The 57,671-nt window shown below is 59.9% G+C and carries 46 protein-coding genes and 3 pseudogenes (1 of these 49 running past the window's edge); 22 read left to right on the top strand and 27 right to left on the bottom strand.

What is annotated here, in order from left to right; genetic code table 11:
* The 3 genes from P3T40_RS30505 to P3T40_RS30495 all read left to right on the top strand — a co-directional run.
* A protein-coding gene (locus tag P3T40_RS30505) for a FecCD family ABC transporter permease (protein ID WP_429271430.1) crosses the window boundary here: on the top strand, positions 1 to 640 show its 3' portion. Its footprint begins 431 nt before the window's first position; only the last 640 of its 1,071 coding nucleotides appear in the window; the start codon falls outside the window, past its left edge; its stop codon occupies positions 638 to 640.
* Positions 637 to 1,434 (top strand): ABC transporter ATP-binding protein, encoded by a 798-nt coding sequence (locus P3T40_RS30500; RefSeq protein WP_429271429.1) that lies wholly within the window; start codon positions 637 to 639, stop codon positions 1,432 to 1,434. The genes P3T40_RS30505 and P3T40_RS30500 overlap by 4 nt, the downstream gene beginning before the upstream one ends.
* 138 nt (positions 1,435 to 1,572) lie before the next feature.
* Positions 1,573 to 2,712: a porin gene (locus P3T40_RS30495; protein WP_429271428.1), complete on the top strand. Its 1,140-nt coding sequence runs from the start codon at positions 1,573 to 1,575 to the stop codon at positions 2,710 to 2,712.
* Positions 2,713 to 2,725: 13 nt separating this feature from the next.
* Here P3T40_RS30495 and P3T40_RS30490 read toward each other — a convergent pair whose 3' ends face one another.
* Positions 2,726 to 3,526, bottom strand: coding sequence for an alpha/beta fold hydrolase (locus P3T40_RS30490; RefSeq protein WP_429271427.1), 801 nt, complete (start codon positions 3,524 to 3,526; stop codon positions 2,726 to 2,728).
* 136 nt (positions 3,527 to 3,662) lie between these two features.
* Here P3T40_RS30490 and P3T40_RS30485 point away from each other — a divergent pair, with 136 nt between their 5' ends.
* Positions 3,663 to 4,571 carry a LysR family transcriptional regulator gene (locus P3T40_RS30485; protein WP_429271426.1) on the top strand — a complete coding sequence of 303 codons (909 nt, stop codon included), beginning with the start codon at positions 3,663 to 3,665 and terminating at the stop codon, positions 4,569 to 4,571.
* Here the strand turns inward: P3T40_RS30485 and P3T40_RS30480 are convergent.
* The 5 genes and pseudogenes from P3T40_RS30480 to P3T40_RS30460 all read right to left on the bottom strand — a co-directional run.
* Positions 4,568 to 6,025, bottom strand: a complete 1,458-nt coding sequence (locus tag P3T40_RS30480; protein ID WP_429271425.1) for a serine hydrolase — start codon at positions 6,023 to 6,025, stop codon at positions 4,568 to 4,570. The two genes, P3T40_RS30485 and P3T40_RS30480, sit on opposite strands and share 4 nt — an antisense overlap.
* Before the next feature lie 85 nt (positions 6,026 to 6,110).
* On the bottom strand, positions 6,111 to 6,629 hold the full coding sequence (locus P3T40_RS30475; protein ID WP_429271424.1) for an N-acetyltransferase family protein: 519 nt from the start codon (positions 6,627 to 6,629) through the stop codon (positions 6,111 to 6,113).
* 138 nt (positions 6,630 to 6,767) lie between these two features.
* The gene (gene accD, locus P3T40_RS30470) at positions 6,768 to 7,640 is read right to left on the bottom strand and encodes an acetyl-CoA carboxylase, carboxyltransferase subunit beta (RefSeq protein WP_429271423.1); all 873 of its coding nucleotides are present in this window, start codon (positions 7,638 to 7,640) and stop codon (positions 6,768 to 6,770) included.
* Between the two features lie 256 nt (positions 7,641 to 7,896).
* Positions 7,897 to 8,955: an ATP-grasp domain-containing protein gene (locus P3T40_RS30465; protein WP_429271505.1), complete on the bottom strand. Its 1,059-nt coding sequence runs from the start codon at positions 8,953 to 8,955 to the stop codon at positions 7,897 to 7,899.
* A gap of 9 nt (positions 8,956 to 8,964) precedes the next feature.
* Positions 8,965 to 9,276: pseudogene (locus P3T40_RS30460) on the bottom strand (tetratricopeptide repeat protein); the annotation flags it as partial.
* A 233-nt stretch (positions 9,277 to 9,509) separates the two neighbouring features.
* On the opposite strand from P3T40_RS30460, the gene P3T40_RS30455 reads away from it, so the two are divergent.
* The 3 genes from P3T40_RS30455 (at position 9,510) to P3T40_RS30445 (ending at position 12,538) form a co-directional block, all read left to right on the top strand.
* Positions 9,510 to 10,169, top strand: a complete 660-nt coding sequence (locus tag P3T40_RS30455; protein ID WP_429271497.1) for a serine hydrolase — start codon at positions 9,510 to 9,512, stop codon at positions 10,167 to 10,169.
* Between the two features lie 162 nt (positions 10,170 to 10,331).
* Positions 10,332 to 10,808 carry an OsmC family protein gene (locus P3T40_RS30450; RefSeq protein WP_429271422.1) on the top strand — a complete coding sequence of 159 codons (477 nt, stop codon included), beginning with the start codon at positions 10,332 to 10,334 and terminating at the stop codon, positions 10,806 to 10,808.
* A 170-nt stretch (positions 10,809 to 10,978) separates the two neighbouring features.
* The gene (locus P3T40_RS30445) at positions 10,979 to 12,538 is read left to right on the top strand and encodes a class I SAM-dependent methyltransferase (RefSeq protein WP_429271421.1); all 1,560 of its coding nucleotides are present in this window, start codon (positions 10,979 to 10,981) and stop codon (positions 12,536 to 12,538) included.
* Here P3T40_RS30445 and P3T40_RS30440 read toward each other — a convergent pair.
* The 3 genes and pseudogenes from P3T40_RS30440 to P3T40_RS30430 form a co-directional block, all read right to left on the bottom strand.
* Positions 12,536 to 12,906 (bottom strand): annotated as a pseudogene (locus P3T40_RS30440) (lipid II flippase family protein); the annotation flags it as partial. The gene P3T40_RS30445 and the pseudogene P3T40_RS30440 overlap by 3 nt on opposite strands.
* 97 nt (positions 12,907 to 13,003) lie before the next feature.
* A complete protein-coding gene (locus tag P3T40_RS30435) occupies positions 13,004 to 13,468 on the bottom strand; it encodes a hypothetical protein (RefSeq protein ID WP_429271420.1) in 465 nt (154 codons plus the stop codon).
* A 143-nt stretch (positions 13,469 to 13,611) separates the two neighbouring features.
* Entirely contained in the window at positions 13,612 to 14,541 is a 930-nt protein-coding gene (locus tag P3T40_RS30430) for a LysR family transcriptional regulator (protein ID WP_429271419.1), read from the bottom strand.
* 188 nt (positions 14,542 to 14,729) lie between these two features.
* Between P3T40_RS30430 and P3T40_RS30425 the strand changes: the two genes are divergently transcribed.
* The 3 genes from P3T40_RS30425 to mmsB are packed head-to-tail and all read left to right on the top strand — an operon-like array spanning position 14,730 to position 18,549.
* A complete protein-coding gene (locus P3T40_RS30425; protein ID WP_429271418.1) occupies positions 14,730 to 16,043 on the top strand; it encodes an MFS transporter in 1,314 nt (437 codons plus the stop codon).
* A gap of 43 nt (positions 16,044 to 16,086) precedes the next feature.
* Entirely contained in the window at positions 16,087 to 17,613 is a 1,527-nt protein-coding gene (locus P3T40_RS30420) for a CoA-acylating methylmalonate-semialdehyde dehydrogenase (protein ID WP_429271417.1), read from the top strand.
* A gap of 45 nt (positions 17,614 to 17,658) precedes the next feature.
* On the top strand, positions 17,659 to 18,549 hold the full coding sequence (mmsB, locus tag P3T40_RS30415) for a 3-hydroxyisobutyrate dehydrogenase (RefSeq protein ID WP_429271416.1): 891 nt from the start codon (positions 17,659 to 17,661) through the stop codon (positions 18,547 to 18,549).
* A gap of 135 nt (positions 18,550 to 18,684) precedes the next feature.
* Here the strand turns inward: mmsB and P3T40_RS30410 are convergent, their stop codons facing one another.
* The 3 genes from P3T40_RS30410 to P3T40_RS30400 form a co-directional block, all read right to left on the bottom strand.
* The gene (locus P3T40_RS30410; protein ID WP_429271415.1) at positions 18,685 to 19,326 is read right to left on the bottom strand and encodes a glutathione S-transferase family protein; all 642 of its coding nucleotides are present in this window, start codon (positions 19,324 to 19,326) and stop codon (positions 18,685 to 18,687) included.
* Between the two features lie 99 nt (positions 19,327 to 19,425).
* Positions 19,426 to 20,592: a porin gene (locus P3T40_RS30405; RefSeq protein ID WP_429271414.1), complete on the bottom strand. Its 1,167-nt coding sequence runs from the start codon at positions 20,590 to 20,592 to the stop codon at positions 19,426 to 19,428.
* A gap of 334 nt (positions 20,593 to 20,926) precedes the next feature.
* On the bottom strand, positions 20,927 to 21,418 hold the full coding sequence (locus tag P3T40_RS30400) for a GNAT family N-acetyltransferase (RefSeq protein WP_429271413.1): 492 nt from the start codon (positions 21,416 to 21,418) through the stop codon (positions 20,927 to 20,929).
* A 173-nt stretch (positions 21,419 to 21,591) separates the two neighbouring features.
* Here P3T40_RS30400 and P3T40_RS30395 point away from each other — a divergent pair, with 173 nt between their 5' ends.
* The gene (locus tag P3T40_RS30395) at positions 21,592 to 22,395 is read left to right on the top strand and encodes a phytochelatin synthase family protein (RefSeq protein WP_429271412.1); all 804 of its coding nucleotides are present in this window, start codon (positions 21,592 to 21,594) and stop codon (positions 22,393 to 22,395) included.
* Positions 22,396 to 22,409: 14 nt separating this feature from the next.
* Here the strand turns inward: P3T40_RS30395 and tet are convergent, their stop codons facing one another.
* Both tet and P3T40_RS30385 read right to left on the bottom strand, forming a co-directional pair.
* On the bottom strand, positions 22,410 to 23,621 hold the full coding sequence (tet, locus tag P3T40_RS30390) for a Tet(A)/Tet(B)/Tet(C) family tetracycline efflux MFS transporter (RefSeq protein WP_429271411.1): 1,212 nt from the start codon (positions 23,619 to 23,621) through the stop codon (positions 22,410 to 22,412).
* A gap of 55 nt (positions 23,622 to 23,676) precedes the next feature.
* Positions 23,677 to 24,645, bottom strand: coding sequence for a LysR family transcriptional regulator (locus P3T40_RS30385; protein WP_429271410.1), 969 nt, complete (start codon positions 24,643 to 24,645; stop codon positions 23,677 to 23,679).
* A gap of 133 nt (positions 24,646 to 24,778) precedes the next feature.
* Between P3T40_RS30385 and P3T40_RS30380 the strand changes: the two genes are divergently transcribed.
* Positions 24,779 to 27,067: an NADP-dependent malic enzyme gene (locus P3T40_RS30380; RefSeq protein WP_429271409.1), complete on the top strand. Its 2,289-nt coding sequence runs from the start codon at positions 24,779 to 24,781 to the stop codon at positions 27,065 to 27,067.
* A gap of 164 nt (positions 27,068 to 27,231) precedes the next feature.
* Here P3T40_RS30380 and tssJ read toward each other — a convergent pair whose 3' ends face one another.
* The 5 genes from tssJ to P3T40_RS30355 all read right to left on the bottom strand — a co-directional run bounded on the left by tssJ (position 27,232) and on the right by P3T40_RS30355 (position 34,747).
* Entirely contained in the window at positions 27,232 to 27,780 is a 549-nt protein-coding gene (tssJ, locus tag P3T40_RS30375) for a type VI secretion system lipoprotein TssJ (protein WP_429271408.1), read from the bottom strand.
* On the bottom strand, positions 27,780 to 29,537 hold the full coding sequence (gene tssF, locus P3T40_RS30370; protein ID WP_429271496.1) for a type VI secretion system baseplate subunit TssF: 1,758 nt from the start codon (positions 29,535 to 29,537) through the stop codon (positions 27,780 to 27,782). The genes tssJ and tssF overlap by 1 nt, the downstream gene beginning before the upstream one ends.
* 41 nt (positions 29,538 to 29,578) lie before the next feature.
* Complete coding sequence (locus P3T40_RS30365; protein ID WP_429271407.1) at positions 29,579 to 33,124, bottom strand: ImcF-related family protein; 3,546 nt, start codon at positions 33,122 to 33,124, stop codon at positions 29,579 to 29,581.
* A gap of 70 nt (positions 33,125 to 33,194) precedes the next feature.
* Positions 33,195 to 34,532: a hypothetical protein gene (locus P3T40_RS30360; RefSeq protein WP_429271406.1), complete on the bottom strand. Its 1,338-nt coding sequence runs from the start codon at positions 34,530 to 34,532 to the stop codon at positions 33,195 to 33,197.
* On the bottom strand, positions 34,484 to 34,747 hold the full coding sequence (locus P3T40_RS30355; protein WP_429271405.1) for a PAAR domain-containing protein: 264 nt from the start codon (positions 34,745 to 34,747) through the stop codon (positions 34,484 to 34,486). The genes P3T40_RS30360 and P3T40_RS30355 overlap by 49 nt, the downstream gene beginning before the upstream one ends.
* A gap of 73 nt (positions 34,748 to 34,820) precedes the next feature.
* Between P3T40_RS30355 and P3T40_RS30350 the strand changes: the two genes are divergently transcribed.
* A complete protein-coding gene (locus P3T40_RS30350; RefSeq protein WP_429271404.1) occupies positions 34,821 to 35,069 on the top strand; it encodes a hypothetical protein in 249 nt (82 codons plus the stop codon).
* A 528-nt stretch (positions 35,070 to 35,597) separates the two neighbouring features.
* Here P3T40_RS30350 and P3T40_RS30345 read toward each other — a convergent pair.
* The 6 genes from P3T40_RS30345 to P3T40_RS30320 all read right to left on the bottom strand — a co-directional run bounded on the left by P3T40_RS30345 (position 35,598) and on the right by P3T40_RS30320 (position 45,026).
* Positions 35,598 to 36,233 (bottom strand): hypothetical protein, encoded by a 636-nt coding sequence (locus P3T40_RS30345; RefSeq protein ID WP_429271403.1) that lies wholly within the window; start codon positions 36,231 to 36,233, stop codon positions 35,598 to 35,600.
* Positions 36,230 to 38,650, bottom strand: coding sequence for a hypothetical protein (locus tag P3T40_RS30340; RefSeq protein WP_429271402.1), 2,421 nt, complete (start codon positions 38,648 to 38,650; stop codon positions 36,230 to 36,232). The genes P3T40_RS30345 and P3T40_RS30340 overlap by 4 nt, the downstream gene beginning before the upstream one ends.
* Positions 38,651 to 38,653: 3 nt before the next feature.
* On the bottom strand, positions 38,654 to 39,112 hold the full coding sequence (locus tag P3T40_RS30335) for a DUF2345 domain-containing protein (protein ID WP_429271401.1): 459 nt from the start codon (positions 39,110 to 39,112) through the stop codon (positions 38,654 to 38,656).
* Between the two features lie 498 nt (positions 39,113 to 39,610).
* Positions 39,611 to 40,177: a hypothetical protein gene (locus P3T40_RS30330; protein WP_429271400.1), complete on the bottom strand. Its 567-nt coding sequence runs from the start codon at positions 40,175 to 40,177 to the stop codon at positions 39,611 to 39,613.
* 2 nt (positions 40,178 to 40,179) lie between these two features.
* Positions 40,180 to 42,663 carry a peptidase M23 gene (locus tag P3T40_RS30325; RefSeq protein ID WP_429271399.1) on the bottom strand — a complete coding sequence of 828 codons (2,484 nt, stop codon included), beginning with the start codon at positions 42,661 to 42,663 and terminating at the stop codon, positions 40,180 to 40,182.
* A 5-nt stretch (positions 42,664 to 42,668) separates the two neighbouring features.
* Positions 42,669 to 45,026, bottom strand: coding sequence for a type VI secretion system Vgr family protein (locus tag P3T40_RS30320; RefSeq protein WP_429271398.1), 2,358 nt, complete (start codon positions 45,024 to 45,026; stop codon positions 42,669 to 42,671).
* A 535-nt stretch (positions 45,027 to 45,561) separates the two neighbouring features.
* Between P3T40_RS30320 and P3T40_RS30315 the strand changes: the two genes are divergently transcribed.
* The 5 genes from P3T40_RS30315 (at position 45,562) to kdgD (ending at position 50,859) form a co-directional block, all read left to right on the top strand.
* Entirely contained in the window at positions 45,562 to 46,662 is a 1,101-nt protein-coding gene (locus P3T40_RS30315) for a BMP family ABC transporter substrate-binding protein (protein ID WP_429271495.1), read from the top strand.
* 43 nt (positions 46,663 to 46,705) lie between these two features.
* Positions 46,706 to 47,254, top strand: a complete 549-nt coding sequence (locus P3T40_RS30310) for a nucleoside deaminase (RefSeq protein WP_429271397.1) — start codon at positions 46,706 to 46,708, stop codon at positions 47,252 to 47,254.
* Positions 47,255 to 47,333: 79 nt separating this feature from the next.
* Entirely contained in the window at positions 47,334 to 48,092 is a 759-nt protein-coding gene (locus P3T40_RS30305; RefSeq protein WP_429271396.1) for a FadR/GntR family transcriptional regulator, read from the top strand.
* A 430-nt stretch (positions 48,093 to 48,522) separates the two neighbouring features.
* The gene (gene gudD, locus P3T40_RS30300) at positions 48,523 to 49,872 is read left to right on the top strand and encodes a glucarate dehydratase (protein WP_429271395.1); all 1,350 of its coding nucleotides are present in this window, start codon (positions 48,523 to 48,525) and stop codon (positions 49,870 to 49,872) included.
* A 69-nt stretch (positions 49,873 to 49,941) separates the two neighbouring features.
* Complete coding sequence (gene kdgD / locus P3T40_RS30295; protein WP_429271394.1) at positions 49,942 to 50,859, top strand: 5-dehydro-4-deoxyglucarate dehydratase; 918 nt, start codon at positions 49,942 to 49,944, stop codon at positions 50,857 to 50,859.
* 132 nt (positions 50,860 to 50,991) lie between these two features.
* Here kdgD and P3T40_RS30290 read toward each other — a convergent pair whose 3' ends face one another.
* Both P3T40_RS30290 and P3T40_RS30285 read right to left on the bottom strand, forming a co-directional pair.
* The gene (locus P3T40_RS30290; RefSeq protein WP_429271393.1) at positions 50,992 to 51,471 is read right to left on the bottom strand and encodes a hypothetical protein; all 480 of its coding nucleotides are present in this window, start codon (positions 51,469 to 51,471) and stop codon (positions 50,992 to 50,994) included.
* A 138-nt stretch (positions 51,472 to 51,609) separates the two neighbouring features.
* Complete coding sequence (locus tag P3T40_RS30285; RefSeq protein ID WP_429271392.1) at positions 51,610 to 52,263, bottom strand: nitroreductase family protein; 654 nt, start codon at positions 52,261 to 52,263, stop codon at positions 51,610 to 51,612.
* Positions 52,264 to 52,676: 413 nt separating this feature from the next.
* Between P3T40_RS30285 and P3T40_RS30280 the strand changes: the two genes are divergently transcribed.
* The 4 genes and pseudogenes from P3T40_RS30280 (at position 52,677) to P3T40_RS30265 (ending at position 57,547) form a co-directional block, all read left to right on the top strand.
* Positions 52,677 to 54,875, top strand: a complete 2,199-nt coding sequence (locus P3T40_RS30280) for a TonB-dependent siderophore receptor (RefSeq protein ID WP_429271391.1) — start codon at positions 52,677 to 52,679, stop codon at positions 54,873 to 54,875.
* A gap of 179 nt (positions 54,876 to 55,054) precedes the next feature.
* A pseudogene (locus P3T40_RS30275) lies at positions 55,055 to 55,465 on the top strand (FadR/GntR family transcriptional regulator); the annotation flags it as partial.
* An 83-nt stretch (positions 55,466 to 55,548) separates the two neighbouring features.
* Positions 55,549 to 56,487, top strand: a complete 939-nt coding sequence (locus P3T40_RS30270; RefSeq protein ID WP_429271390.1) for a dihydrodipicolinate synthase family protein — start codon at positions 55,549 to 55,551, stop codon at positions 56,485 to 56,487.
* Positions 56,488 to 57,163: 676 nt separating this feature from the next.
* Positions 57,164 to 57,547 carry a hypothetical protein gene (locus P3T40_RS30265; RefSeq protein ID WP_429271389.1) on the top strand — a complete coding sequence of 128 codons (384 nt, stop codon included), beginning with the start codon at positions 57,164 to 57,166 and terminating at the stop codon, positions 57,545 to 57,547.
* Positions 57,548 to 57,671 lie beyond the last annotated feature (124 nt).

Genomic DNA, 57,671 nt, shown 5'->3' with positions numbered 1-57,671 from the left:
GAACGCGTTCGTCTTCGCGCTGCTTTCCGCACTGTTGCTCGATTCGGTTGCGCGCTGGCGCGGCATGAATACCGCGGGCGTCGTGCTGCTGGGCATCGCGCTCGTGTTCGCGTTTCATGCGCTCGTCTCGCTGATGCAGTTCATGGCCTCGGCCGATGCGCTGCAGGGCCTCGTGTTCTGGACGCTTGGCTCGCTGGCGCGCTCCGACTGGCCCAAGATTGGTGTGCTGGCGGTTGCGTTGGCGCTAGCGTTGCCGCTGTCGCTGCGCAACGCGTGGACGCTGACGGCGATGCGCCTCGGCGAAGACCGGGCCGCCAGCTTCGGTATCGACGTGCGGCGTCTGCGGCTTTCCACGCTGCTGCGCGTGTCGGTACTGTCTGCGCTCGCGGTGTCGTTCGTGGGCACGATCGGCTTTGTCGGACTGATCGCGCCGCACATCGCGCGCACGCTGTTCGGCGAGGACCATCGGTTCTATCTGCCGGGCAGCATGCTGATTGGCGCGCTGACGCTCTCGCTCGCATCCATTGCGTCGAAGCTGATCATCCCGGGTGTACTGATTCCGGTTGGTATCGTCACGGCGTTGGTGGGCATTCCGCTGTTTCTCGGCATTGTCGTGCGTTCGCAGGGGCAAATGGGATGAACGGCCTGTGCATTCACGATTTGAGCGTGCGTTACGACAAGCGGCAGGTGCTGACCTCGCTCGAAGCAGGGCCGCTGCCGCGTGGTCAGATCACCGCATTGCTCGGCCCGAATGGCAGCGGTAAGTCCACGTTGCTGCGCGCTTTAGCGGGCCTCACGCGGGTTCATACCGGCTCTCTATCGCTCGACGGCGAACCGCTCGCCCTGTCGGCGGCGAGCGCCCGTTCGCATAGCGTGGTGTATCTGCCGCAAGCGTTGCCCGCAGGTGTGCGCCTGCAAGTGCTGGAATCCGTCGTGGTGGCATGCCGTGCCACGCGCGGATATGGCGCTGTGTTGCCGGGTACCGCGCATGGCGACGATCTCGCGCATGCCCATGCCGTTCTGCGCAGGCTCGGTATTGATGAGCTGGCTGCGCGTTCGCTCGACGAATTGTCGGGCGGTCAGCGGCAACTCGTCGGCATTGCTCAGGCACTCGTGCGCGACCCGCAAGTGTTGTTGCTCGACGAGCCGCTTTCAGCGCTCGATCTGAATCACCAGTTCCATGTGATGCAGGTGCTGCGCGAGGTCACGCGCGAAAGCCGTATTGTGACCGTAGTAGTCCTGCACGATATCAACGCGGCGATGCGCACATGCGAATGTGCGATGTTGCTGCACGAGGGACGCATTGTGCGCTTCGGGACGCCGCCCGAAGTCGTCACGCCTGCGACGCTCGGCCAGGTATTCGGTGTCTCCGCGCGTATCGAGCCATGCTCGCGCGGTCACCATCAAGTTCTGATCGACGGACTCGTCGCTTAGACGGGCATCGCCAGCCGTTAGCCACACGGCCCAGCCAGCCCCTCCCACGCCGCTTTTTCGCCTGCACCGGACGACGCTCTAACAGCGGCGTTGCGTCGGCGTGCGCATGGGCGGCTCACTAGAAACTTCAGGACACAAATGAAGAAGAGTTTGGTTATAGCCGTATGCGCGGCGGGGTGCGCCTGCGGGGTGCAGGCACAATCGGGCGTGACGCTCTACGGGGTGATCGATGCGGGCCTTTTTTATACGAGCAATGAGAAAGGCCGTGCCGCATGGCAAGCGGGCAGCGGTGATGTGACCGGCAGCCATTGGGGCTTCGCTGGTCACGAAGATCTCGGCGGCGGCACGAAGGCGATTTTTCAGCTTGAAAACGGCTTTAGCGTGATGAACGGCACGGCCCGCCAGGGCGGCCGGGAGTTCGGCTATCAGGCGTATGCGGGACTGTCGAACAACCGCTTCGGCACGGTGACGTTCGGACGCCAGTACGACTCGGTAGTGGACTATGTCGCGCCGCTCAGCTTCACGGGCATTCATCCGGGTGGCAACAATTTCTCCGCTCATCCGTTCGATAACGACAACCTGAATAACTCATTCCGCGTCAACAACGCGGTGAAGTTTGCCAGCACGTCGTATGAGGGGTTGCGTTTCGGCGCGCTGTACGGTTTCTCGAACGAAGCGGGCGGCTTCGACGACAATCGACTGTACAGCTTTGGCGCTGCGTACGATGCCGGTCCGTTGAACCTCAGTGCGGGCTATCTGCAGGCAAATAACGGCGGTAGCAGCAATACAAACGGCGCGCTGACGTTGACCGACCGTACCTTCATCGCCGCGCAGCAGCGCACTTATGGCGCAGGTGCGAACTACGGCCTCGGCGCGGCGAAGCTCGGATTCGTGTGGACGCGTACGCAACTCGGTGGTCTGGAGACGATCAATGGGGCAAACAGCCTCGGCCTCGCGGAGAACGGTCAGGGCGCGAGCTTCAATAACTACGAAGTGAACGCGAGTTACGCGCTGAGCCCGGCGCTCAAGCTGATCGGCGAATATACGTACACGGCCGCGGCGTTGTCCACGGCGAGTGGCCAGCATCATCCGAAGTGGCATGAGGTGTCCGTGCAGACCGACTACTTTCTCTCCAAACGCACAGACCTGTATTTGCAGGCGAGTTATCAGCACATCAACAGCGACGGTTCAGGGTTGACGGCGGATGTGAGCGGACAGGCGCTTTCGTCGACGGACGAGCAGATTGTGGTGGGGGTGGGGATGCGGCATCGGTTTTGATTCAAGCGACATTTCACGTCATTCGCGACTTGACCACGCTAAGCGACTCGACAAATTCTTGAATGAGGCCGGCAACCTCACGCGGCGCCTCAAGCGGTGACAAGTGACCGCTGCTCGGCACCACATGCATGCGCGCATGCGGAATGTGCGGGATCAGTTGTGTCCGCAACGTTTCGATGCTGTCCACCCGGTCCAGTTCACCGGCGATCACAATAGCAGGCACATTGATCGCCGCAACCTGGCGGGTGATGTCTTCGAGGCTGGTGTAGGTTGGCCACGCGGTCTTGGCTTGTGGGTCGCCACGCAGGCTATCTTCGATCACCTGCTCGCGATGTGCCGGGCTCAGCGGCCTGGCGGTGAGCATGTGATCAATGGATGCTTCGACGGAGGCGCGAGACGTGTAGGCGTTCCTCATTTCTGCGCGTACTTCGGCGGGAAGAAGCAGCGGCACCGGCGGCGACGGCGCAACCATGACGAGTCCCACCAGCCCCTTGGGACGGCGCGACGCCAGAAGTTGTGCAATTTTGCCGCCCATCGAATGCCCCACCAGGACGAACTGGCCGAGCTTCAGTGTGTCGATGACGCCCTGCGCGTCGTCGGCGAAATCGGCAAGGGCGTAGCCCCTTGCCGGGGCGTCGGAATCTCCCCAACCGCGGTGATCGGGAGCCACCATACGGTACACCGGCGGGAACGCCGCAATGACGTCGCTCCAGGTGCGCGACGAGCCGCCCCAGTAGTGCAGAAACACGATGGCGGGCGTGCCACTGCCCTGATCGGTGACGTTGATGTGAATGCCGTTCGATGCGATTTTCATTGCGGTGCTCCTTCGAAATCCCGTTGATTCAATTCCGTCTGCCGGACCCTGAAGCGATGGTAGATTGGATCGCTAAGCGCGATAATCCTGCATCCAGTATCATCAATCGATCGTTAAATTATCGAATAGGCGCGTCATGGACCGTTTCGCGAGTATTGCCGTGTTTGTCGCCGCGGTGGACGAGGGGAGTCTGGTAGCGGCCGGCAGACGTTCCGGGCTGTCGGCATCCATGGCCGGGAAGTATCTGAGCGCACTGGAGGCGGATCTGAATGTGCGTCTGCTGCAGCGGAGTACGCGCAGCCTGAGCCTAACGGATGCCGGCCGTACCTATTACCTCCGCTGCAAGCGGATTCTCGAAGAACTCGACGACGCCAACAGCGAAGCGAGCGACGCACACAGCACGGCGCGCGGAACCTTGCGCGTGGCTGCGCCGGTCACGTTCGGCGTTATGCACATGGGCGATGTCGTGGCTACCTACCTTGCGAATCATCCAAACGTGAACATCGAGGTTGCACTCGACGATCGATATGTCGATCTGCAGCACAACAGTATCGATGTGGCGATCCGCATTGGCCGGCTGCCCGATTCGCAACTTGTCGCGCGGCGTCTCGCACCATGCCGGATGACTGTCTGTGCCGCACCGTCGTTTCTCGAGCGCGAGGGTGTGCCGATCACGCCGGAGGATTTGCAGCGCGCTCCGCGTCTCGCGTTCAGCGAAGCGGTCTCGATACCTAAGTGGACGTTGAGCGATGAAGACGGACGCGAGCACGTGATTGACGGGCCATACCGGATGCAGGCCAACAATATGCAGATGCTGCTTTCGGCGACGCTCTCCGGGGTCGGCATTGCGTACGGGCCCACATTCGTTTTTGGACCGCACATCCGGACGAAGGAACTCGTGGAACTGCTGCCCGGTTACCGCGCGCCCGAACTGACCGTTCACGCTGTTTATCCGACTGCACGCTACATTCCGTCCAAGGTGCGGCAGTTTATCGAGTACCTTGGGGATGCATTCGGTGAAGAGCCACCGTGGGATGCATACTAGCCCTGGGACGTAGGAGGGCTGCGCCGCTGGAAGCTGATGTCTGCAACGGTCGGTTCTAGCGGAGAGCTTAGGCTGTCGATAGTGCCGTCCGCGTTGAGCTGGAACGTCACCTGCAAAGGAGGGCCAAAGCGAGGATCACCGTCCTCCTTGAGTTCGAACGTCTTGCCGTCACGGCTCAACAAAATGCCGTTCAAGCCTCGCCAGCGCCAGCCTAAGACGCCAATGTCTTCGAACACAGAGAACTCGCCATACGCTGGGTGCTCGTATTGGCCAACGTAGCACTTCAAGGGCTGGGTTGGTTCAGTCCAGGTTGCGCGAAGTGCCTCGCGGTTGCGCAGTTCCGTCTCTTCCTCGTCTAGCGCTTTGCGTCGCCTCGCGCGAAACGTTTCCAGCCAGTTGAGGGGTTCTCGCGAGCGCAATCGGTCGAAAACGTAATAGATCAACAAGTCGCGCACCGGGCAGGGATCACGATTGGTGAGGACAACTACGCCGATGCGATGCTCGGGCATCATGCTCATCATCGAACCCCATCCCGGCAGGGAGCCCGTATGCGAAACCGTACGATCACCGCGATAGTGTTCACAGCGAAGCCCCAAACCATAGTGGAGCGCGCCAATTTCGCTGAAGCCAGAATCTTCGAAGTAAATCTGTGGCGTCATCATCTGCTGTACGACGCTTTGCGACAGTAACTGGGATCCGTTAACAGCGCCTTGAGAAAGCAGGAAACCTAACCACTTTGCTATGTCGGAAACGGAAGTATTGATGCCACCCGCTGGTGCCGCATGCATCGGCCACAATCTGCCTCGATAGACGCGCTCAGAGCCTCGGGGGTGGGGCAGCGCATGGTCAATTGACTCCTCCAACGCGTCTGTCGAAAAGCTGAAATTCCTGAAACCTAATGGACGCAGCAGGCGCTCGGTGGTAAAGGCTTCCCAGCTTTGTCCGCTGATTCGCTCGGCCACCGCTCCGGCAACAACGTAGCCGAGATTGCAATATTGGTTGACCTCGCGAAACCCTCGGCTCGGTTGCAGGTAACGCATCGCCGCCAGTATCTCGGGACGGGAACGCTCACCAGGTGGCGACCAGATCCTGTCGTGACGTGGGAGGCCGCTTTGATGCGTAAGCAGGTCGTGTACGGTGAGGTTCTTTGAGGCTATTGCGTCGTAGAGCTGGAAGCCCGGCAATATCTCCTGAATTCGCGTGTTCCAGTCCAGCTTCCCCTCGTCTACGAGCAAGCCGAGTCCTGCTGCCGTGAATGATTTGGTCAGAGAGCAAATCATGAACTGCGTGTCGATTGTCACGGGCAAGCGGCTTTCTATATCGCGCGTGCCGTAAGCTTGCAGCTTGATGACTTCGTCGCCCTGTACCACTGCGATCGCAAGTCCGGGAATCTGCCATTGCGTCATGGCTTCTTCGACCAGGCTGTCTAGGTGGCTCAGATCGGGCTCGCTCATCGTATCGATACCTCCTCAATAGCTTTATACCGTGGCATGCGAAGGCGGTGCGCAGGATGCATGGCCGACTCGCGTACGCGCGAGGTTAGTCATCTAAACGCAACACCATTCGCTGTTCGTCATAGAATCGATTGCCGATGCGTATGGCACGAGGTTCCAAACCGTATACCTCGAATCCAAGCAATTGATACAAGCCTTGGGCCCGTGGATTCTCAGTGTGTACGCAGAGATGGATTTGCAACACCTTTGTCTCGCGAGCATGTGCGACGACGGTTTCAAGCAACTTGCGAGCAACGCCGCTTCCGCGCCATTCGGCTTCAACGAATACTCCCCAAAGCATTGCTTTATGAGCGACCTGAGCAAGCGGCTCGCGCCTTAGACCCGCAATTCCGATCAACGCGTGGTTGTTAAACACGCCGAATACGATCTGATGTTTGTTGTGGCGAATCCGGTCAACGACGGCTTCCGGAGCGAGCCCGGCTTCTTCCTCATACGTTGGCCAAAGTGCCGCCGGCGAGTCCAAAATAGCCTTCAGACGGAGAGCCTTGAATGCCCCTGCGTCATTGCTCGTCAACGGTTTTATGATTATTTGAGCGTGGTCCATTGATGGTTTCTCGTGTGAATTCTTATCTACCTGGAATAGTGCTGCGAAGCAAGCGCGCAATAATGCACTTGCTCTCAGTTAACGGGAACCAGGAGCCAGCGTGCCACGCAAGGGTCCCATACAGGCTATCCGGGAGGGTCAACCAATCGAATCGGAGGGCTGTCGCGTCAGTATTGCCATCAAGCGCGCGACTTCCTCACGCATGTTGCGACGATCCACGATCATATCAATGGCGCCCCGCTGCAGCAGGAACTCGGGGCGCTGATAGCCTTCAGGCAACGTCTCGCGCACCGTCTGCTCGATTACCCGCTCGCCGGTGAACGCAATCAGTGCCTTCGGTTCGGCCATCACTACGTCACCGAGAAACGCGAAGCTTGCTGATACGCCGCCCGTCGTTGGATGGGTCAGTACGGAAATAAAGGGAAGCCCGGCCTCCGCCAGCCTCGTCAGAATCGCGGTGGTTTTGGCCATTTGCATGAGCGAATACACGCTTTCCTGCATGCGTGCGCCGCCTGATGCGGCGATGCAGATAAACGGCGTGCGTTGTTCGATCGCGTTCCTTACCCCGCGCACGAAACGCTCGCCGACGACGGAGCCCATCGAACCGGCCATGAACGAGAAATCGAAACACGCCACCACCGCGGGAATCGAATGGATAGCGCCGCCCATCACCACTACCGCGTCCGTTTCGCCTGTCTCTTCCATCGCCTCGCTCAAGCGCTCTGGATATGCCCTGCTGTCCCTGAACGTCAACGGGTCGACGGGCAGAACCTGGTGGCCGATCTCATAGCGGCCTTCAGCGTCGAGCAGGTGATCCAGCCGCTCGCGAGCACCTATGGGCATGTGATGACCGCATTTTGGACACACGAAAAGATTGGCTTCGACGTCAGTGCGGTACAGGACTGCTTCGCACTCCGGACACTTAAGCCATAAACCTTCCGGAATGCTTTTGCGGCGTTTCGGATCGGTTTGCTTGATCTGCGGTGGCAACAGGTTGTCGAGCCAGTTCATGGTCTCTCCAGTAATCGCTTGATCGTCGCACACAGTGCCGGGAAATCCGCGGCGTTCGACGCCGCCTTCGGGCAATCACACAACAGATCCACTATGCCATCAAACTGCTGTCTCGGGTTTTGACTTGTTCGCAGGTCGAGGCCACGCACGGTGCGAATCACCCAAAATTACCGGCGCAAGCAATTGCAGCAAATCTTTCCGCTCTCGCTCCGATCCGGCGAATCAAAAGTGGTGCGCGAAGCGGCCGAGATATTGATCAATCGGTTGAAGTGGTTGCGAGTCGCGCGAGCAAACCATGAAACGCCCGCTTGATGCGCTCTACCGCCTCTGTCTTGTACGGAAACTGTTGGTTCCTGCCGTGTACGAGCATGCTTGCATTGACTTCGAACACGACGACGGCGCCGTCACGGTCGAGCGCACAGTCGATGCCGAAAAAGTCTAAGCCGATCGCGTCACGAATCCGCTGCAATGCCGCCTGCTGCGCAAGGCCGAAGACACGCCACGGGTCCTCGAGGAACGTCCGTTCTTCGTCCTGCATCCAGGTATGGGTCGCCATACTGGTGGTGACGTGGTGGACTTTCCATTTGTCGTCGATAGCGAGGTGGTACGGCAGAATTTCGTCGCCAACGCAAAAGAAGCGGTACTTGCGGAAATAACCATCGTCGGACCGATAGTCGATAAACGGGATGAGGTAGTAGTTGCCTGGTTCGTGTCCGCTGAGGAATGCCCGCAGTTGCGCGGGATTCTCTATCTTCTCGAAGTCGTCGCCGCCGTGTGTGCCGGCAGGTCTCACCAACAGCGGATACGTCGGCAGGTCTGGCGAATTTGCGTGTAGCAGATCACGCAGTTCGGCTGACTGATAGAGCCGCGTTTGCGGCACACGACAGCCCGGCAACCCCGCAAGGAGTCGCGCAACCGCGTCCCTGCTCGTACCTGCAATCGTCTTCGGATGATTGACGACGGTACCGCCCAGGCGCTCTACCAGCGCTTGTGCCGGCGCGAGGAAGGCGTGCCCCCGATCGACATCCGAAATCAGATTGACGACAACGTTTGCGTAGGCGCGCAGCCGATCGACGTCGTAATCCATATCTTGCAACAGGGTGACGATATTGCTTTCGAAGCTTGCCTGCTCGATCAGATATTCAATGGGCGTGTTGCCTGCGGTAGGCCCGAACACAAACAGCACGCGGAAGTCGGGCGGTGCGACGACCGCTGGGACTGTGATCAGCGGCTTCAATTTCACAGCGAGCCGATAGGTCGCGTCGGCCTCAGCATTAAGGCCTAACGATTGCTGAAAGTTGGCGATGATGTGCAAGGTCGCGGGATCGTCGGGCTCGTGCGCAAGGGCATGTTTGAAATGATCAAGCGCACGTTGTCGCCGCCCGGTACGGGCTTCGGCGAGCCCAAGCTGACGATGCACCGCGGCGCGATCACCGGAGCGGTTTACCATCTGACTGAGCCTGCCGATGGCTTCGTCGAATCGAGCCTGCTGAATCAACACCTGCCCCAGTCCAAAGCATGCGTCCCAATGATCGGGTTCGATCCCAATCGCTTCGCGGTAATGGCTTTCGGCCAGGTCGAGACGGCCTTCCTGTTGATACGAGGACGCGAGGGAAAGAAGACGATCGATGGGCATGATTGGAGCGCGCCGCAAGCTACACGTAATGCGATGCCTGCGGGCGGTAAGGCGAAGGTTCAGTCGGTACTCATGTCTGGTCGCGCAGGTTGAAGCTTCACCAGACGGGACGAATGACTTGAGCATAGCAGCGCGACGTGTCGTGCCAAACGTATTATGGCTCAGAAAATTTACGGGAGGTTACAAGGCGCCCATTCCGTAAGACCGCGTAATGCGATTTTGAAAGCGCGCGTATTGAATCCGAACGGACCCACGCGTCTTGCCCGCCCAAGGCAGGCAAGACGCGTGAGTCCGGCTATACCGAGAAGGATCTCATCTTTACCTCTCCGGTGACGAAAGCCAACGTCGCGCAGGGCGCCATGTCGATTGGTGCGCTTTGCCAGGCTATCGTGGAAGTGAGTGACAATACAGCCGCAATCCTGTTGATGAGAAGCGCTGGCGGCCCCACCGCTTTGACTCAATTTGTTCGCAGTCTTGGCGATACGGTCACGCGCTCGGACCGGTATGAGCCCGAGTCAAACAAATACAGCGGCGTGCTCGATACAACGAGTCCTAGAGCAATCACTAGTGTGGTGAGCCGAATCCTCTTGGGCGATGTTCTAAGTCCGCGGTCGCGTGCGCAACTGGAAAACTGGATGATCGCCTGCAAGCCTGGCCTCAACAGGCTTCGCGCAAGTCTGTCTACGGATTGGCAAGCGGCCGACCGTCCCGGAACGAGCGTCGAAGAAGAAACGAACGACTACGCAATTGTCCGGCCGCCGGCACGTTCGCCGCTTCTGGTTGCCGCTTATTTCGACGCGCCTGGCGTTAGCATGGCCTCCCGCGAGACCGTCTTGCGAGAGGTTGGATCTATATTTGTGAAGTGGGCGACGGCCGCGGAGAACAACGCGTGACAACTTGTTGGATGCCGTGGCGACATTGCGGACCGACACTCTCCGGGTTTGCCTGAGTTCGACGAAACTTGGTGCGTTGAACGTCGCGCCGGCTCTTGCTTTGCGCAGGGCTCTGCAGCAGACTGCGCGGTGATCGGCTTTGCGTACCTAAAGGAGATTGGCATGGCATATGGCGAGCACAAATACCGGGTCTCAGTGCTGTGGACAGGCAATCGTGGCACGGGCACGTCAGGATATCGTGACTATGGACGGGACCATACGATTCGTTCCGGCAGCAAGCCCGACATTCCGGGTTCGTCGGACGCCGCGTTTCTCGGCGACGCGGCACGCTGGAACCCGGAAGATCTGCTCGTCGCTTCCGCATCGGCATGTCACAAGCTGTGGTACTTGCACCTATGCGCCGACGCTGGAATTGCGGTGCTGGATTATCGTGACGATGCGGAAGGGACGATGCTCGATAGTCCGCAGCAGGGCAAATTCACGCAAATCGTGCTGCGCCCTCATGTGACGATCCGCGCGGGGGATGACGCCAGCTTGGCCGCGCGTCTGCATCACGCGGCTCACGAAAAATGTTACATCGCGAACTCTGTCAATTTCCCGATCGTCTGCGAGCCGAAGATCGAACTCGCCGCAAGGTGACATCGTGCAGCATTCGCCACCACGTCTGGTTAAATCTTTTATCCAACCCGCGTTCGCGACCTTTTGCATTCCACGCCGCGCACCGGTATCGTGTCGGGCCGCGCCGGACAACCGGTGCGGAAATCCGCGGACCCTACAAGGGCACCCGCGCAACGAGCGAGAGCGAAGACGTGGGTGAATGGGATACGGGTTATGTCGATGAGATTGCATACACGTTCGGCTATTGCGACGAGCTGAATCCCATACGCCTGAAGCTTCCGTTGCTGCATGCCGGACTCGCTTCTTCACCCGTTCATACTGCATGCGAACTCGGTTTCGGCCACGGCGTCAGCGTCAACATACACGCCGCCGGGTCGAACACGCGGTGGTATGGCACCGACTTCCACCGATCTCACGCGCACTTCGCCCAGCAACTCGCCGAGAGCGCAGGCTCGCAGGCGCACTTGTCCGGTGAGCCCTTCTCCGAGTTCTGCCGGCGCGACGATCTGCCTGATTTCGATTTCATCGGCATGCATGGTATCTGGAGCTGGATCTCCGACGAGAATCGCGCACTGCTTGCCGAGTTCATCCAACGCAAGCTGAAGTCCGGTGGTGTGCTGTACCTGAGCTACAACACGCAGCCCGGTTGGACACCGATGCTGCCCGTGCGCGAATTGATGCACCGGCATTTCCAGATCGACACGCTATCCGGCCAGCATTACGGCATGCTTGCTGAAGCACGCACGGAGGCGCGCGTCAAAGCCGCAGTAGGTTTTGCGCAGACCGTGTTTGCGACACAACCGGGCTATGCATTGGTCAACCCACTGGTGGCAGAGCGCATCAAGGCGCTGTCCGCGGAGAGTCCGAAGTATCTCGCGCATGAGTACTTCAATCGCGACTGGCATCCCATGTCGTTCTTGCAAGCAGCGTCGTCGCTGACTGCGTGCGGTCTGATTTATGGCGGATCTGCGGACTATCGCGATCACATTGATGAGATCAATCTCAGTCCAGCGCAATGCGCCTTGTTAGCGGACATTGCCGATATTGGCTTGCGCGAATCGGTGCGCGATTTCTGCACGAACCGCTCGTTGCGGCGCGATTACTGGGTCAAGGACCCTCGCGTGTTGACGGACGACGAGCGTGATAGGGCGCTGCGCGCGCATCGGGTGATCCTCGCGTTACCTAGAGAGGCTGTGGTGCTGAAGGTGCGTGGCGCACTCGGCGAGACGATCTTGCCGGAAGCGCTATACGGCCCGATTCTCGACGCACTGTCGAGCTATCGTCCCCTATCCCTTGCCGATATCGAGCGCAGCGTTCACGCACAGGGCATCACACTGGTGCGGATCGCCGATGCCGTGATGCTACTGGTGAGCATGGGCGTGTTGCTGAACGTTCAGGACGACGCGCAAATCAGCACCGCCCGACCGTCGGCAGAGAAGTTGAACGCCGCGATCTGTGAACAGGCGCGCTATTGTGACGACGTGCAGTTTCTGGTGAGCCCGGTTTCGGGTTCGGGCGTTTTTATGCCGCGTCTGCCGCGACTCTTTCTATTGGCGAGACGGCATCACGCGCAGCAACCGGCGCAATGGGCCGAATTCGCAGAGGCAGTGCTGCGCGCGGATTCGGAGTCCATGCCGAAAACCATAGCATTGCCATCAGCAGTAGAAGCTTCTCTGGCCGAGCTGACCGCGAAAGCGCATCGCTTCGCGCAGGTTCATCTTCCGATCTTGCAGGGATTGGGCACCGCATAGGGCGAGACGCGGAAGCGAGCGGTGCGCCTGGAAGTGCACGACGGCGCGGCTAAAGTAACGCTGAAAACTCGGAATGAGGAGGGCGCCCACGACGGTTGCGATCGTCGCTGCCAGCAGGAGCAAGCGAAAATCGCTAAGCATGCCTTGAGCAATGTGATGGGCTAGATCCTCTTCGACGCGCTTCGCCAGAAACGGACCTTGAAAAGAATTCGCGGTGCGCGACACGAGGGCGATGATGCCGAACAGCGCGAACGATACGGCAATCCAGCGAGTGCGAATGCCCGCAATTCGAACCGCATACGCCAGGGTCGCGATCACGTGAATGACAAACGTGAGTGCGCAAAAATCATCAGTAACTGAGCGTCCATGATCGAGGCGGTAGTCGCGGCCTCGTCAGGCTACATGACGGCAGGATGACCTTCGAAACGCTGCCGTTTTGTACAGATCAACTTCACCCAGACCCACTTACGCCCGCTTTCTGTTAACTGCCTGATAAGGTTCGCCGGCGCTGAACCGATCCAGCCGGTCGCTTGCCTCGGTAATTGCCCAGAGCGGGGCTTTCTGCAATTGATGATCGTAAGCCGTCGCAATCGCCGCGAAAATATCGTAGCCGGCGCGATCAAGCATCCATTCGCCCGAGGTGCGACCGCGCTCGAAACACGCCGCGCTCACGGCGTCCGCGGTGCGCAGCGCCTCAGGTGTCAGCGTGCCATACCCTGCTTCGACGATGAAGGCGACAAGGAGCATCGCCTGCGTCACGGTCTGGGCGGCGCTGACGCTTCCTTTCCCTCGCCGCAGGCTGTCGAGCGCAAGGTGGACCTGGAGAGCGAGTTCTTCCGCGGTCGCCCTTGGAAGCGGTAGCAACATAGCCTTGGCTGCCCGTGCGCGGGCGGCTTGGGTGTTGCCGGAAAACGGAATGGTCTTGGCCATGAGCGGGCACGTGAAAGGTTGGCAGATGCAATAACGGCCTCTCCGGCCAAAGCTTAAGCCCCGTTTTGCGGAGTTGGCCGCCGAGCGCCGAGTGTCGACCGTCTGCACGCTCCGCGCTCAGCGGGCGCCCGCCCCGTTACCGCTCACTCCTCCACATACCGCATTTCCGCGGATTCCCCCATCAACAGTCCCCGGTTCTCATCCGCTGCCGCGCGAAGGTAGTCCCACAGCGAGGTGATGCGGCGCAGCTTGCGCAGATCTTCGCGGCAGCAGATCCAGAAATGCCGCGTCACCACAACCTCGTCCGGCAAGACGGCCTCGAGCAGCGGATTAGGCTCAGCCATGAAGCAGGGAAGGATGGCGAGCGCGTTGCCTTGCAGCGCAGCATGGTATTGAGCGATCACGCTGGTGCTGCACAGGTTGGCTGTGGCGTTGGGGACGGTGCGGTCCAGATAAAGCAGTTCACGACTAAAGGCGAGATCGGCGACATAGCTGATAAACGCGTGATCGCGTAAGTCCGCCACAGTATTGACGGGCGGATGGCGATCCAGATAACTGCGGGTTCCATATAGTTTGAGCCGGTAGTCACACAGCTTGGTGTAGACGTACTGTCCGCGCTCGGGCCGCTCGAGCATGATGGCGAGGTCCGCTTCCCGCTTGGAGAGGCTGACGAAATGCGGAACAGGCAGCAGGTCGATTGAGATGTCAGGGTGCTTGCCAGCGAAACGCGCGAGCTGTGGCGACAGGAAAAAGCAGCCGAAGCCCTCGGTCGAACCCACCCGCACGTGTCCGGACAGCGAGTGAGCGCCGCCCGTAAATTGTTCTGACGCGGATTGCACGGTGGTTTCAACGGTATCGGCATAGGCGAGCAGACGCTGGCCGTCGGAGGTCAGCACGAAGCCGTCCGCACGCGACTTGTCAAATAGCACGGTGCCGAGTGCGGCTTCCAGTTCTCTTATGCGGCGCGCCACGGTGGTGTGGTCGACGCCCAGGCGTTTCGCTGCACCGCTTGCCCGTTGGGTTCGCGCCACCTCGAGGAAGTAGCGCAGATCATCCCAGTTCACACTTTCCATTCAGTCTCCAGTATCGACATGCAAGATTGCCTTGTGTTTTTTTGCATATCGGATGGGCTTTTTCATCTCTATACCGTGGATATTCGAATAACTATACTCGTTTGCAAGCCACTGGAACAACCACGGCTCAGGCAGCCCGCGCCACTCGCGCGACCGGCAAGCCTACAGAAAATATCGGAGACAACAGGATGCAGATGCAATCGACCCCCGACCGGGCGGCAGTTGCCGCACCGCTTCCCAAACGCGCCAGGGATTACCTGATCGCCGGGTGGGCCAGCATGGCCGGCACCACTATCGAATGGTATGACTTCTTTCTGTACGGCACGGCCGCCGCGCTCGTATTCAACAAGATTTTCTTCCCGACGCTCGATCCCATCCTCGGCACGCTGGCCGCGTTTGCGACGTATGGCGTCGGGTTCATCGGCCGTCCGATGGGCGGTATCGTCTTCGGCCACTTTGGCGACCGGATCGGCCGCAAGTCGATGCTGCTCGTCACGCTCTTGCTGATGGGCATTCCGAGCATGGCGATCGGCCTGATTCCGTCCTATCAGAGCATCGGCTACTGGGCCGCTGCTTTGCTGGTGGCGATGCGGTTTTTACAGGGCATGGCGGTGGGCGGCGAATGGGGCGGCGCCGTACTGATGGCGGTGGAACATGCACCACCCGGCCGCAAAGGTTTTTTCGGCAGCTTGCCGCAAACCGGCGTGGGCTTTGGACTGATCTTGTCCTCGCTGGCGATGGCCGCCGTCACCGCGCTGCCGGAAGCCGATCTGCTTGCATGGGGCTGGCGCATTCCGTTTCTCGCCAGCATCGCACTGGTCTTGATCGGCTGGGTGATCCGGGTCCGCGTGCCTGAATCGCCGGACTTCGAGCGAGTGAAAGCGCGCGGCGAGCCCGTGAAGGCGCCGATCCTCGAGGCGATGCGGCGCCATCCGCGCGAGCTCCTGATCATCATCGGCGCGCGCAGTGCGGAAAACACCTGGTTCTACCTGGTGGTCGCCTTCGCGCTGGCCTATGCGGCCAACCAGTTGAAGATCCCCAAGGCCGCCATCCTGCACGCGATTACTGCGGGTGCCGTGCTGTCGTTGTTCACCATGCCGTTTTGCGGCTATCTCAGCGATCGCATCGGCCAGAAACGTCTGTTCCTGATCGGCCTCGTCATCATGTGTCTGTTTGCGGCGCCGTTCTTCGCGATGCTCGGCACACGCGATCCTTTGACCGTGTGGTGGGCGATGGTGCTGGGCGTGGGCGTCGTGTTCCCGATTCTGTATGCACCGGAGTCGCAGTTATTCGCTTCGCAGTTTCCGGCCGAGATTCGCTATAGCGGGATCTCGTTGTCGGTGCAGATTGCGGGCGTGCTGGGCGGCGGTATCGCGCCCATGATCGCGACCGCATTGCTCGCCGTGGGCGCTGGCCGCCCGCACTATGTGGTGACTTATATGGTGGCGCTCGGCATTGTCGCGTTGTTATGCACGCTGATGATGCGCCCGCGCGCCGATTAGTAGCTGAACTTAACTTACTCGTACCCAACCAAGAGAGTCGATCATGAATGCTGTTACCCAGGCCTCCAACGCGAATGTCAGCACGGTCAAACTGCTGATCAATGGCGAGTTCGTTGAATCGAGCTCACGCGAGTGGCGCGATATCGTCAACCCAGCGACCCAGGAAGTGCTGGCACGTGTGCCGTTCGCGACCGCCGATGAAGTGGATGCGGCAATCCGCTCCGCGCATGCGGCGTTTGCCACGTGGAAAAACACGCCGATCGGCGCCCGCATGCGCATCATGCTGAAGTACCAGGCGCTGGTCCGCGAACACATGCCGCGTATCGCGAAGACGTTGTCGGCCGAGCAGGGCAAGACGATTCCAGATGCCGAAGGCGATATCTTCCGCGGCCTCGAAGTCGTGGAACATGCGTGCTCGATTGGTACGCTGCAACAGGGCGAGTTCGCCGAGAACGTCGCAGGCAGCGTCGATACGTACACGCTGCGCCAGCCGATCGGCGTGTGCGCTGGCATCACCCCATTCAACTTCCCCGCGATGATTCCGCTGTGGATGTTCCCGATGGCGATCGTCTGCGGCAATACGTTCGTGCTGAAGCCGTCGGAGCAGGACCCGCTGTCGACGATGCAACTGGTCGAACTGGCCATCGAAGCCGGTATTCCGAAGGGCGTGCTGAATGTCGTGCATGGCGGCAAGGACGTCGTGGACGCGCTGTGCACGCATGAGCTGGTGAAGGCAATCTCGTTCGTCGGTTCGACGGCGGTGGGCACCCATGTGTACCGCCTCGGCAGTGAACACGGCAAGCGCGTGCAATCGATGATGGGCGCGAAAAACCACGCGGTGGTGCTGCCCGATGCAAACCGCGAACAAACCTTGAACGCCCTCGCAGGTGCCGGCTTCGGTGCTGCGGGCCAGCGTTGCATGGCGACCTCGGTAGTCGTGCTGGTGGGCGCGTCGCAGCAGTGGCTGCCGGATCTGGTTGAGAAGGCGAAGACGCTGAAGGTCAACGCTGGCAACGAGGCTGGCACGGATATCGGCCCGGTCGTCTCGCGCGCAGCGAAGCAGCGGATTCTCGGCCTGATCGAAGCAGGCGTAAAAGAGGGCGCAACGCTTGACCTCGACGGCCGCGGCGTCAAGGTGAGCGGCTACGAGGAAGGTAACTTCATCGGCCCGACGATCTTCTCAGACGTCACCACCGAAATGGAAATCTACCGCACCGAAATTTTCGGGCCGGTGCTGGTGGTGCTGAGCGTGCCGACGCTCGACGACGCGATTGCACTCGTCAACCGTAATCCGATGGGCAATGGCGTGGGCCTCTTCACGCAGAGCGGCGCGGCGGCGCGCAAGTTCCAGAGCGAAATCGACGTGGGCCAGGTAGGGATCAACATTCCGATTCCGGTACCGGTGCCGTTCTTCAGCTTCACGGGTTCGCGCGGTTCGAAGCTGGGCGATCTGGGCCCGTATGGCAAACAGGTCGTACAGTTCTACACGCAGACCAAAACGGTCACCGCGCGCTGGTTCGACGACGCGACTGTCAACGATGGCGTCAACACCACCATCAGCCTGCGCTAAGCGCTCTGCGCGAGGCACTCTGGATTACGAAGGGGAGACGCAATCATGAAGATCGGTTTTGTTGGACTCGGCAATATGGGTGCGCCGATGGCGCACAACCTGCTGAAGGCGGGCCATGCCGTGAACGTGTTCGACCTGAACGCGCAGGCTGTACAGGCGCTGGTCGATGCAGGCGCGAAGGCGGCGGGTTCGCCGAAAGCGGCGGTGGCGGACGTCGAATGCGTCATCACGATGCTGCCGGCGGCGGCTCACGTCCGCAGCGTGCTGACAGCTGACGATGGCGTGCTGGCGGGTATAGCCAAGGGCGTGACCATCATCGATTCGAGCACGATCGATCCGGCGAGCGTCAAGGCGTTCGCAGAACTCGCGGCACAGCACGGCAATGCGTTTGTCGATGCGCCGGTCTCGGGCGGAACGGGTGGCGCCGCGGCAGGCACGTTGACGTTTATGGTGGGCGGCAGCGCAGCAGTGTATGAGCAGGTGAAACCGGTGTTGTCGGCAATGGGCAAGAACATCGTTCATTGCGGCGATACCGGCACGGGGCAGGTGGCGAAGATCTGCAACAACCTGGTGCTCGGCATCACGATGGCGGGTGTTGCCGAAGCCATGTCATTGGGTGCCGCGCTTGGCATCGATCCGAAGGTGCTGGGCGGGATTATCAACACGTCCACCGGGCGCTGCTGGAGTTCCGACACGTATAACCCGTTCCCGGGCGTGATCGAAACGGCGCCGTCGTCGCGCGGCTATACCGGCGGCTTCGGTACGGATCTGATGCTGAAGGATCTCGGTCTTGCCACGGATGCCGCGAAGCAAGTGCGTCAACCGGTGTATCTCGGTGCGCTGGCGCAGCAGTTGTATCAATCGATGAGCATCAAAGGCGCTGGCCGTCTGGACTTCTCCGCTGTGATCAAACTGTATCAGGCTGGGGACGTTTGATAGTGGGCGTTGCGATCAAACGGCGCTTTGAGGGCGCTGCTTGATCGTGACCGCTGATTGCTCAGTTGCAGGCATTCGCGAGCGGCGCTTGCGAATGCCATGCAAGCATGGACTCCGTCTGGATAAGAGACGCCCTCAGGTCAGCATCGGCGTCATGTCCGGGTCGCCTTTCTTCATCGCCCGCTGGTAGGCATCGCGTGCGCCGATGCGCTGGAGATACGCCAGGATATTCGGGTAAGGAGATAGATCCATCGGCAGGAAGATGCGCATCGTCGTCAACGAAAACACGGTGACGATGTCCGCCGCGGTGAAGGCATTGCCAGCCAGGTAGTCCGTCTCGGCCAGGCGCTTCTCCACCAGACCCATCACCAGATCGCGCCGCGCGCTCACCCACATCAGCGACGGATTATCGGGCTGCAGGTCGAGGCGGCCCAAGATCATGCTGCGCCCAAGGTTGGGCTGAAGCGATCCGTTCGCAAAGTGAAACCAGTACAGATAGTCGGGGAACGTGGCGTCGCTCGAAGACGGCACGAGGCTGCCGCTGCCGTACTTCGCCATGATGTATTCCATGATCGCCGTGGATTCGGCTAGCACCACGTCGCCATCGGTGATGATCGGCGCCGTGCCCAGCAGATGCAGCGCCTTGTATTCGGGCGGACCGAGCCGCGTGACCGGATCGCGGTCGTATTTTTTGAACTCGTACGGAATGCCAAGTTCTTCGCACAGCCATAGAATGCGCTCGGATTGCGATTTTCCGAGGTGATGGACGGTCAGCATGCCAGTTCCTGTGAAGTGGGTTCGAGATGCGCAAGGCTGAGTCGGCGACATGTCGGGAACCCGGCCATGCCGCCGTCCAGCAAGTCTACGCGATCAGAGTCAGAACGCGTGGCGCAGGCCCACGGATACGGCCACTTGCGAGTTGGTCGACGACGGCGACAGCGTGTTGATCATCGCGTCGCCGAGTATCGAGCCGGATGGCGCACCGTGCACGTGCTGATACACGCCCTCGAGATAGACGTCGGTGCGCTTGCTCAGCGAATAGTCGGTCTGGAGCATGACCGAATTCCATGCCGGTGATGCGTTCGTCGCTCCATCGCTGTATGCACCATCCGTGAATGTGTACGAACCCGAGACGCTCAAAGCGGGCGTGAGCGCATAGCGCGCGTTGACCTCGTAGTTGTCGAGGCGCAGGCCGCCGCCGAGCGGCGAGTAGTCGCCGAGGCCGAACGAGAAAACGCTCGCCATATTGTCGATCTGAGTATGGCTCCAGACGAGTCCGATCGTAGCCGGGCCGAACGTGTAGTTGCCGCCTGCACCCCAGATACGCTGGCGCTGCGCGATGAAATCCGCGCTGGCGTCGTCTTGCGAAATGGCGCCGTTCGGGTTGGTGCCGAGCACGCCGCCGCCCGCATTGTTGAACTGGAGGTATCCGGCCGCGAGATTGAAAGGACCTTGCGCATAAGCCGCGCTGAAGCCATACACACGGTTGTCCGAGAAGCCGCCTGCCTTGTTGCTGAAGGCGTACATGGTTTCGACGGTGACGCCGTGCCAGGCGGGGCTCGTGTACTTGACCGCGTTGTTGATGACCACGGAGTCGGCCGCGAGATTGTCGTTCTCGAACGGATGCGCCGCGAGGTTGCCGCCCCAGGTGTTGCTCTCGGCGGAGAGCGGACCGAGCAGGTCGTTGACCACGTCAAACTGGCGGCCGAACGTCAGCGTGCCGTACGGGTCGCTTTGCAGCCCAACCCAGACTTGCGAACCAAAACCGTCACCCGGGAAAGCCTCGGTGCCGTTATTCAGGTTGAAACCTTGTTCCAGTTTGAAGACAGCGTGCAAACCGCCGCCCAGGTCTTCCGAGCCTTTGAGGCCGAACACCGTATTCTGTGTCGCGCTGCTGGCTTCCTGCCAACTGCTGTGACCGGTCTGGTTGTTGCTATAGACGAGACCCGTATCGAGGAGACCATACAGGGTCACGCTGCTTTGCGCGTGCGCCGGTATAGCAAATACTCCCGATAGCGCGAATGCCAGCAAAGACTTTTTCATACTTGTAAGCTCCGAGAATGGCCGGCGAATCTCTGTATGCAATCGCCGCGATTTTCCAAAGCGCGCATGCTAGTCCAAGGCCGGATAAAGTTCAAATACAAAAGGCGTATACGCCTCGGTAAATGCGACCGGGACACTCGCGCTGAAGCGGTAGAGCGGAAAAAACGGGAGGTGTTGCTCTAAATGTTGTTCTAAATATAGAGCGTGTGGGGACTACACGCCAGGCGTGACTGCAAAAAGTCGAAACTGGCTGATATTGCCTGGAAAGCGGCGGGGTGAGCTAAGAGGCCTCGCGACTGGCGGCGGGGCAACGGGGCCATCTACCTTCGCTACATCAACCTTGGCGCTGCTTCTGGGCCGTACGCAGATCGAGCTCGAGGAACAGCGTGCCTTCTACCGGATTGAACACATATGCCGGGATGGGCACGAATCCAAGTAACGCATAGACGTGCTGCGCCGCTTGCATGGTCGGGAGTGTATCGAGGCGGATTTTTGTGTAGCCGGTCTCTTTTGCCATCTGCACGATGCATTCGGCCAGGCGCTTGCCAAGCTGTTGGCCGCGTCCCGCAGGGCGCACATAGAGGCGTTTCATTTCGCACACGGTTTCATCCAGCGGACGCATGGCCACGCTTCCAATCACTTCGCCGTCCCGCCACGCAAGCAGGACGCAACCTCGCGGTGCCGCGTACTTGCCCGGCAGGTCCGCCAGCTCTGCATCGAAATTCTGGAAGCTGAGGTCGATGCCCAGACTTTCCGCATATTCGCGGAAAATCGCTTGAACGGCTGCGAGGTGTTGCGGAAAGTGGGCCGCTTGAATCTCTGTCATTGGGAAACTCGCTTTCTATCGGCGGTGGAGTCGGTCCGTACGACGGTCCCATCTTACGGTCGAATCTCACGCGCGCGTTTGTTTCGTGTTAAAAAACCGGAGTTCGCCCGTATGGTGCTGACGCAGCGTCCAGCCAGCCATCGTCCGGAAATCATCCGCATGAGAAGGGTTCGATGTCCAACTATTCATTCTTCCGCTTCATTCGGCTCAAGAGCCGGCACGTCTGGGCCGCGGCCGCCTTGGCGGTTGCGTTGGCAGGCTGCGCGTCTTTGCCGTTCACCGAGAGTCATGCGGACGCCCCCGCAGCAATGCATCCGGCCGCCGGACCGTTGCCGGTTCCGCCGAATCTTATCGCGTTGACGCAGCCCGAAGGCCAAAAGCGGCTCATGTCCAGCGCCGACAATCAGTCGTATTGGCCGCTGTCGGAGTATTTCGAAACACAGAGGAATGAGGCGTACTGTTCGGTGGCGAGCTCGGTAATGGCGCTCAATGCACTGGGCATCAAACGTCCTGAGTCGACTCAATACCCTGATTTCCCGTACTTTTCGCAAGAGGACTTCTTTCGCAGTGTCGATCCGCAGGTCGCCAATGCCGCTCGCGTATCACGGGAAGGCATGACGCTCGACCAGCTCAGTGCGGTGCTGAGCGGGTTCCCGGTCGAGGTCAACAAATTCCGTTCCAGCGACCTCACACTTGCGCAGTTTCGCGATCTGATTCGCGATACCACGGGGCATAGCGACCGCTTTGCGCTGTTGAATTTTAGACGTGTGGAGATCGGTGAGGAGGGCGGTGGTCACTGGTCGCCGCTGGCTGCCTATAACGCAGCGAGCGATAGCGCGCTCCTCCTCGATGTTGCGCGCTACAAGTATCCGGCGGTCTGGGTTCCGATTGCGCAGTTGTACGCGGCATCTCAAGCCGTCGATAACGTCAGTGGGCTTTCACGCGGCTTGGTGATTGTGAGCAAGCGCGTGAATTGACTGTACTGCGTCCTTTACTCGCTCGCGCTCGTCCCCACTGCATCATCCTGCTGCGACCTCGCACGCGAATTGAACAACAGCGGCAACACCAGCAGGTACAGCGCAGCGCCAATCGCCCACACCAACCCCGGCCATGTGCGCTGACTGGCCGCGTAGAGCCATGTCGCTGCCAGCGGCCCTCCAACGCCAATCAGACTCGCGATGCTCGTGAGCGTGCCCTGCAGTTCGCCTTGACGGCTGTCGTCGATCTGTCGTGCAAGCATGGCTTGCAGCGAAGGCATGGTGACGCCTCCCACCGCGAACAGAGGCAGGATGGCGAAAGGCATCCAACCGCGTGTCGCGATGGCCATCAGCACTAGACCCAAGCTATCCGCCGCCAGTCCGATTAACAACGCGACGCGCTCGCCGAGGCGTGCAACCAGCGGCCCGATAGCGAAGGCTTGGGAAAGGGCGTGGCACGCACCGAAAGCGGCCAGCGAGACGCCGGCAATCGTCGTGGTCCACGCGAAACGGTCCTCGCCATAGATAATCCACAGCGTAGCGGGTGCTTGCGACGCGAGCATGATGACGGCGTAGACGCCTACGAGCGATATCAGGTTCGGCGCGCCGCGCAGACGATGCAATGTGGCAAACGCGTTCATGCTCCGTTTCTCTCGAGGGCTGCTTTGCTGCTTACGCGATTCGGGCAGGACGAAATACGCCAGCAACAGATTCAGCCCGTTCATCGCCGCCGCCGCGAGGAAAGGCGCCCGCAGATGCAACGCGCCGAGCAAACCTCCGATCAACGGTCCTGCAATGAAGCCGACACCCAATGCTGCGCCCATCTGACCAAACCGTCCCGCGCGCTCCGCTTCTGGGGTGACATCGGTGAGGTAGGCCGACGCGACGGCCATGTTCGCGCCAGTGATGCCAGCGAGCACGCGACCCACATAGAGCCATGCGAGGTTAGGCGCCGCGGCCATCACCAGATAGTCAACCGCGGCTCCTGCGAGCGATGCCAGCAGCACCGGACGGCGTCCGAAACGATCGCTTAACGCGCCCAGAACAGGAGAAAACAGAAACTGCATCAACGCATAGGCGGCTGCCAAGGCGCCAAAGTTTCTGCTGACGGCGGCGTCGGAATTGGCGAGGCTGTGCAGGAGTCCCGGCAGGATGGGCATGATGAGCCCAATGCCGATCGCATCCAGTAGCACCGTGAAGAGTATGACGATGTGGGGTTTTCTCAAATCACCGCTCTATCAGTATTCGTATGGGAGTGCGGATTATTTCACAGCCGACCCGTTAAGGTCTCGCGTAAATCGCCTGGCATACCTTGCGAAGTGAATCGGCGAACAGCCGGCTAGGTATGGGCTGCGCTTCATTCATGCGCGTGAACAGCGCAATCGGCGACAAGGTCCATTCGAACGAGTACGGCACGATGGCGACGCCCGCTATTCGCACCAGTTCCTCGGCGATATCCGCCGGGACGATGGACACCGATTGCTCGCCCACGACAATCATCTCGCCGATCAGCTTGGATGAGTAGCTCTCGACAATCGGTGTCGGCGGCGTCAGGCCGGCGCCCAGAAAAATGTCGGCGACCTGCTCGCGCATGGGCGTGTTGGGTGCACCCAATATCCAGTCCAGTTCCACCAGCTTCTGCCAGTCGATTCGGCCGCGCGCTAGCCGCGCGGCAAGGCGGCGGCTCGCAATCAGCCGAGGTTGCTGGCGATACAAAATCTCGACGCTGACCTGCTGCAGATCGAGCGAGGATGAGGCGCGTCCGATAACGATGTCCACCTTGTGGTCCCGCAACTGCGAGAGCAACTGCTCGCTCGTGCCCTCGTGAATCGTCACCGTCAGACGCCGATCGCCTTCGGGTCGGGTGCGTTCAATCGCCGTCGACAGCATCTGGCCAGGAATAAAGGGAATCACGCCGATATGCAGATGCGCGGCATGCCCGGACGCGACCGCCTCCATTTCCCGCGCCAGATGGTCGAGATCTTCGGTCATCGCCCGTGCTCTCGCCAGCACGACCTTACCCAGTGCCGTTGGCGCCATGCCGCGCGCCGAGCGGTCGAACAGCGGCGCCCCGAACATGTCCTCCAGTTCCGCCAGCGCATTGGTGACCGCGGGCTGGCTGCTCGCCATGTGTTCGGCGGCGCGCGTCAGAGAGCCGTGCTGCTGAATCTGCAGCAGCAGCGTGAGATGGCGCATTTTCAGCCGCGATGCCAGCTTGCGCACCACCACGTTGGGATCGAATGCCGCCATAAATCTGCCATGCCATTAGAAAAAGGTGATGGGGGCATATTAACTCCGAATGTTGTCCTTATGGGTCGTCCCTAGAATGGGTCGTCGCTTGATTCGCGCCGCAAGGGCGCCCGCCACAGAAAGGGCTTAGAACATGAACACGTCGGATCGCCAGGCAGCACTCGATTACCACGAATTCCCGATTCCGGGAAAAACGGCGGTTACCGCCACCAAGCCGCTGGTCACGCAGAGAGATCTCGCGTTGGCGTACACACCTGGCGTTGCCGTGGCCTGTGAAGAAATCGCTGCCGATCCGCTCAACGCATTTCGCTTTACCGGGCGCGGCAACCTGGTGGGGGTCATCACGAACGGTACGGCGGTGCTGGGCCTGGGCAATATCGGCGCGCTCGCTTCGAAGCCGGTGATGGAAGGCAAGGCGGTGCTGTTCAAGAAGTTCGCCGGGATCGACGTGTTCGACATTGAGATCAACGAGACCGATCCGGACAAGCTGGTCGATATCATCGCGGGCCTGGAACCGACCTTCGGCGGCATCAACCTCGAGGACATCAAGGCGCCGGAGTGCTTTACCGTGGAGCGCAAGTTGCGTGAGCGGATGAAGATTCCGGTGTTCCATGACGACCAGCACGGTACCGCGATCACCGTGAGCGCGGCTTTCATCAATGGCTTGAAGGTAGTGGGCAAGAGCATCAAGGAGGTCAAGGTCGTCACCTCCGGTGCGGGCGCGGCGGCATTGGCTTGCCTCGAGTTGATGGTGGAACTTGGCTTGCCCATCGAAAATGTCTGGGCGACCGATATCGAAGGCGTGGTATATCAGGGCCGTACGACGCTGATGGACCCGCAGAAAGCGCGCTTTGCGAAAGACACCTCGGCCCGCAAGCTGGAAGAGGTTATCGAGGGCGCGGACGTGTTTCTCGGTCTTTCGGCTGGCGGCGTGCTGAAGCCCGCGATGGTGGCGCGCATGGCGGCTCGCCCGCTGATTCTAGCGTTGGCCAACCCTACGCCGGAAATCTCGCCGGCTGAAGTAAAAGCCGTGCGCGACGATGCGGTCATCGCGACCGGCCGCTCCGACTATCCGAATCAGGTCAACAACGTTCTGTGTTTCCCCTATATTTTCCGGGGCGCGCTGGACGTGGGCGCGACCACCATTACGCCTGAAATGGAAAAGGCCGCCGTCTACGCGATTGCGGCGCTGGCGGAAGAAGAACAGAACGAAGTGGTCGCCGCGGCTTATGGTGCTTATGGCGTCGACTTTGGCCCCGAGTACTTCATTCCGAAGCCGTTCGATCCGCGCCTGATCGTGCGCATTGCGCCGGCCGTGGCCAAGGCTGCGATGGAAAGTGGCGTTGCCACGCGCCCGCTGCAGGACCTGGAGGCGTACACCGAACAATTGCAGCAATTCGTCTACCGCTCGGGCGCTTTCATGAAGCCGCTATTCGCGGCAGCGCGGCAGATTGTTCGCGAGGGCGGCAAGTCGCGCATTGTGTTCACCGAAGGCGAAGAGGAACGCGTGCTGCGGGCGGTCCAGGTGATAGTCGATGAAAAACTCGCGCGCCCGATTCTGGTGGGGCGTCCGGAAGTGTTGATGGCGCGGATCGAAAAATACGGTCTGCGTCTGCGCCTCGGTCAAGATGTCGAAGTGACAAATCCTGAGTATGACGAACGATTCCATCAATACTGGACGACGTACTGGGAATTGATGTGCCGCGACGGTATCACCAAGGAAATGGCGCGCGTCGAAATGCGCCGCCGGCTGACGCTGATCGGCGCCATGATGGTCAAGCTGGGCGATGCGGACGGGATGGTGTGCGGCACGGTCGGCGCGTATCACGATCACCTGCGCTTTGTCGATCAGGTGATCGGCAAGAAAGCGGGAGCGCAGACCTACGCGGCCATGAATATTCTGCTGCTCGACAATCGCACCATCGCGCTGGTGGATACCCACGTCAACGATGACCCGACCGCCGAACAGATCGCCGAATTCACGATTGCCGCGGCGCATAGCATGACCGGGTTGAACCTGGTTCCAAAGGTGGCGCTGTTGTCGCGTTCGAACTTCGGCTCGGGCAGTTCGGCCTCCGGCGCGAAGATGCGTCGTGCACTTGAGTTGCTTACGCAGCAGGCACCCACGCTGGAAGTTGACGGCGAAATGCACGGCGATTGCGCGTTGGACGAAGCGCTGCGCTCGCGCATCCTGCCGATGTCCCGCTTGAAGGGAGCGGCCAATCTGCTCGTGTGCCCGAACGTCGACTCGGGCAACATTGCCTATAACCTGTTGAAGACCGCGGCGGGCAGCAATGTTGCCGTGGGCCCGTTCCTGTTGGGCGCCAACGCGCCGGTTCACGTTCTCACGTCGAGCTCGACGGTGCGCCGGATTATCAACATGGCGGCGCTGACGGTGATCGACGCGAATCGCGAGGCTTAAACGAGCGTGACCGTTCGATGAGGTGACGCTTGTCTCGGGGACGTCTGCGTGAGAAGCGCAGCGGCCTCGGGACGGAGAGTTAGCCCCGCTTGTTTGTAGTGAAAAGGACGAAAGATCAATAGCGGCGCAGCCATGCATTGCTAAAAACCTGCTGCCTGTCCTACTCAGCGTGCAGACTCGATTTCGAGGCGATTGTCGATGACGGATATCGTCACGGGATCGGTTTTCTTCCACTGTGTCTTCGGAATCACCAATTGCCATTCGGCGTTCACCGGACTACGGAAAAACGCTACGACGCCGACATATTGCGTGTCGTCGGCCATCCGTTCGGACAGCCTTACGCTTGCGGACGGAGCCAAGGTTACCTCGGCCTTGGCCAGAATGCCCGCCTTGAGCGCATCGCCCGTACCTGCCAGCAATTGTGAGTAGGTAGCTGTTTCAAACACCTTTGAATCCTTCAACTGGTAAATGCGTAGCACGACCGGCAATGACTCACCGCGTCCGTCCTGGTTGAGTGCGCTACGGCTCGTGATCACGAGGTTCATCTGCTTCACTTTTGCAACGAAAACGGCGCGGGTTGTGTCCGTGCTCGCATCCTTGATCGACTGCCAGGCGCCGCATGCGGTGAGCGATGCGAGCAATGGCAGACAGGCCGCTGCCCGCAGGGTTGAGCGATTGAGGTGAGCTATGCGGGTGATGTGTGTGATATCCATCAGAATGGAGCTCCTGTGTAGTCGTTGCGTGGACAGACGGTTTCTTCGCCGTTCGCGATCAACACCAGGCGCACCGAGTAATGAAAATTCGCGTAGCGTCCGACGAAGTGGCTCAGCACGTCCCCGAACAGCACGACGTCGCCGGTACCAGCAAATGCCGCGGTGTCGATGGCGACGTGGATATGGAGTTCGCGCAGTACGCTCGCGCGGCTGACGACGTTCTTCTCCGTGATCCACACACCCTCGATCCCCGCGATACGCTTTCCGTTATCGTCCCGACGCGTCCAGTCGTACAGTTTGAGCACGTCGCGCAGAACGGATTCGTCCATCATGTTCAGCTCGTTGCATCCGCCACCGGTGAAGTGCGAAATCACGCACCAGTCGTATTCCCTGTCTCGTGGCGGATACAGCGGCATGGTCGGTGGCGTCAGGTTACGCACCGACTGGATGCCGTTGAAGTTGGACACCGGGTCCGAGATCATCGACTCGCGCAGTGCCATGCGCGGCAATCGGCCGTTATTCGCGAGGGCGCGCACGGTCAGGTGTCCATCAGGCGGGCTATCTGCGTGCTCCCAGAACTGGCCGCCCAGGTTGACCCACAACTGACGGTTGCCTGTCACGCCAAAGCGCGTAGAGGTGTGGAAGTACCGCTCAGGCGACTCGTAGCGCATCATGCCGCCACGATGCCGGAACGACTTGAACGCGCGGTATTCGTGTCGCTCGCTACTTTCCTGATCGGTTGCTGTAACTGACAAGGCGTCGTACGGCTCGACATACCCGCCCGCGGTTCCGGGCGCATGCACGGAATGTTCGCGATCGTAAGCGGCGTGCGGCCTCAGCGGTTCGGCGTCGACCTCAAACAGATTGATCACCGGCGTGCAAAATAGGCGAATGTTGTCCTTGCCGAAGGTGAAGTCGCCGGCAAGCCGCCCGTTTAGCAAAATCTCGAATTCGATGCGTGTCTCGCCCAACGGTATCGTCGCGGCATCGAAGCCGCACAGATCGATGAAGTGGAATTTCTCGGGAAACGAAAAGTATTCGAGCATGGTCTGCTCACGATCCAGTTCGTGATTTCGTTTCGCGTTGTCCGACGGCCATAGCCGGGTTTCCGGACCAAACCCGGCGACTTCGACCTTCATGTCTGGCTGTGGTTGTAGCTGTCCGTCATGGATGCTGGGGATGCGCACGCCGATCGAGGCCACCTGGCGCGTGAGCGCAGCATACAGCGCCGAGGCTACGGGCCTGTCGCCGTGCAGGTACAGGCGGATTCGAGACAGGTCATCGAGCCTGCGCTGCTCGAAGTTCATCAATTTGAACGCGATGCTGATCACTGTACGGCCGTCCTCGCGCACCCGAGCCCCGGCGTCGCACACGTCTAGCGGCAGCAGATGCACCGGCTGCGTAGTGCGATAGACGCACACGGTGCCATCGGCGCCAACCGGAGTCGATCGCACCTGCAGGCCAGCGGGCAGCGCCCCGAGCACGCGTACTTCACCCTGCCGGGGCACGCACTCCAGGATCGCGAGAGAGGGGATCGTGCGTGCGGTGTGCGGCCACAGGTTGTCGAGCAAAGGGTCGGTGATTTCCGGCAACGCGTCATCGAGCTTCATTCTCATTCGCGCCATCAGGAACGCGAAACCCTGGTAGAGCTGATCAATGCGATCGTCCAGTGCACCGGGCGTCGTCAGCCCCAGTCTGCGCGCCGCTTCCGGATTTTGTTGGGCGAACTCGTTGCTTGCGTTGCGCAGATAGCGCATTTCCGCGTCGAAATATTTGAGGTATGGATTGTCCTGGTCACTCACGGCGTCAGCTCCGGCGGTAAGGGCGGCAACATCGGCACGGCGCCTGCCTTGCCGACAGTAAAAATCCGCTCCGGCATCCTGAAGCCTCGCAGCTTCAACAGATCGAGCGGCCCGGCGCCGACCTGCGTGCGTAGCACGTAGCGCAGCGGCGCGGCGTCCGGCTGGTCCCACGTCAGTTCGTAACGGGTGCTGTCGAGTGGTTTGACATGAGCTTTTGCGAGCAGCCGCAGGAATGCCCAGTCACCGGCGGCATCGAACGCCTGGCGCAAGCCGGCATTGACCATCTCCCACATCAAACCAGTGTGCCCGTTCAGGCCATTACCAGGCCACGTGAGCGCGGTCCACGACTCCTGTTGGTTGAAGTAGGAGAGCGGCGTGCCGTCGACTTCGAGCTCCGTGCGCGTCACATTCGCGGTGGGCAGCGCCATGATCTCGAAGTGGTAGCCTGCGTCGCCCTGCGCATAGAGTTGCGCGCCAAGCGTCGGTAGTAGCCGGATCGCCGTGAGGAACGCCGGATCGAATTGCAACGCCTGAGGACGCAGTTCATCCGGTACCCACTGATCGCCCTGCGGCTTCAGTACGCCCGCCAGTTGTGTTGTCATGAAGCGGGCAATCAGGCCGGTGTCGGGACGCACATAGCGTCCAAGTTCGGCAAAGGATGCGTCGGCATTAGTGTCGTAGAAAGGATACCGTCCATTCATGGCTGCGTTGAACGGTGCTGCCACGCTCGCACGCCACGCTTCGTTCAGGCTGGCGGCGGCCGGCTGCAGGATGGTTTGCCATGCGGTGTCGAGCGGCCGAGCGAAGAGGGCGTCGCCGAGACCGGCCCACGCCGTGCCGAGGCTCGCTGCGGTGAGCGCTGCGTCGTCGCGCGCCTGTGCGAGTTCGGAGAGTTTGCCTTGAAACACGGCCTGCGCGAGCGAGCGGGCCATCGCCTGTGCATCGGGGCTGGCCGCGATCTGCTGGAGCTTCAGCCGCATGGTGGTGGCCACCGTCAGGTAGTGTGCGAGGCTCACGCCATTTAGCTCGGTTAGGGCCTTTGCCTCGTGGTTACTTGTGTTGGCGCTCGTACCGCTGTCGCCCATGAGTGCGAGTAGCGGGCCGAACGGCTTATCGAGCGGGTTGACGACCTCCGCTTGGGTTTTGTCTTCGCTGCCTATCAGGCTTTGGGCCTTGCGTACCAACGTATCGGTTAGCGCCTGCGATGGGCGGCCTGCCTGCGCCTGATACTGCACCGACTTCATCAACGCGATCAGCGGCGAAGTCTGAGCGTCTGCGAGGCGCGTCAACTGATCGATCGCACCGCTGAGGTTCGAGGCAGGTTGCCACTGGATGCTGTTGAGCATGCCTTGCCACGCGGCGGTGTATTCGGTGAAGTAGCGCGCCGTGAGTCGAGCCTTCAGGTCGTCGCGGGCGCGCTCTGTGTCGCTAGTTGTGATGGCCGCGGCTGTTGCCGCTGCCCCTTCGTGCGCGACAGCCATACCTGCGGAGGATGCGGTCCCGTCATCCCCCAGGGCGACGTCCTTCGGGGCGCTGGACAACACCCAGTCGCCGTTCACGTGCCGCTCGTTTGCGGCCTTGTCGATAGCCTGCGCGATCATGCCGTCCCATGCCGCGCGAGTGTAGATACCGGGCACGCTCTGTGTGGTCGAGAAAAGCCCCCGCGCGTCGGCACCGTTCAGTAAGGTCATGAGCGAGGCGTCCGCGTACTTGCCCTTGGCGTCTTCGATGATGCCTTGATAGACCGTGTCGTCGGCATTGGTGAGGCCGATCTGGTTGACCAGCGTATTGCGCGCGGCGCTCACAATCGGCGCTGAGGCAGCGGTGCGCCATTCCGGATGCGCTTTCAGATGGCTCGCGTAGAAGCTGGCGAGCCGTTTCGACGTGTCGAGCCATTCGCCGGTCGACATGGAGGCCGGTGCGGGCCAGGCGGCGACGATCTGATCGGTCAGGAAAGCCTGATCGGTGCGGCGAGGTTCGGTCAGCATCAGGTATGCCTTGAGCGCGTTATAGCCGCTCCGCTGCGCGTCGTGGCTCTGCAGTGCATCGGCGCGCACTTGCGCGAGATCAGCGAGCGATGCTTCGAGCGTCTGTACGACCGGGCGCTGCAGATTGCGGGTGGCTGCTGTCCGGTACGGTTGCCAGAGCGCCTGGAGGATAGCGTCATTGCGACCGACGCCTGTGCGCAAGTACCAAAGCGCGCCATGCTGCTGGCGGTACTCGAGCGTCTCGATCTGCTGTTGCAGGGCGAGTTGCGCGCGTAGCGCGGTGGGAGAACCAGGGGCGGCAGAGAGCGCGGCGTCGGCGCTCATCTGCGCGTCGCGGATCAGATGTTGGTTGCTGATAGCCGAGATCGTCATGGCGACGCACCAGCCGATCGCCGCAACGGTTATGAGCGTAGCCAGCGCATTCGGCCAGTAGAAGCCGATGCGTTTGCCGTGATGACGGCGCACGTTCGCACCGATCTCCTGCCACGTGGCAACAAGCGATGTGGGCTGCACGCGCAGAGCCAAGGCGGTGTCGGCTTCCGCGGTCAGTTGTATTGCCGTGCCTACTGCACCTGTCGCCGCAGCGGGCCGATCCTGCGCAGAGGCGGGGTCTGCTGGGACCGGCACGGGGGCCACGCCAGCACCCGGAAATGTTGGGGCGAACATCACGCTCGCCAGCGGTGCACGGAGCCACTTCGAGGAGACAAGGGTTTCCCAGCCCGTCACTATGCGCTCACGCTGATCGCCGATGTAGACCGAGATCTGCGCGAGCCAGGCGATCCAGTTCGGCTCGCGGCAAAGGAGCATGCCTCTATCAGCCGATACGCGTTCGAGGATGGTAAGTTGCTCCGTCAGTGCTTCGGCGCTATTGTGGGCTGACGCGCCTGGGGAGCGATTCACTAGAGCCCCGACAGCATTGAACCATTCGGACTGCTTGCCAGTTGTTGGAACTGCGTGCAGGAACGTGATGGGCGCGGCCCAGCCGAGGTCGGTCGCGATTCCTGCGAGTGTGCGCGCCCGCTCTACGTCGGCTCGGATTCCGTCACTGGTGCGCTCGACCTGAACCAGGCTGTCGACGGGGCGCCTGCGGCGCAGTTGCCGTATCTGCCGGCGCCATTGCGCCGCGTCGATACCGTCCGGCGCTGCATGCACGAGAATCGTCTCGGCGACATGTATCACCGCCGCTTGTTTCAGGCCGGGGGCAACCTCGTCAACGAGCGTTTCGGACCCCGTCACCATCAGCCACGGCATCCGGTAGCGCCAGAACCAGCCGTGCGAGGTGCGCAGTTCGTCACATAGGTATTGGAGGCGAATATCGCGTTTGAGTGGCCGAGGCGCGTCGGGAGCGTCGCCGGTCTCTTGCCGGAACACTCGCCCGGTGAACGCGTAGGCGCCGATCCCGAGTGCCACGAGGTGCGCGATCACCACCGTCGCGCAAATGCAGAGGATCCAGATCGTGGCTGTTTTCTTCTCCTCTACCGATGGCGCGCCAACGAGATCGCCTTTGGCCCAGACCACCAGAAGGGCGAGCGCGGCAAGGAGGGCCGCTATCACGGGCAAACCCCAGATGGCTAACCCTCCGGGCTCTTTGCTCGAGGAGTCGTTCTGGCTGAGCGCCAAGAGATTATTCTTTGGAATCGTCATGCGAAAGAGTTGGTGTAACGTCAGGGGTCACATAAAGGATGGCCGCCGCAGCCCCGTCAACGATGAGTTGGGGGCTGCTCAGACCGGATTCGATGGCCGCGGCAACGGACAGCCACGGGTTCGCGGCGCCCGCGTCGCCGACGATACGATCGGGACGGCGCTGCGCTTCGAGCTTCGCGACACCGGACAGCGAAGCGGCGCCAAGCGCTGCAAGCAGCGCCGTGTCGTGCTCGCTGGACAGATTGCTGATCCATGCACGCGTGACGGCTGGCGCGTCGGCGTTGCCCCAGATCACTGCATTCGCCAGCACGTACTGCAGTTCGTCAAAGTCGCCTGCGACGGGACGATGCAGCGTGCCAACGACTTGCACCTCTTCAGGCAAGCGATAGTGACCGGGGTCAAGCAGTACAGCCACGCAACCTTCGGTGCTGCCCGCAGGCGGGTTGGCGTCGTGCCATGCCGCTGCGATCATCAGCAGCGGGCGCCGCTCGCGGGCGTCCAGCCATGCGTCGGCTACGAGCAGTCCATCGGATGCCTGTATGGCCCGGCATTGCAGCGGTGGTAGTCCGGCGATGCGCAGCGCGTCGCGCGTCTGTTGCACGCGTGCGCCGGCCTCGGATGCGGTGGCCAGCACACGCACTTGAGGCCAATGGATAGGCTCGTATTGCGAGAGTGCGTGCAGGGTGGCGGCGAGGGGTAGTAACGCTGAACTCATCATGCGAACTGTCGGAGATATGTTTTCCTGGCCCGACGCTGGTATTTCGCTCTCGTCGGGTACGGGTTCCTCAGTCAGGTAAGCGGATTGCAGTTCGGCGTCGCCAAACCGGTTGTGCAGGACCGTCCCAGGACCGTTGCGGGCCGGCCGCATCTTTGGCAGCGGTTTTGCCGCCGTCATAACTTCAGCGAGGCTTAGATTGCCGAGCGGCAGGCAGTGACCGGTACCGAGGATCTGCAAGGGTCGTTGTGCAACGAGAACCCGGGCGCTGAGCCATTTGCTGCGATGTCTGTTCCGGAAGTGCGCCCGGAACCACAGCGCTTCGTATCCGGCGCGCGCAATCGCGAGCAGCAGACCGAATACGCAACGGGGCAGGCCCACGGCAAAGAACCAGAACCATGGGCCGCGCGCGGACTCGCCTCGCGGCCAGAGCAGCAGCGTAAGCGCGGCGCCCAGTACACAGCAGATGGCCCAAATGCCAACCCACGGCCAGAAGCGTGGCCCGTGCGAGGGATAGGCGCTGGGAAGTCCGGCAGGGGACAGGTCGACCGGCATCAGGCGATATTGACGTTCAGCAGCGACGAGATCAGCCGGCAGTCGCACGCGCAGCGGTGGTGGTGCATTGCGACTGGCTTGCCACTTTGGCCGGGAAACGACTGGTTGCCCTCGGCAATTGTGGTCCTGCCGTGCAGAGCGCATAGCGCTTCGTCACCTTGACACGCAAGCGGTTGGTCCATGAATGTCATGCCAGACGTGGCTGTTGTGACCTCGCCGCCGTGTTCGAGTTTGTCGCCTTTACGGATGGGGGATTTCATCATTATTGGTTTGCTTTAATCTAATGGCTACCATTCACAACCTGACCGGACGGACGAATTGGTATTGGAGTCGTGGATGAAGGAATATATTTTGTGGCTCTTTGCATTTGTATATGTCATGGAGTTTATGTTCGTGCCTTGGCTTATCATTTCATACTCGCCGGTTATGCTTTTTCCAGACACCTCAACCCAGTCAATCACTGCTAGTGACGGAGCGTTTTTGTCAAACGATTCCTCACGAAAAGCCATATCGGCAAGAGATATGGCTGCCCTCGATTTTTCATACCTTACAAATGCACCTGACCATTTTGCCTGGTCATCATAGTACGTCCTCAGCTCAAATCGTATGGGTCTTTCCCCTCCAGAGCTGAAGCACGATACCTCCACTTTCACCTCGCAGTGTGCGGGTAAAGACATGCATAGTAGAAGGCAGGGAATAAATTTCCGCATGAAATGTAATTGATTGCTCATCTTCGAAATCCTCTGTTTCTAAAGTACAGGCGCGTTAATGCGATGCAATTATTCTTATTTAAATCGGAGTGTTCTGAGCATGTCTATAAATGGATCATCACTAAAGCCGTTCTCTGAACTGAGTTGACGTTTTCGTAGAAGGCAGACGCGACTAAGTTGTGCGGGCATCTTCTTGTTGCGGACCATGGCCTGAACACACCGGTAACATGACGTATATTCCTTATCATCGTCTCTGCATCTTGAGTTCTCTTTCTCGAACGTCTGCCCTGCGATCCAGCCACACCAATTACTACCTTTAACGGGCGTCACTTTGGTGTTCACTACTATGCCTAACAAGAAGATGTTTACAACGCGGATCGGAGATATCATTGATGTTTTATAGTTACTCGTTCGGGGCGGCTGTGTCGCTTGCCGCGTTGGCATCCGCAGGGCTAGGCAAATTGACAAATTCGATGCTCCGGAGTACGGCCATGATCTTGGGTAACACGTTGCTCTTGGGATAGCCCAATGGCATTACACTCGAAGTACCACATAGCACTTGTGAGCCGCCTGTCTGTAAAAGGCAAAAGCTAAACCGCCTTTGACGCATCGCTTCGTCACCGGTTGTATCGTCATATGTGACCGCCTGCCCCGTCCAGTTCTTCCCCGAGAATGCAAAAATTTTGAAATGCTGCGCAGATTCAAACGGTTCACCTGTTCCAAGCCAGACCCACTTTCCATTTATTTTTTTTGCGCCTAGCTGATCACTGATTTCGTCATCGCTCGCGCCTGGGTAGCAAAAAATGGTAAATTCGGGATCGTCAGTTGCAAGCAGGCCGGTGTAGGCACCGGCGGAGGGCTCTGATCTATTGTCGGCAGTGAAAGCTCCTCCTCCCAAAGAATTTATTGCGAAGCGGCACTGGCCGATCAAGTAGTATTTTGCTTCTGTCACGGAAGACGTTGACTTGCTGGTCGACATTTCAGCTTTCGCTGTCATTGCCACGAGCAGCAGGCTGCAAAAGAAAGCTGTCAGTTTCATGGTCGCCTCGGGGTGTATTTTTCAGGGATAGGACGTGAGATACCATCCGAGTCAGGAAACAAAGGCATATCCAGAAAGACCATTTGAGCTGATATAAAAGCTTGGAAGCGGGCCACGATGCCGTTCACCGAACCATAGTTGGACCTTGGACTTCCCACATTGACTGTTGCAGCCACCGCGCCGAAGGCCTCGTTGCTGTAGTACACAACAGGTTCGCTATGGCTCTGACGAGGTGCAGTCGCAACCTGTGCGACCTGCACCGTGAAAACGTTTGGCGCGGTCTTATCGGCAGATTGCATGGACAGGCTCCATATCCAGTACGCACCGGCACTGTCAGCGGCACCGTCGGGAAGAACGAAGTCGTTGTTTCTCCATGTTTTCATTTCCGTTGATACATACGCTTCGGCCGCCTTGAGCGCAACATCTGTGCGATCTTTGTTTGCTTTCCGCGTTGCGGCATCAAGCGTTTTCTCGAGATCGTCCGACACCTGTCTCCCAACGAATCTCCAGTACATGATGTAGTTCTTCGGCCAGGTAAGCTGAAGAAATCCACGTCCCTGCCACGGTAAATAGCGTTGTGGATTCTTTTTATCCTCGCCTTCTACGAGAGATGCGAACCATGTTGTTTCCTGCATGGCGTTCGCGTAGAACGCTGCCATGCGGGTCGGCGTTACGATGCCGTAGCGTTGTGCTACCTTGTTCAAGTCGGTCCGATACTTATCGACGGTACCTAGCAGAATTGTTACCCGTTCTGATACCCACTGATGATTCGCCGCTGGTCTCAAGGCGGTCATCGGAAACATCTGGAACATCTCGTTGCGACTTAACCACCCGCACTTCCTGAAATGCCGAATAAATGCGAGCGGATGGAAGAACCAGAACTTCTGGCCACCCGCGAGCGACGTCTGATCCAGAAACTGGAATTTCTTCAGAAAACCCAGGAATTTGTTATACCCATCCGGATCCGTGTCTGCGCGGCTGCCGAAGAATCCATCCGGTTCGTTCAACTCTTTGTAGCGTGGATCATTGTTAGCCGTATCCCATTCGCTCGGCGCATGGCACACGAATCCTTTGAGGCGGGCCCGAACTGCATCGCTGCCATGCACATAGCCCGTCAGGTTGTCGTCCAGCGTGAACTCCGGATCGGTCTGGCTCGCAGAATGCTGATCAGCCGTCGCGTCACCGACCAGCTTTCTAAGTTCATCGAAGCGCCAGAGTCCGGCCTCATCGAGCGGCGTGTTGATGTCTTCGATCTTCTGCCAGCCCATAAAAAATGGGAAATCCGCATCCGACAGCTTCTGGATGACACCCTGGCTGATGTCGATATAACCCTGGGTACCGTTCTCATCGAACGGTACGGCGACCCACGTGCCGCGCGACGTGGCCGGCAAGGTCGGCTGGTCGGTACCCAGGATGCGGCCAAAGCGCAGCAACTCATAGCCGTCGCTCGGGCAGGCCGGATAAAGCGCTGTCGCCCGCTGGTACAGTTTGTATTCGTACTCCGCGTACCGGTCCCTCACAGGCGAAGCCGTCAGCGGCGTAATCTTGCCATCGCCCCGGTCGACCCACGAGCGTATGTAGCGCTCGCCCTTGTGGAAATACGCTTCGACGTACAGCGTACTCCGCGCATCCAGCGTACCGCTCGTCAATGCCGGAAAATACGTCGAGTCGTGCTGTCCCGGCGGTACGCTAGCGAACGACTGACCGCCGGGAATCACGAAGTAGCTGTGCCCCCAGTAGTCCTTCGAAGCGGGTGTGACCGGATTTTTCACACCAAGCTGGACCGTATGCCCAGCCTGGCCGAACCACGCCGTGAAATCCGCTGCGGTCATGAAGATTTCGAAATGCAGGTGCGTCATGTCATGACAACGGCCCGCGTAACCCAGCATGTCCTTGCGCCAGACCTTCCTGCCGTTGCCGGATTGAACCGTTCCGTCCTTGCCGCCGGCCGTGTCGAGCAGCCACGCGGGCAAGCCGGTAGGTGAGCTGTCCGTAGGAGGGTCGCTCGGCTGGTGAGCGATGCTGTGCTGGTTGGTCATGTCCAGCAGATGCATGTACAGCGAATAGAAGGTGATGGTGCGCCCGTCGCCTGTATCGGTCACATGTTTGAGCAGCACAAAACCGGCATTTGAATTCAGTGCGGGGCTGCGGGTATCCGGATCGATATGACCATCGGTGATCGCATTCTTGCTGACGCGGTACGCGATCACTTCGCCGTCCGCGATGGCCCGCACCGGTTCTGTCTGCTCAGACGGCGCGAGATGCGAGCCGCAATGCCAGCGGCGGTCAAAGGCAATCGGATAGATGCCTTCATGGGGCAGTTCAAAACTTTCCACTGCGGCCATCATCGGATCAGTTTCCGTGGGATCGGTGGAGTTCAGGCCGGCAGCCGGCAAGAATGGTGGGCTGATAATCATGAGTTAGCGAGAGGAGAGGTACTGGCCCGTCAGTTTCAGTTTGCTTTTGGGCATCACCGGCAAAGGCGTATTCAACCCAGCCGGCCCTTCGAACGTGAAAGATGCCGCCTTGATCCGGAACTCACCCGGACAATGGAACACCACGTTACCGTTCTCGATCGTCAGCGCCGCGCCGCCACTGGCCATCGCCGCCTTCGTTTTGCCGCTCACCAGCACGTCCTGGCTTGCGCTCGCCACGCGTAGCTGTTTGTCCGCGAACAGGTCGAGCGCGTCGCTCTGTGCCTGAATTTCGACCTTGCCCTTCGCCGCAAAGAGCTTCAGCCCGAGCTTGTGCGCGCACATCGAGACTGGATTTTGAAAATCCACTGCATAGGTTGGATCTAATGATTTCGCGGTTTTTTCTTTTACATTCAAGATGTCGACTCCAAATTGACTTTCTACTGATGCAAAGTGTTGGTCCATGCTAAAAGCTACTCGACGCACTACTTACACATCTCATCGATCAGTTTTATCGCTTCATACGGTTGCTGCAACAGGTTCATCTTCAACTGGGCACTAAACCGCCCAGGCTGTGAATCTGCCTCAGTAACAACGCTATTGGCCAACTGAGTCGAGCCATCAGCATATTTCCTTACGAGCGCAGCACAAGGCGCGGAACGCGGCTTCGCAAGCAGAGTATCTATGTTCTTGCTGAGAGCATCGTCGGCCTCGTCGTCGCATTGCTGAAGGATCATGCCGCAACCGGATTGACAAGTTATGCGGTTATCCTCCGTTCGCTTGACGAACTAAAAATTCCCGCGGTTTCGTGTGAGCATATGTATTTCCAGCAAAGACGACTGTCGAGATATAAAAAGCGATAGTCAAAATATAATTTGAGTTCATCAGATTAAATTGGTTGCGCTGGGCGTGACAAATCGTTTCTCATCAAGCCATTGGAATATTTCATGTCCAGGAGGCTGTTTATTCATTTGAGGGGTCCTTGGAGCATTTGAATCGATCCGTTTTGCTTCGAGGCGAACAAAATAACGACTTTGAAGAGTCGAAGAATAGAAGATATCTATCCTTTTCCATCGGACTTCCATACCCTTGCCCAACAAGAAGAGTCATTTCGATAGTGCTAAACTCAGAGTGTCTAATTATCCTAGCTGATTCGATGAAATGACAGGCAGGATCGCCAAACATATATTCATACTTTCCATTTCCGACTCTTTCGAATATCGAGCAAGAACTATAAATATATCTTGAGTCTTCAGTTGATATGACTGTCCCGTATGCGTCACCATATCGCCACTCAATAATAGATGAAATTTTTGTCGACGCCCTATCGATATCATTTGGGTTTAAAAGATTAGAAATTAAGTCACGGTATGCAGCCTTTGATATCCCTTTTGTCACCTCTGCCTTGACCCCATCGGTGGGAGCAAGTTCGGCTTGAACATTTCCAACTATTGTCAATAAAACCAGCAGCGCCATTGAGATAAAGCCGCGAATGGCCATATCCCTGGTTGGAGAGAATATGAATTTCATCTTTATTCCATAAGCAAAAAATTGACTCGAATAGAACCTCGAGGGGTTTGCAATGTCTGCTCTTTTCCGCTATCTGTGGTGTCAGTGAGTTGAGCAGAAATAAATGCAGCGTACGCTTGCCTTTCGAAATAGCCGTTTCCGCCTCCATTCACAAGCCGACTTATCTCACCTACGGTTTGAGAAGAAATCCCCTCGTCTGCGATTCTGTTAATGTTGAAGTGCCCCGAGTGATGCTTGGATACCCAGAAATATCCACCAGAATCGCATGCGTGCATCGGATCATTGCCAATAATATTTGGATCAAATCGTGGCGCCCACACTATTTGTTCGCCTCTGTCGCCTGGCTTCGCCGTCCAGTGTTTGGATGTCAGCGTTATACGTTGATTTTGTGGAGAAAGATAATCATCGTACGCTCCAGAATGATCTGGCAACATAACGGAGCCGCGAAATTTCCTGTAATCTAGATAAGCACCAGCCCATGTCAATTGCATTATTCCGCGGCCATAAAAGGCGGCATAGTACTGCGTATTTGGATTGTTTTCGCTATATTTTCCAAAAAACCATTCGTGCATGATTCTTCGATTGGGTGGCAAGTTTCGCCATTGAGCGGTCTCCCAATTTATTTGTGCGAGAAAATTCGTCTTTCGGATTGGCGTGTCGATACCGAACATACGCATCGAGCGGTTCAAGGCCGCGACGTATGGCTTCTGCTGCTGTAACACTTCTTGCAGGCGCATCGTGTTTGCGGCGCCCTGCGTTTGCGCGAGACGAGGGAACCCCTGTGATGAATAAAAGGGGAAAAGCGGTAACGTCCTCGCAATTTCGATATTGGAAAGCCACCCGCACCTCCTAAAGTGCCGGATGAACGCAAGTGGATGGAAAAGCCACAGCTTTTCGCCAGCCGGCAATCCGGTTGCGCCCCAGAACTGGATTTTCTTCACGAAGGCAAGGAACTTGTCGTACCCAGCCTGCTTGCCTTCAAAATGTTCTCCCGCATCGAGCAGATTCTTGTAGCGGGTATCGAGATGCGTACTGTCCCATTCGCTCGGCGCCCCACAAACGAAACGTTGCAACAGGTCACGAACCGCCGAGCTATCGGGATCGTTCACATAGCGCTTTAACGCATCGTTTTTCTGTTGCGCTTCGGCCTTCTTCCCGGCTGCGGGTTGCTGACCCGCATACTTATGGGCAAACATAGGAGTGGCTTCGCCTACAGCGGTCCGGACGAGCTGGGTGAGTTTCTCGAGATCCCATAGTCCGTCGCTGTCGAACGGCGCACCCGACCGAAATGGACTGTCGCTGGCCGATTCACTGATCTTCTGCCAGCCCATGAAAAACGGGAAATCCGCATCTGACAGCTTCTGGATCGCGTCGTCGCTGATGTCGATATAGCCCTTCTTGCCTTCAGCGAACGTCACCAGAAACCACGTGACGCGGGGTTTCGCCAGCACAGGTCCCGCCTGCCCGGCGCCCAGCGGCCGGGACGACTCCGGCATGGCTGCCAGCGTTGCTGGCGTACTTAGAATGCGCCCGAAGCGCAGCAACTCATATCCGTCGCTCGGGCAGGCGGGATAAAGCTTCGTCGCGCGGTTGTGAAGATCGTACTCGTAGTCTTTTTCCATAATAGGCGATTCAGTCAGCAGGGTCCGGGCACCGTTGTCCGCCACGCTCCATACGTTGGTGTATTTGTCGCCCTTGTGGAAATACACCTCAACTTGCAATCGACGCTCATTCTTTCCACTCTGCGCGTAGTCGAATTTGATGCCGTTCAGTTTATTGTGTTCGTCTGTACCAGGAGGTAGTCCGAAGAAAGCCTGCCCGGTGGGAATTACGTAGTAGCTGTGACCCCAGTAGTCAGTGCCAGTTGGCGTCGCCAAGGCCGTATGCCCGAATTGCGTACCGTCAAAGTACGATTTGAAATCGCGCTGTGTCATGAATACCTCGAAGTGCAGTTGATGCATGTTCTGCAACTTGCCCAAGTAGCCGAGAATGTCCTTGCGACTGACTTTCTTGCCGCTACCCGGAACGGCTTCTCCGGTCGGGTGTTGCAACCACGGCGCTGGCGCATGCGGGGGCTGCTTTCCTTGATCATCTGCTGGATGGACGACGCCGAGGCGATTCATCGCATCCAGATCGAGCAGGTGCATATATAGCGAATAGAAGGTGAGCGTACGGTTTTCGCCGGTTTCTGTTGTATGCCTGAGCAGCACGAACCCGGCATTGCTATTGCCATCGTCGAACCCGTCGGTGAGCGGTTTCTGGCACACCCGGAAAGCCACTACCTCGCCATCCGCAATCGCACGGACGGGCAGGTGCTGATCGTCGGGCACGAGGTGCAGTCCGGTATGCCAACGGCGGTCAAACGCAATCGGATAACCGCCATGCGACGCAGTGAACCTGTCGAGCACATCCATCATCGGATCGGTGGCCGCGCGGTCAGTGGTGGTCAGGCCAGCAGCCGGCAGAAAGGGTGGGCTGATAATCATCGGAGTCAGTGGGAAAGAGAGTAACCGTCGTCGGCCGCATTTAAATTGCTTTTGGGCATCACAGGCAGAGGCAAATTCAACCCAGCCGGCCCTTCGAACGTGAACGATGCCGCCTTGATCCGGAACTCACCCGGACAATGGAACACCACGTTACCGTTCTCGATCGTCAGCGCCGCGCCGCCACTGGCCATCGCCGCCCTCGTTTTGCCGCTCACCAGCACGTCCTGGCTTGCGCTCGCCACGCGTAGCTGTTTGTCCGCGAACAGGTCGAGCGCGTCGCTCTGTGCCTGGATCTCGACCTTGCCCTTCGCCGCAAAGAGCTTCAGCCCGAGCTTGTGCGCGCACATCGAGATCAGGTCGCCCGCAGCCAGCGTAAAGCGCTTCACAGCGCTAACGTCCACGTGCCGACCCGCCGTGAGCATCACGTTTTCGCCTGCGGCCTGCTGGACCGAACGCGGCGTGACGAGCGCAATGCCGCCCGGTGCGCTGGCAATGAGGCCCGCGCTTTTCAACTGGTCCAGTGCATCTATCAGGCCGGATTGGGTGGCCTTGTCGGCGGGTGTGGCCTTGGCTTGGGCGGTAGCGTCGACCAGCGCCGTGACACGCTGCAGGGCCGATTGCAGTTCCCCGAGTGCGGCCTGCATTTCAAGCTGCGGCGCATTGCGATTCGACAGACCGTCGGCCGACAGCATTAGGCCCTTCGCCCCGTGCATCGTGGCCCAGCCCTGTGTGCTGATCTCGATCCCTTCACCGTGCTGTCGCTTCTCGCTGTCGACCAGAAAGCCCAGACTGACCGACGACTTCATGTAGACCGTCGCGATCTTGACACCCTGCCGGTCCTTCATATCCTCGAAGCGGATGTCGGCGCCGCCCAGCGGCGCGCGCCATATCGCGCGGCTGTACCAACCCGCCTTGCCGTGCACGATGTCCGGGTGCGCGTAGTCGTGAAGCGCGCCCGCGATGTGCAAGCGATCAATATCGCCGTGCGTGGCCGCCAGACGCACCTCCGTCCGCGGTAGCAGCGGTGAATGAAAACCTCCCAGATACGACGCAGAGGGCCGCAGCAGCCGCAGCGAGAGCAGGCTAGAGCCGCGGGTACCGGATCGCAGGAACTGTGGCGTCACCGAGTAACGGCCATGCTCGTCCAGTGACGCGTAGGGTTGGTCGTCGACCGACGCAACGATACCGGGCAGCGTGCCGCTGATCCAGCGCCAGTGCTTTTCGGGGATGTACTCCGGACGCCACGTGAGATGCGAGGGCGTCGCCTCGAATTCGTTAAAGACCGGCTGTGTGCGGCTGCCGGTCGTGATGAGCTTCGTGATCACCACGCCGTATTCCGCTCGCGGCAGCTTGTGGTTTGTCAGGCGTACCACCATTCCAGGCATCATGCGCAGCGCGTTGCTGGTGCCCTTGAACGTCGTCTGCCGCGCAACGAGCTCTTCGCGCCGTGCGTCAGCCAGCATCTGGCCGATCTCGACGCTATGGTGGTGTTCCGAGCTGCGGTTAACACGACCGAACACGGAACGATCATCGCGAGCGACCGTGGATTCTGCCTTCAGTGGATCGTCGGGCGTGCGGTAGTTGTGCTCCCACAGTTCGACAGCCGAAGGGACGAGCTTGCGGACCTCGCTGATCGTGAGCACCGCCTCGTGCCACTTGCCTGACAGGCCCGAATACGGCATGAGTGGGACTTCGAGCGCGCGCATATAGGCTCGGGGGTTGTTGCCGAACACGATTGTGTCCCGCCGTGGCGCATCGCTTTTGTGGCCTTGCTTGAAGTACCAGAAAACACCTGCACGCCGACAGTGCCGCGAGAGAAAATTCCAGACGCTCTCCTCGTACATGACGGTCTGCTCGAACTGTTCCTGCGCGTCCTCAAGCGCAAACTCGATGTCGAAGGAATCGAAGAGCTTGCGGTCCACCACCAATTCAGTGATCAGGTCTTTTAGCGACTTGTTGTGGAATACACCGGAGTCGTGCACGCGGTCGAGTAGCGCCACGCGTGGTTCGAGAAGCAGTCGGTAGGTTGCCTCGTCGTGCCCCGTTCGCACGCGCTCCCACTGGGTCACCACGCCATGCAGGGTGAGCGCAGGCTCGATTACCGGAGCAACCAGGCCCGGCGCCGAAGGTATCGACGCTTTTTCCTCGACCGTGAAGGTCGCCCTGCGCCCCACGCACGCCGCACCGTCGATCGCCTGGTCGGTCGAGGTAAGGGTAATGTCCGCGCAGTGGGTTTCGCTTAACTCCTGCTCCAGCCGGAACTCAAGAACGTCGAGTGGCGAGTTGATGGTGCCGATCGATAAGCGCAGGTGCTGCGTGAGCCTGGCACTCGGGTGCTGCAGAACGTCCTTGATCGTACCCATTACAGCAGTGGTCTCCGTTTCTTGTTGATTGACAATGGCGCCTATGCGAGCAGGCGTTTGCTATTGGGGTCGTAAACTAGCTCATCAGCTTAAGGAATGTCTATGAGACAAACCAAAGAGTCACAATTGTTTGCAATGCTAATTTTTAAGATAAAAGAATCGCCGCTTGTTGAAACTCGGAGTGGATTTTTTGGCTCAATCGGAGTCGGAAATATCTGACGAGGTTTGAGCGGTTGCGCGACGTTCTCGCGATCGGGCGATAAACAGGTGTCGTCCTCACCGGTTCCGGGTCGGTCGTAGCGCGTGGGTGGACGCATCAACGGGTGTGGGCGCTGCGTTCGGTCGGTGTTGGCTATCGGGCCCGCCGCACCAGGCAGTTTCCACGCAAGATATCGATTCCGTTATCTCGGAAATAACGCCAGCGAATATTTACCGGGTAATTGGCCTTCGACTATCCACCTGATGCTGTTCTCGTATCCCGGCGCCTGATAACAGGCCCAGCCCAACCCGCCATGGAAAATTTATGAAAGCAGAGATGACCCGCACGCTTCGCCATCTATTACGCATGCCGGCTAGCGTCCTCGCGGTGGCCAGCCTCGGTCTGGCGCTCAGCGCCCACGCCGACACGACTCAACCGCTCGGCGTGGCGTTCGTCTATCTCGGCAATCCGGGCGATGCGGGCTGGACGTACGCCCACGAGCAGGGCGTCAAGGCGATCGAAGCGCAGTTCGGCGACAAGATCAAAGTGACCCGGGTCGAAAACGTGCCTGAGTCCGCCGACTCCGAACGTGTCTTCCGTGACCTCGCGGCGAAGGGCAACAAGATCGTCGTCGGTAGCAGCTTTGGCTACCAGGACTTTGAGCTGAAGGTCGCCAAGGACTTCCCGGACACGGTGTTCGAGCATGCCACCGGCTACAAGAAGGCGGCGAACTTCAGCACCTACGATGTGCGCACCTATCAGAGCGCATACCTTGCTGGTGTGGTGGGCGGCTATACGACCAAGACCAACACGCTCGGCTTCGTCGGCTCGGTACCGGTGCCCGAGGTGGTGCGCAACATCAATGCGTTCACGTTGGGCGCACGGTCTGTCAATCCGAATTCCAAGGTGAAGGTTATCTGGATCAACAGCTGGTTTGATCCAGGCCGAGAAAAGCAGGCGGCCGAAACCCTGATCGGCGAGGGCGCGGATGTGCTGATCCAGAACACCGATTCCACTGCCACCATGCAGACCGCTGAGCAAAAGAAGGTCCACGCGTTCGGCTGGGACTCGGACATGAAGAAGTTCGGCCCGAATGCGCAACTGGGCGCGTGCGTGACCTATTGGGGCGTCTACTATTCGCATCTGATCGAGCAGGTGCAGGCGGCGAAGTGGACTAATGCACCGGTCTGGTGGGGCTTGACGGAAAAGGCGATTGATCTCGCCGACATCAACACCGACGCCGTCTCCGCTACCGCACAAAAGGCGTTGGCGCAAAAACGCCTGGACATCATCGACGGCAAGTTCGACCCGTTCGCCGGCCCGATCAAGGATCAGACCGGCGCAGTCAAGGTGGCGGCCGGCCAGAGTCTCACCGATGCCGATTTGTCCCGTCTGAACTGGTTCGTGCAGGGCGTCGACGGCGCACTGCCCAAGTAATCCGAGCGCTTGCCGCTTGCCATACCAACAAGGAGACCTGTCTGTGAGCCTTACCATCGCGTCAACGCCCGCTGGCGACGCACCCGCTTATCCGCCGCAGGGTCTCACGCCGACGCGCGAGCAGATCGTGCGCCACTTGCGGCATTCGAGCGCGATCGCTGAACGGGCGACGCTGATGGGCCATCACCCGTTCGGTGCGATTCTGGTCGGCCCCGATCAGGAAACCGTGTTGATGGAGCAGGGTAATGTCGACACGGTCAATCATGCCGAATCCGTGCTGGCCCGCGTCGCGGCGCTGAACTTCACGTCGCAGTACTTGTGGAGCTGCACGCTGTACACCTCAGTGGAGCCATGCTGCATGTGTGCGGGCACGGCGTATTGGGCGAACATCGGCCGCGTGGTGTTCGGCATGACGGAGACGCAGTTGCTGCAGGCCACTGGCGATCACGCGGAGAACCCCACCATGAGCGTCTCGTCGCGCTATGTCTTTGACCATTGCCAGAAGCCGGTCGAGCTGATCGGGCCGGTTGCGGAAGTGGAGGAGGAAATCATGCGGGTGCAACGGGCGTTTTGGGGGACGCGGCTTGGTTAGACCGCTGGCGATATCGGCCGTTTCGCGTTGTAGGACAACGTATAATGGACGGGTCAGCAAACAACCAAGGAGGTCCTCGATGACCGCGTCCCCAACCCTAACTGCGCCGCCCATGCGCGCGCGCGGGAGTCTTGCTGACCGGGTGGTGAACTACATCAACGAGCAGGTCGCTGCGCACACGCTGAAGCCGGGCGACAAGCTGCCCACCGAGACAACCTTGATGTCGCTGCTCGGCGTCAGCCGCACCGTGGTGCGCGAAGCCATCTCGCGCCTGCAGGCGAATGCGGTGATCGAAACGCGTCACGGTATCGGCAGTTTCGTGCTTGAGCCGCGCCGCGAGGCGCTGGGTCTCGCGATGGTGCCCGCCACGACGCTGGCCGATTTGCTGTCCGTGATGGAATTGCGCATCAGCCTCGAGACGGAGTGCGCAGGGCTAGCCGCCCAGCGGGCCAGCGAGCGTGACCTCGCCAATATCCGTGCTGCACTCGACGCCGTCGAGGCCACCAGTCGTGCCGGCGGCGACAGCGCCGCCGCGGACTTGCGCTTTCACGTTGCGGTGGCGGGCGCGACCGGCAACCGTTACTTCGTCGACATTCTCACGCAGATGGGCACCGCGCTGATTCCGCGGCATCGCGTCGACTCGCCGAGCCTGGCCCAGAGCGATCCCGTCGCTTATATGGCGCGGGTCAATATGGAGCACGAGGGCATTCTCGACGCCATCGCCCGGCGCGATCCCGAAGGGGCGCGTGCAGCGATGCGCATGCATCTTTCGAGCAGTCGGGAACGGTTGCGCCGGTTGAGCAGCGAGTCGGCAGAGGGTGTCGAGCGCACGGCCTGAAGCAGGGGCCAAGGACGAAAACGCGGCCAGTCGGCCGCTTTTTTTGGGCCGCTTGGACCGGCGTGATGGAGTGCGAGGCCGATCGGAGTCGTCGTACAACAGGTGAGGCGGGAACGCGATGCGGGTGTGCGGCAAGGGCATGTTCGCGGCGATAATCGCTGTTGCACGCGTCGAGTCCACGTCACAAAGGGCTTAAGCATCAGGCCCGCGCGGGCCTGAAGACAGGGTAAACACCTTGCTGGAAACTTAAAATAAAAAAGAGTAGACTGTCGTCAGACAACGTATCTCAGTGGTTCAGGCTGGAGTCGTCCCGCTCCCCCCAAGCCCGCTCGCGTTGCGTTCGATCAGGAAAAGCCCACTCATCACTCCGTTCGGATAGCGATCCAACGACACCTGCCTGTCGGCTCTATCACTTAACAGGTCTTCCTTCATGCCAACGAAACCATTCCAATCGAACGCCACGCCGACCGTCACCGAGCTGCGCGTCGTGCCGGTCGCCGGCCGTGACAGCATGCTGCTGAACCTGAGCGGCGCGCACGGGCCGTTCTTTACGCGCAACGTCGTCATTCTGCGCGACAGCGCCGGCAACACCGGCGTCGGCGAAGTGCCCGGTGGCGAGAGCATCCGCAAGACGATCGACGACGCGCGTCCACTCATCGTGGGCCAGTCGATCGGCAATCTGCAAGCGGTGCTCAACAAGGCGCGCACGCAGTTCGCCGACCGTGACTCGGGCGGCCGCGGCTTGCAGACTTTCGACCTGCGCACCACGATTCACGCGGTGACCGCGCTCGAAGCGGCGCTGCTCGATCTGCTCGGACAGCATCTGGGCGTGCCGGTTGCCGCCTTGCTCGGCGAAGGCCAGCAGCGTGACGAAGTCGAAATGCTCGGCTACCTGTTCTACATTGGCGACCGTAAGAAAACCGATCTGCCGTATGCGAGCGGCGCGGATGGCCGCGATGCCTGGGAGCGGATCCGCACCGAAGAAGCGATGACGCCGGAGGCCGTGGTGCGGCTCGCTGAGGCGGCTCAGGCGCGCTACGGCTTTAATGACTTCAAGCTCAAGGGCGGTGTACTTGCGGGCGATGCCGAGATCGAAGCCGTGACGGCTTTGGCCGAGCGCTTTCCCAATGCGCGCGTGACGCTCGACCCGAACGGCGCCTGGTCGCTTGCGGAAGCTGTGCGTCTGTGCCGCGACCAGCACGACGTGCTAGCTTATGCGGAAGACCCGTGTGGCGCCGAGAACGGCTACTCGGGCCGCGAGGTGATGGCCGAATTCCGCCGCGCGACCGGCCTGCCGACGGCGACCAACATGATCGCCACCGATTGGCGGCAGATGGGCCATGCCATTCAACTGCAGTCAGTCGATATCCCGCTGGCCGACCCGCACTTCTGGACCATGCAAGGCTCGGTGCGCGTCGCGCAGATGTGCAACGACTGGGGGCTGACGTGGGGTTCGCATTCAAACAATCACTTCGACATCTCACTGGCGATGTTCACGCATGTCGCGGCGGCGGCGCCTGGCAAGATTACCGCCATCGACACGCACTGGATCTGGCAGGACGGCCAGCATTTGACGCGTGATCCGTTGCAGATTGTTGGTGGCAAGGTCAAGGTTCCGCAAGCAGCGGGGCTCGGCATCAAGCTCGATCTGGATGCGCTGGAAAAGGCACACGCGCTTTATCAGCAGCACGGCCTGGGCGCGCGCGACGACGGTGTCGCCATGCAGTACCTGATTCCGAACTGGAAGTTCGACAACAAGCGTCCGTGCCTCGTGCGCTGATTCGAACCTCGACCCGACAGCGGCCGGCATGGCCGCCCACTTTTCTTCAAACTTGACACTTTTCAGACCATGACGACCCCTCAAGAACTCAAGGCGATTGTTTCCGAAGGCCTGCTGTCCTTCCCCGTAACGGACTTCGACGCAAACGGTGACTTCCGCGCCGACACCTACGCAGCGCGTCTCGAATGGCTTGCGCCCTACGGTGCGACAGCCCTGTTCGCTGCAGGCGGCACCGGCGAATTCTTTTCGCTGACCAAGAGCGATTACACCAACGTCATTCGTACTGCTACTGAAACCTGCAAAGGCAAGGTGCCGATCCTGGCTGGCGCGGGGGGGGCGACGCGCGTGGCGATCGAATATGCGCAGGAAGCGGAGCGCTTGGGCGCCAAAGGCGTGCTGCTGATGCCGCACTATCTGACCGAAGCGTCGCAGGAAGGCATTGCCGCGCACGTCGAGCAGGTGTGCAAGTCGGTCAAGAACATGGGTGTGATCGTCTACAACCGCGCCAATTCTAAGCTCAACGCGGACGTGCTCGAGCGTCTGGCGGATAGCTGCCCGAACCTGATCGGCTTCAAGGACGGCGTGGGCGAGATCGAGGCGATGGTGACGATTCGTCGCCGGCTTGGCGACCGCTTTTCGTACCTTGGCGGGTTGCCGACCGCGGAAGTCTATGCGGCGGCGTATAAGGCGCTGGGCGTGCCGGTGTACTCGTCGGCGGTGTTCAACTTCATTCCGAAGACGGCAATGCAGTTTTACCGCGCGATTGCTGCCGACGACCATGCCACTGTGGGCAAGCTGCTCGACGAGTTCTTCTTGCCGTATCTGGCAATTCGCAATCGCCGGCAGGGTTACGCGGTGAGCATCGTCAAGGCCGGTGCGAAGCTGGTGGGCCGCGACGCTGGTCCGGTACGCGCACCGCTCACCGATCTGACCGCTGAGGAACTGGCGCAACTGGACGTGCTGATCAAGAAGCTCGGCGCGCAGTAAGCGTTGCACGCGTTGCGAGCCGTGGGCGCCGGAGATGGCGTGCCACGGCTCGTGGTGCGATTGGCTTTTCAGTTGTTCAAAGGGCGCTCAGGTGATGCTCAAACGTCCTTCGTCATCGAAAGCACACCGTCTTCAATGCATATAGGTGACGCGCCGCTCGCGGACCGTCAGCTCGAGTCCCGCTTCGAGCAGCGCTATCGCAAACCAGCGGACCACTTTCAGCATGACGCTCACAGCCGGTTGCGGTAACCAATCGTCGAGCAACCTGATCGCCTCGTCACTGCGCATGCCCTGTAGCAGCGCAATGGATTGCAGCAGCATGGCTTCGTCTTTCGCGAGGTCGCTCGCGCAGCGGCAGCGCGTATCAAGCGGCCGGTGCGACACGCTCATGATCGAACGCATGAGCAGGTCGAACGAGACCAGACCGTCGCGCGTAAGACCCGCCTCGGACAGCGATTCGCGCCAGCTTTCGCGCTTGCGCACGGCGTCGCACTGCGGACGAAGCCAGGTCCTGACTGCGCTGAGGACGGTTTGCTCGGCCATGTCGGGATGTTGTGCGAGAGATTCGTCGAGCAGCGAGTAAGGTTGCTCCGATAGGCTATGGAAATGCATGGGACCTCCGGCGTGAGATGGGCATTCCGCTTGCGCTGGCGCATCGGGAAGAGGGCACTGACGCACAGCAAGCGAGCCGTGCGTTATGGCGCGCGCCGCCCGTCGATCCGCACGGCCGCGCGCACGTTTGTTTCGCTGTTAATTCGCGGCCGACTGGTCCGACGACGGGCTGGTCCATTCGCGCACGTGGGCGCTGCGCTCGGGTCTTGCTGCGGCGCATTGCTTTGATTGCGGCGTGCCGACGAACAGAAAACCGAGCAATCGTTCGGACGACTGAAAACCGAGGGCTGCGTGCATGGCGGTGTCGTAGCTGTCCGGACCGGTTGCCCAGAAGCCGCCATAACCGAGCGCGTGGATCGCGTTCAGCATGTTCATCGTCGCCGCACCGACCGACAACAACTGTTCGACTTCAGGCACCGTCGACCCCTCGTCGATCGCCGCGCCGAGCGCGATGATCACTGGTGCTGCTTGAGCTTTCCTGCCGCGATGCGCGTGCGCTGCACGCGGCTCGCCCGGCAAGCGGGCGCACGCGAGATCCACCAGCACTTCGCCCAAGGCGACACGTGCCTCGCCACGCACGACAACGAAGCGCCATGGGCGCAGATTCCAGTGATCGGGCGCGCGCAGTGCGGCGTCGAAAATCGAGGCAAGCGCTTCGTCATCGGGGCCGGGGCTCGTCAACGGCCAATGCGACTGACGTGACAGCAGCGTTTGCAGCACGATGTCCGCGTGATCGAGCGGCTCCGTGGCGGTTGTGCGATCGAGCGGGGCAAGAGCGAGAGGCGGATTCATGGGCGGCAACGTCACGGTGTTGGCATGACGCTAATGATGAGGCAGATTTCCCGTTAATGCAAATGATTCGCATTTGCGAGTATAACCAGCCGGGTTATTGATGTCTCTCCGCCGGAGGGCCGTTTGGCAGGCGCGGAGGCGGCCTCAAACGTGAAATATTGCAAATGAGAATCATTATCGATTAAGATTCCGTTCGCGATAACGTATGCGTGGTGCACGACTCTGCCTGTGCCGCGCATCGACGCGTGAGAGCGGCTTATCGCCGGTCGCGGTGCTGGGGGAAAGTGCAAAGCCGCGAGTCAACTTCGCTACGAATACATCATCCTGACACACCTCGTTAGGAGTCCACTTCAATGGGCAGGGCGGGTGTGTGTCTTCACGCTGAGAATCTGCCTGCTACGATGAAAATAACCATGGACCTTAGCGGGACACGACGAGCCGGAGCTCGCTCGTTCCATTCCCGGCTGACACCGGTAGCGATCTCGCTGCTCGCGATCTGGGCGGGCCACGCCCGTGCACAAACAGCGCCGGCCACCACAACGGGCACGACGAGCGCAACAACTGCAACGAGCACGTCGGGTACCGACAACGTGCTGCCGGCTGTCACCGTGACGAGCGCCGCCGACGCCACCACCGAAGGCAGCGGTTCCTACGCGGCCAGCAGTGCGACGGTCGCGGGCGGGACGCCACAGCCGCTCCAAGAGATTCCGAGTTCGGTCTCGGTGTTGACGCGCCAGCGCATGGACGACCAGAACATGACGAGGATCCAGGACGCGTTGCTCTATGTCACGGGTGTCGAATCGCTGAACTATGGCGACGGGACGGCCTACTACAAGGCGCGCGGCAATTATCTGGGTATCGAGTTCGACGGCGTGTCCGTCGTTAGCGGCCTGCAGTATCAGACCCAGTTCGATCTGGCCATGTACGACCGCATCGAGGTGTTTCGCGGACCTGAAGGCGTGATGACCGGCGCCGCCGACCCGATCGACGCGGGCGGCACAGTCAACCTGGTGCGCAAGCGTCCGCAGGATACGTTCCACATCGCCACCGAGACGCAGGTTGATACCTTCGGCAGCGTGCGTCAGATGGTCGACGTTACCGGTCCGCTCAACAAGGACGGCTCGTTGCGAGGCCGTGCGGTGATCGTCGGCAGTGACGGCCTGAAATCCGTGGATGGTGTGCGCGAGAAAACCTTCATGGCCTATGGCGCACTCGACTACGACATCAACCCGCGCACTACGCTGTCGTTTTCGGCGGCCTATGAGGTCGATCCAGTGTCGGGCTTCGACTATGGTATCGGTGGCACGCCCGCCAATACGCGCCTGCCGAGTTCGTATTCGCAGAACTTCAGCCCGACCTGGCACTATAGCTACACGTCGCTCGCGGAAACCAACCTGAATCTGACGCACAAGTTCGAGAACGACTGGAAATCGCAGACCACGCTGTTTTATCGCCACGAACTGCAGTCGAGCGAGTACGCGTATTCGGGACCGGGCGTGAGCCAAGACGGTTTCGCCGACTATGCCGACCAGCGGCAGCGCATCACCTACGACTGGTTCGGCGCGGATGCGAACGTGTCGGGACCGGTGCAGTTGTTCGGCCAGACCCACACATTCACGATTGGCGCGAACTATTCGCTGCTCACGGAGACCTCGCAATCGGGCTTTGCTTCGCTCGACGGACCGTTCGGCGGGGCGTACAACGTCTTCGATCCCGACTCGGTCCCGCAGGTCAGCATACCGTTCAGCTTCGGCTCCAATATCCGAACGGAGCAGTACGGCGTGTACGCGCAGGGACGGATTCATCTCGCCAAGCCGCTGACGCTCGTGCTCGGTGCGCGCGAAACCTTCTTTAACGAAGAATCGCAGAGCTTCTTGCCGACCGTGTCCGACTGGACCACGAACACCCGGATGAATGGCCGGTTCCTCCCTTCCGCGGCGCTCGTCTATGACATCGTTCCCTGGTTGAGTGCCTACGTGAGCTACTCGAAGATATTCTCGCCGCAAACGGCGACCACCTTTGCCGGCGGGGCGTTGCCACCGGCAACCGGCGAGCAGTTCGAAACCGGCCTGAAGGGCACTTTCCTGAATGGGCGGCTCGGCGCGACTGCGGCTCTGTTCCGCATCAACACCGAGAACGTCGCGATTGCGGATCCCGACAATCCGACCGGTTCGATCGCAGGCGGCGGGGCGCGTAACGAGGGCTTCGAGCTCGAAGTCACCGGCGAGCCGCTGCCGAACTGGAATGTGTACGCGGGCTATACGTACCTGAACCAGGACTTCACGAACCAGACGGGCAATTTCTCGGACGGTACCGATCCGAAGCACCTGTTCAAACTCTGGACGACCTACCGGCTTTCGCAAGGTGTCCTGAATGGCGTGATGATTGGCGGCGGAATGCTTGCGCAGAGCTGGATTACGCGCGGCGTCGATCAGGGCGGCTATGCGATCTTCAATGCGCAAGTGGGCTATCGCTTCAACAAGCATCTCGATGCCTCGCTGACGCTGAACAACATGTTCAACCGCGAGTACTACGTGCGTCCGCCGGGAACGTTCTTTAGCGAGTTCGGCGACCGGCGCAATCTGATGTTGACGGTGCGCTCCGACTTTTGAGCGCGATTCGGTCGCCGCAAGTGCATCAATGGAGTGTACGCGGCGACGGAACTGCGCTAACGGGGGCGGGTCTCCGCTCATCCCCGGCCATGGCCTAAGTTGTTTACCACTATGCGTTTTCGGCAAAAGTGGTCGTACAATTGTTATCCAGTGTGACAACTTTAGACGATTCCTCGGCCATGATCGAACACAAATCGCCCGGCATGCCGGGAAAGGTCTACAGCGACATCCTGAACCGCATCATCGACGGCGAGTATCAGGCAGGGGACCGGCTGCCAAGCGAGCACATGCTGGCCGAGCGCTTCGAAACCTCGCGCCCCACGGTGCGCGAAGCGCTGGCGCAGTTGCGCGCGGACGGCATCATCGCCACCCGGCAGGCATCCGGCACCACCGTGAGGCGCCGGCCGGATCCCGACCTGCGCCGCTTCGCACCACTGGAAACCTTGTCGGATCTGCGGCGCTGTTACGAGTTTCGCGTCATGACCGAGGTAGGCGGCGCATCGCTCGCCGCCCAGAAGGCCGATGAGGCCGACCTCGATGCCATCCAGCTCGCGTGGGACAACCTCCAGCAGGTTATCCGCGGCGAAGGTCATGTTGTTTGACAACATGGTGATGACGATGCTACCGTTCAGTCTGTCAGCAATTAAATATCCGACAAGAGACAAGAGACCCCATGAACGTGTCCCCAATCGTCGAGAGCGAATTTGCCTCGACCGTGATGGCTGTGCCGCCCTTGGCGCGCCGCGCCGACCTGTCAATCGACGCCAATGAAAATCTGAAGCTGATCCGGCACATCGAGGCGGGCGGCGTTCGCACGCTCCTGTACGGCGGCAACGCGAACTTCTATCACGTCGCCGTCAGCGAATACCGTGACTTGCTCGACATGCTCGCGCAAAGCGCGGGTCCGGATACGCGGGTCATCCCGGCAATTGGTCCCGACTACGGCAAGATGCTCGATCAGGCCCGCATCCTCGCACAGACGTCGTATCGCACGGCGATGGTGCTGCCGCTCGGCGGCTTTACCACGTCTGAAGGCGTCGAAGCTGGGCTCACGCGGATTGTGGACGCAGCGGGCATCCCGCTCACGCTGTATATCAAGAGCGAAAATTACGTCGACGTCGATACGCTCGCACGTCTCGTCGACCGCGGCACGCTGATCGCGGTGAAGTACGCCATCGTGCGCGAAACCCCCGCGGAGGACGCCTATCTGCGGCGTCTGCTGGAAAGCGTCAACCCGGCGCGCGTCGTGTCGGGCATGGGCGAGCGCCCGGCGTTGGTCCATGTGCGCGACTTCGGGCTGGCTGCGTGGACGACGGGTTCGGGCTGCATTGCATCGCACTCGGTTACCGCGCTGCTACGCGCCGCGAAGGAATCGCGGCATGCCGACGCCCAGCGTATTTACGACGCCTTCATGCCGCTCGAAACGCTGCGCGACAACATTTCGCTGATCCGCGTGTTGCACGACGCCGTGACGTTCTCGGGGATCGCTGACATGGGTGCGATCCTGCCGCTGCTCAGTGCGACGCCGAAGGAACACCACGCAGCAGTCGATGCCGCGACCCAGGCCTTGCTCGCTTTCGAACGCGATCTGGTGGCGAAAGCACGCGCGTAAGACGGTGCGGTGCTGGTCAAAGGCGTCTCATGATGCTGACCGGCGAGTGGTGGGCCGCCGGGCGCGCCAGCGCTGCGGGGCGCCCCTTACTGCCGACGTCCCGTGCCCGCATGAGCGCAATGGACGCGAATGCCATCGTGCGTTTGCCCAGGCTGTGAGTGCGATTTCGGCTCGCAGCCTGAACGGCCGCCAGCGATGCCGGCGAGCGAAGGTTCTTCTCCTCTCGCCGGAGACATACGACTAACCCGCGCTGCTCCTTCAAGTCTCGCAGTGTGGTTACCCGACTGAATTGATCTTTCGGATCGCCTTGCGTGATGGGCGGTCAGCGTTTGCACGTCCTGCCGCTTTGTTTTCGGCCGTTGCGGCGAGCCAGCGACCGGTGTGCAGGGTTGATGAGCAATGCATATTTGTCTTACCAGTAACAGCTTTGGTCTCGCATGTTAAGCGCTGACAACCTTACAACACTCGGGTTTTCCTGATTAATCTAGATAATGTCAATAAAAACAAAGGGTTGCGGATGATTTATTCAGAAAGACGGTCGGACTCTGTCTACTTAGTTGCTTGACATCATTGCTGGTGGTTAGGTATGTTCGCGCATCGGACCGCCTCGCGCGGTAAATTCGTCAGGCGTCTTGCTTGGCGAATTGGCTGAACAACAAGATGGTAAGGAGACGAGATGGTCGATTCGGGTGGGTTGTCAGTCAAATCTCCGGATGCAGCGGTTGCATTCGGCTTCGACCTTGCCGTCGACACGGTGCGGACCTCATCCGCGTCGCAGAACACTGACAACCTCTCGATCGATCACACGCTCACACAGGAAAGCTTCCTCCGATTCGCGGCACCACGCCCGAGCCTCCTTTCCGCTGTCCCAACCACCGAAGCGCCAGCGCCGCAACTGTCCATCAGCACCAGGGCAATGCAGGTCGCAGGCAGCCCCGACATCGCATTCGTCTCACTCAGCGCCGACGCGTTTGATACCTGCGTCGCGTCGACATCGAGACGAACAATGCGGATCCGGCTGCCGACCGTGCCACGTCGCGGCGGGCGCTTTACCGACTGAGTTTTCTGGAGCACTACGAAGTGAGTACGAAGAGAAAGACCCCTGAAGAATTGCGCAGCCACCGCTGGTATGGCGTGAATGACCTGCGTTCGTTCGGCCACCGTTCGCGCACGGCGCAGATGGG

The sequence above is a fragment of the Paraburkholderia sp. EB58 genome, assembly GCF_050436665.1.
Lineage (GTDB): Bacteria > Pseudomonadota > Gammaproteobacteria > Burkholderiales > Burkholderiaceae > Paraburkholderia.
Note: the sequence above shows the minus strand (reverse complement) of the source record. Positions and strands in the feature narration are given on the sequence as shown.

Excerpts from the sequence above, each read along its gene's own strand:
- P3T40_RS30500 (WP_429271429.1), top strand. The coding sequence starts at position 637 with ATGAACGGCCTGTGCATTCACGATTTGAGCGTGCGTTACGACAAGCGG.
- P3T40_RS30495 (WP_429271428.1), top strand. The coding sequence starts at position 1,573 with ATGAAGAAGAGTTTGGTTATAGCCGTATGCGCGGCGGGGTGCGCCTGC.
- P3T40_RS30490 (WP_429271427.1), bottom strand. The coding sequence starts at position 3,526 with ATGAAAATCGCATCGAACGGCATTCACATCAACGTCACCGATCAGGGC.
- P3T40_RS30485 (WP_429271426.1), top strand. The coding sequence starts at position 3,663 with ATGGACCGTTTCGCGAGTATTGCCGTGTTTGTCGCCGCGGTGGACGAG.
- P3T40_RS30480 (WP_429271425.1), bottom strand. The coding sequence starts at position 6,025 with ATGAGCGAGCCCGATCTGAGCCACCTAGACAGCCTGGTCGAAGAAGCC.
- P3T40_RS30475 (WP_429271424.1), bottom strand. The coding sequence starts at position 6,629 with ATGGACCACGCTCAAATAATCATAAAACCGTTGACGAGCAATGACGCA.
- accD (WP_429271423.1), bottom strand. The coding sequence starts at position 7,640 with ATGAACTGGCTCGACAACCTGTTGCCACCGCAGATCAAGCAAACCGAT.
- P3T40_RS30450 (WP_429271422.1), top strand. The coding sequence starts at position 10,332 with ATGGCATATGGCGAGCACAAATACCGGGTCTCAGTGCTGTGGACAGGC.
- P3T40_RS30435 (WP_429271420.1), bottom strand. The coding sequence starts at position 13,468 with ATGGCCAAGACCATTCCGTTTTCCGGCAACACCCAAGCCGCCCGCGCA.
- P3T40_RS30430 (WP_429271419.1), bottom strand. The coding sequence starts at position 14,541 with ATGGAAAGTGTGAACTGGGATGATCTGCGCTACTTCCTCGAGGTGGCG.
- P3T40_RS30425 (WP_429271418.1), top strand. The coding sequence starts at position 14,730 with ATGCAGATGCAATCGACCCCCGACCGGGCGGCAGTTGCCGCACCGCTT.
- P3T40_RS30420 (WP_429271417.1), top strand. The coding sequence starts at position 16,087 with ATGAATGCTGTTACCCAGGCCTCCAACGCGAATGTCAGCACGGTCAAA.
- mmsB (WP_429271416.1), top strand. The coding sequence starts at position 17,659 with ATGAAGATCGGTTTTGTTGGACTCGGCAATATGGGTGCGCCGATGGCG.
- P3T40_RS30410 (WP_429271415.1), bottom strand. The coding sequence starts at position 19,326 with ATGCTGACCGTCCATCACCTCGGAAAATCGCAATCCGAGCGCATTCTA.
- P3T40_RS30405 (WP_429271414.1), bottom strand. The coding sequence starts at position 20,592 with ATGAAAAAGTCTTTGCTGGCATTCGCGCTATCGGGAGTATTTGCTATA.
- P3T40_RS30400 (WP_429271413.1), bottom strand. The coding sequence starts at position 21,418 with ATGACAGAGATTCAAGCGGCCCACTTTCCGCAACACCTCGCAGCCGTT.
- P3T40_RS30395 (WP_429271412.1), top strand. The coding sequence starts at position 21,592 with ATGTCCAACTATTCATTCTTCCGCTTCATTCGGCTCAAGAGCCGGCAC.
- P3T40_RS30385 (WP_429271410.1), bottom strand. The coding sequence starts at position 24,645 with ATGGCGGCATTCGATCCCAACGTGGTGGTGCGCAAGCTGGCATCGCGG.
- P3T40_RS30380 (WP_429271409.1), top strand. The coding sequence starts at position 24,779 with ATGAACACGTCGGATCGCCAGGCAGCACTCGATTACCACGAATTCCCG.
- tssJ (WP_429271408.1), bottom strand. The coding sequence starts at position 27,780 with ATGGATATCACACACATCACCCGCATAGCTCACCTCAATCGCTCAACC.
- tssF (WP_429271496.1), bottom strand. The coding sequence starts at position 29,537 with ATGCGCTATCTGCGCAACGCAAGCAACGAGTTCGCCCAACAAAATCCG.
- P3T40_RS30355 (WP_429271405.1), bottom strand. The coding sequence starts at position 34,747 with ATGATGAAATCCCCCATCCGTAAAGGCGACAAACTCGAACACGGCGGC.
- P3T40_RS30350 (WP_429271404.1), top strand. The coding sequence starts at position 34,821 with ATGAAGGAATATATTTTGTGGCTCTTTGCATTTGTATATGTCATGGAG.
- P3T40_RS30345 (WP_429271403.1), bottom strand. The coding sequence starts at position 36,233 with ATGAAACTGACAGCTTTCTTTTGCAGCCTGCTGCTCGTGGCAATGACA.
- P3T40_RS30340 (WP_429271402.1), bottom strand. The coding sequence starts at position 38,650 with ATGATTATCAGCCCACCATTCTTGCCGGCTGCCGGCCTGAACTCCACC.
- P3T40_RS30335 (WP_429271401.1), bottom strand. The coding sequence starts at position 39,112 with ATGGACCAACACTTTGCATCAGTAGAAAGTCAATTTGGAGTCGACATC.
- P3T40_RS30330 (WP_429271400.1), bottom strand. The coding sequence starts at position 40,177 with ATGAAATTCATATTCTCTCCAACCAGGGATATGGCCATTCGCGGCTTT.
- P3T40_RS30325 (WP_429271399.1), bottom strand. The coding sequence starts at position 42,663 with ATGATTATCAGCCCACCCTTTCTGCCGGCTGCTGGCCTGACCACCACT.
- P3T40_RS30320 (WP_429271398.1), bottom strand. The coding sequence starts at position 45,026 with ATGGGTACGATCAAGGACGTTCTGCAGCACCCGAGTGCCAGGCTCACG.
- P3T40_RS30315 (WP_429271495.1), top strand. The coding sequence starts at position 45,562 with ATGACCCGCACGCTTCGCCATCTATTACGCATGCCGGCTAGCGTCCTC.
- P3T40_RS30305 (WP_429271396.1), top strand. The coding sequence starts at position 47,334 with ATGACCGCGTCCCCAACCCTAACTGCGCCGCCCATGCGCGCGCGCGGG.
- gudD (WP_429271395.1), top strand. The coding sequence starts at position 48,523 with ATGCCAACGAAACCATTCCAATCGAACGCCACGCCGACCGTCACCGAG.
- kdgD (WP_429271394.1), top strand. The coding sequence starts at position 49,942 with ATGACGACCCCTCAAGAACTCAAGGCGATTGTTTCCGAAGGCCTGCTG.
- P3T40_RS30290 (WP_429271393.1), bottom strand. The coding sequence starts at position 51,471 with ATGCATTTCCATAGCCTATCGGAGCAACCTTACTCGCTGCTCGACGAA.
- P3T40_RS30285 (WP_429271392.1), bottom strand. The coding sequence starts at position 52,263 with ATGAATCCGCCTCTCGCTCTTGCCCCGCTCGATCGCACAACCGCCACG.
- P3T40_RS30280 (WP_429271391.1), top strand. The coding sequence starts at position 52,677 with ATGGACCTTAGCGGGACACGACGAGCCGGAGCTCGCTCGTTCCATTCC.
- P3T40_RS30270 (WP_429271390.1), top strand. The coding sequence starts at position 55,549 with ATGAACGTGTCCCCAATCGTCGAGAGCGAATTTGCCTCGACCGTGATG.
- P3T40_RS30265 (WP_429271389.1), top strand. The coding sequence starts at position 57,164 with ATGGTCGATTCGGGTGGGTTGTCAGTCAAATCTCCGGATGCAGCGGTT.